The 57,671-nt window shown below is 70.4% G+C and carries 48 protein-coding genes and 1 pseudogene (1 of these 49 running past the window's edge); 24 read left to right on the top strand and 25 right to left on the bottom strand.

Annotated elements, in window-relative coordinates; genetic code table 11:
- The 3 genes from ACFY9I_RS31780 to glgB all read left to right on the top strand — a co-directional run.
- On the top strand, positions 1 to 378 hold a 378-nt coding region (locus tag ACFY9I_RS31780), incomplete at its 5' end, for an alpha-glucosidase C-terminal domain-containing protein (RefSeq protein ID WP_391007841.1).
- Between the two features lie 95 nt (positions 379 to 473).
- Positions 474 to 1,955: a maltokinase gene (locus tag ACFY9I_RS31785; protein WP_391007843.1), complete on the top strand. Its 1,482-nt coding sequence runs from the start codon at positions 474 to 476 to the stop codon at positions 1,953 to 1,955.
- A 34-nt stretch (positions 1,956 to 1,989) separates the two neighbouring features.
- The gene (gene glgB / locus ACFY9I_RS31790; protein ID WP_391007845.1) at positions 1,990 to 5,589 is read left to right on the top strand and encodes a 1,4-alpha-glucan branching enzyme; all 3,600 of its coding nucleotides are present in this window, start codon (positions 1,990 to 1,992) and stop codon (positions 5,587 to 5,589) included.
- 226 nt (positions 5,590 to 5,815) lie between these two features.
- Here glgB and ACFY9I_RS31795 read toward each other — a convergent pair whose 3' ends face one another.
- From ACFY9I_RS31795 to ACFY9I_RS31815, 5 genes are all read right to left on the bottom strand, one after another.
- A complete protein-coding gene (locus ACFY9I_RS31795; RefSeq protein WP_391007847.1) occupies positions 5,816 to 7,249 on the bottom strand; it encodes a cytochrome in 1,434 nt (477 codons plus the stop codon).
- Between the two features lie 143 nt (positions 7,250 to 7,392).
- Entirely contained in the window at positions 7,393 to 9,648 is a 2,256-nt protein-coding gene (locus tag ACFY9I_RS31800) for a UvrD-helicase domain-containing protein (RefSeq protein WP_391007848.1), read from the bottom strand.
- A 181-nt stretch (positions 9,649 to 9,829) separates the two neighbouring features.
- A complete protein-coding gene (locus ACFY9I_RS31805) occupies positions 9,830 to 10,162 on the bottom strand; it encodes a thioredoxin domain-containing protein (protein WP_391007850.1) in 333 nt (110 codons plus the stop codon).
- Positions 10,159 to 10,593, bottom strand: coding sequence for a MerR family transcriptional regulator (locus tag ACFY9I_RS31810; RefSeq protein ID WP_391007852.1), 435 nt, complete (start codon positions 10,591 to 10,593; stop codon positions 10,159 to 10,161). Before ACFY9I_RS31810 ends, ACFY9I_RS31805 begins: the two co-directional genes overlap by 4 nt.
- 324 nt (positions 10,594 to 10,917) lie before the next feature.
- Positions 10,918 to 12,303 carry a cation:dicarboxylate symporter family transporter gene (locus ACFY9I_RS31815; RefSeq protein WP_391007853.1) on the bottom strand — a complete coding sequence of 462 codons (1,386 nt, stop codon included), beginning with the start codon at positions 12,301 to 12,303 and terminating at the stop codon, positions 10,918 to 10,920.
- A 512-nt stretch (positions 12,304 to 12,815) separates the two neighbouring features.
- On the opposite strand from ACFY9I_RS31815, the gene ACFY9I_RS31820 reads away from it, so the two are divergent.
- Positions 12,816 to 14,531 (top strand): ATP-binding protein, encoded by a 1,716-nt coding sequence (locus tag ACFY9I_RS31820; RefSeq protein ID WP_391007855.1) that lies wholly within the window; start codon positions 12,816 to 12,818, stop codon positions 14,529 to 14,531.
- Entirely contained in the window at positions 14,528 to 15,214 is a 687-nt protein-coding gene (locus ACFY9I_RS31825) for a response regulator (RefSeq protein WP_391007857.1), read from the top strand. Before ACFY9I_RS31820 ends, ACFY9I_RS31825 begins: the two co-directional genes overlap by 4 nt.
- Positions 15,215 to 15,220: 6 nt before the next feature.
- Here ACFY9I_RS31825 and ACFY9I_RS31830 read toward each other — a convergent pair whose 3' ends face one another.
- Complete coding sequence (locus tag ACFY9I_RS31830; protein ID WP_391007858.1) at positions 15,221 to 15,805, bottom strand: hypothetical protein; 585 nt, start codon at positions 15,803 to 15,805, stop codon at positions 15,221 to 15,223.
- Positions 15,806 to 15,967: 162 nt separating this feature from the next.
- Here ACFY9I_RS31830 and ACFY9I_RS31835 point away from each other — a divergent pair, with 162 nt between their 5' ends.
- From ACFY9I_RS31835 to ACFY9I_RS31845, 3 genes are read left to right on the top strand one after another with little or no spacing between them, the layout of a single operon-like run.
- A complete protein-coding gene (locus tag ACFY9I_RS31835) occupies positions 15,968 to 17,380 on the top strand; it encodes an extracellular solute-binding protein (protein ID WP_391007860.1) in 1,413 nt (470 codons plus the stop codon).
- A gap of 10 nt (positions 17,381 to 17,390) precedes the next feature.
- Positions 17,391 to 18,281 carry an ABC transporter permease subunit gene (locus ACFY9I_RS31840; RefSeq protein ID WP_391007862.1) on the top strand — a complete coding sequence of 297 codons (891 nt, stop codon included), beginning with the start codon at positions 17,391 to 17,393 and terminating at the stop codon, positions 18,279 to 18,281.
- Positions 18,282 to 18,286: 5 nt separating this feature from the next.
- Positions 18,287 to 19,111: an ABC transporter permease subunit gene (locus tag ACFY9I_RS31845; protein ID WP_391008069.1), complete on the top strand. Its 825-nt coding sequence runs from the start codon at positions 18,287 to 18,289 to the stop codon at positions 19,109 to 19,111.
- 15 nt (positions 19,112 to 19,126) lie between these two features.
- Here the strand turns inward: ACFY9I_RS31845 and ACFY9I_RS31850 are convergent, their stop codons facing one another.
- The gene (locus tag ACFY9I_RS31850; RefSeq protein WP_391007864.1) at positions 19,127 to 19,540 is read right to left on the bottom strand and encodes a tetratricopeptide repeat protein; all 414 of its coding nucleotides are present in this window, start codon (positions 19,538 to 19,540) and stop codon (positions 19,127 to 19,129) included.
- 276 nt (positions 19,541 to 19,816) lie between these two features.
- Here ACFY9I_RS31850 and ACFY9I_RS31855 point away from each other — a divergent pair, with 276 nt between their 5' ends.
- Both ACFY9I_RS31855 and ACFY9I_RS31860 read left to right on the top strand, forming a co-directional pair.
- Positions 19,817 to 20,689 carry a 5'-methylthioadenosine/S-adenosylhomocysteine nucleosidase gene (locus ACFY9I_RS31855; protein ID WP_391007866.1) on the top strand — a complete coding sequence of 291 codons (873 nt, stop codon included), beginning with the start codon at positions 19,817 to 19,819 and terminating at the stop codon, positions 20,687 to 20,689.
- A gap of 163 nt (positions 20,690 to 20,852) precedes the next feature.
- Positions 20,853 to 22,766: a tetratricopeptide repeat protein gene (locus ACFY9I_RS31860; protein WP_391008071.1), complete on the top strand. Its 1,914-nt coding sequence runs from the start codon at positions 20,853 to 20,855 to the stop codon at positions 22,764 to 22,766.
- Between the two features lie 102 nt (positions 22,767 to 22,868).
- On the opposite strand, the pseudogene ACFY9I_RS31865 reads toward ACFY9I_RS31860, so the two are convergent.
- Positions 22,869 to 23,049, bottom strand: a pseudogene (locus ACFY9I_RS31865) (PPOX class F420-dependent oxidoreductase); the annotation flags it as partial.
- Between the two features lie 151 nt (positions 23,050 to 23,200).
- Here ACFY9I_RS31865 and ACFY9I_RS31870 point away from each other — a divergent pair.
- On the top strand, positions 23,201 to 23,992 hold the full coding sequence (locus tag ACFY9I_RS31870; protein WP_391007868.1) for a helix-turn-helix domain-containing protein: 792 nt from the start codon (positions 23,201 to 23,203) through the stop codon (positions 23,990 to 23,992).
- Between the two features lie 45 nt (positions 23,993 to 24,037).
- Here ACFY9I_RS31870 and ACFY9I_RS31875 read toward each other — a convergent pair whose 3' ends face one another.
- A complete protein-coding gene (locus ACFY9I_RS31875; protein WP_391007870.1) occupies positions 24,038 to 25,063 on the bottom strand; it encodes an ATP-dependent 6-phosphofructokinase in 1,026 nt (341 codons plus the stop codon).
- Between the two features lie 358 nt (positions 25,064 to 25,421).
- Between ACFY9I_RS31875 and pta the strand changes: the two genes are divergently transcribed.
- From pta to pyk, 3 genes are all read left to right on the top strand, one after another.
- Complete coding sequence (pta, locus tag ACFY9I_RS31880; protein ID WP_391007872.1) at positions 25,422 to 27,527, top strand: phosphate acetyltransferase; 2,106 nt, start codon at positions 25,422 to 25,424, stop codon at positions 27,525 to 27,527.
- Between the two features lie 32 nt (positions 27,528 to 27,559).
- Positions 27,560 to 28,777, top strand: coding sequence for an acetate/propionate family kinase (locus tag ACFY9I_RS31885; protein WP_391007874.1), 1,218 nt, complete (start codon positions 27,560 to 27,562; stop codon positions 28,775 to 28,777).
- Positions 28,778 to 28,907: 130 nt separating this feature from the next.
- Positions 28,908 to 30,338, top strand: coding sequence for a pyruvate kinase (gene pyk, locus ACFY9I_RS31890; RefSeq protein WP_391007876.1), 1,431 nt, complete (start codon positions 28,908 to 28,910; stop codon positions 30,336 to 30,338).
- A 109-nt stretch (positions 30,339 to 30,447) separates the two neighbouring features.
- Here the strand turns inward: pyk and ACFY9I_RS31895 are convergent, their stop codons facing one another.
- The 4 genes from ACFY9I_RS31895 to ACFY9I_RS31910 form a co-directional block, all read right to left on the bottom strand.
- Positions 30,448 to 31,851 carry a hypothetical protein gene (locus ACFY9I_RS31895; RefSeq protein WP_391007878.1) on the bottom strand — a complete coding sequence of 468 codons (1,404 nt, stop codon included), beginning with the start codon at positions 31,849 to 31,851 and terminating at the stop codon, positions 30,448 to 30,450.
- Positions 31,841 to 32,464: a DUF6114 domain-containing protein gene (locus ACFY9I_RS31900; protein WP_391007880.1), complete on the bottom strand. Its 624-nt coding sequence runs from the start codon at positions 32,462 to 32,464 to the stop codon at positions 31,841 to 31,843. The genes ACFY9I_RS31895 and ACFY9I_RS31900 overlap by 11 nt, the downstream gene beginning before the upstream one ends.
- 171 nt (positions 32,465 to 32,635) lie before the next feature.
- The gene (locus ACFY9I_RS31905) at positions 32,636 to 33,271 is read right to left on the bottom strand and encodes a DUF6230 family protein (RefSeq protein WP_391007882.1); all 636 of its coding nucleotides are present in this window, start codon (positions 33,269 to 33,271) and stop codon (positions 32,636 to 32,638) included.
- 730 nt (positions 33,272 to 34,001) lie between these two features.
- Positions 34,002 to 34,979: a tetratricopeptide repeat protein gene (locus ACFY9I_RS31910; protein WP_391007884.1), complete on the bottom strand. Its 978-nt coding sequence runs from the start codon at positions 34,977 to 34,979 to the stop codon at positions 34,002 to 34,004.
- 183 nt (positions 34,980 to 35,162) lie between these two features.
- Between ACFY9I_RS31910 and ACFY9I_RS31915 the strand changes: the two genes are divergently transcribed.
- Positions 35,163 to 35,786, top strand: coding sequence for a TetR/AcrR family transcriptional regulator C-terminal ligand-binding domain-containing protein (locus ACFY9I_RS31915; protein ID WP_391007886.1), 624 nt, complete (start codon positions 35,163 to 35,165; stop codon positions 35,784 to 35,786).
- 86 nt (positions 35,787 to 35,872) lie between these two features.
- On the opposite strand, the gene ACFY9I_RS31920 is transcribed toward ACFY9I_RS31915, so the two are convergent.
- From ACFY9I_RS31920 to ACFY9I_RS31955, 8 genes are all read right to left on the bottom strand, one after another.
- Positions 35,873 to 37,573 carry a methylmalonyl-CoA mutase family protein gene (locus ACFY9I_RS31920; protein WP_391007887.1) on the bottom strand — a complete coding sequence of 567 codons (1,701 nt, stop codon included), beginning with the start codon at positions 37,571 to 37,573 and terminating at the stop codon, positions 35,873 to 35,875.
- A gap of 127 nt (positions 37,574 to 37,700) precedes the next feature.
- A complete protein-coding gene (locus tag ACFY9I_RS31925; protein WP_391007889.1) occupies positions 37,701 to 38,039 on the bottom strand; it encodes a DUF3817 domain-containing protein in 339 nt (112 codons plus the stop codon).
- 123 nt (positions 38,040 to 38,162) lie between these two features.
- Complete coding sequence (locus tag ACFY9I_RS31930) at positions 38,163 to 38,672, bottom strand: MarR family transcriptional regulator (protein ID WP_391007891.1); 510 nt, start codon at positions 38,670 to 38,672, stop codon at positions 38,163 to 38,165.
- Positions 38,673 to 38,865: 193 nt separating this feature from the next.
- Positions 38,866 to 39,495, bottom strand: a complete 630-nt coding sequence (locus ACFY9I_RS31935; RefSeq protein ID WP_391007893.1) for a TetR family transcriptional regulator — start codon at positions 39,493 to 39,495, stop codon at positions 38,866 to 38,868.
- Positions 39,492 to 40,199, bottom strand: a complete 708-nt coding sequence (locus tag ACFY9I_RS31940; RefSeq protein WP_391007895.1) for a DUF4166 domain-containing protein — start codon at positions 40,197 to 40,199, stop codon at positions 39,492 to 39,494. Before ACFY9I_RS31940 ends, ACFY9I_RS31935 begins: the two co-directional genes overlap by 4 nt.
- A gap of 6 nt (positions 40,200 to 40,205) precedes the next feature.
- Positions 40,206 to 40,952, bottom strand: coding sequence for a hypothetical protein (locus ACFY9I_RS31945; protein ID WP_391007897.1), 747 nt, complete (start codon positions 40,950 to 40,952; stop codon positions 40,206 to 40,208).
- Between the two features lie 209 nt (positions 40,953 to 41,161).
- Positions 41,162 to 41,455: an MTH1187 family thiamine-binding protein gene (locus tag ACFY9I_RS31950; protein ID WP_351610576.1), complete on the bottom strand. Its 294-nt coding sequence runs from the start codon at positions 41,453 to 41,455 to the stop codon at positions 41,162 to 41,164.
- On the bottom strand, positions 41,452 to 41,796 hold the full coding sequence (locus ACFY9I_RS31955) for a DUF3817 domain-containing protein (RefSeq protein ID WP_391007899.1): 345 nt from the start codon (positions 41,794 to 41,796) through the stop codon (positions 41,452 to 41,454). The genes ACFY9I_RS31950 and ACFY9I_RS31955 overlap by 4 nt, the downstream gene beginning before the upstream one ends.
- Positions 41,797 to 42,077: 281 nt before the next feature.
- Between ACFY9I_RS31955 and ACFY9I_RS31960 the strand changes: the two genes are divergently transcribed.
- From ACFY9I_RS31960 to ACFY9I_RS31975, 4 genes are all read left to right on the top strand, one after another.
- Positions 42,078 to 42,710, top strand: a complete 633-nt coding sequence (locus ACFY9I_RS31960; RefSeq protein WP_391008073.1) for an AIM24 family protein — start codon at positions 42,078 to 42,080, stop codon at positions 42,708 to 42,710.
- A gap of 1 nt (position 42,711) precedes the next feature.
- Positions 42,712 to 43,362: an AIM24 family protein gene (locus tag ACFY9I_RS31965; RefSeq protein WP_391007901.1), complete on the top strand. Its 651-nt coding sequence runs from the start codon at positions 42,712 to 42,714 to the stop codon at positions 43,360 to 43,362.
- Positions 43,363 to 43,364: 2 nt separating this feature from the next.
- Entirely contained in the window at positions 43,365 to 44,162 is a 798-nt protein-coding gene (locus tag ACFY9I_RS31970) for an AIM24 family protein (RefSeq protein ID WP_391008075.1), read from the top strand.
- Positions 44,163 to 44,300: 138 nt separating this feature from the next.
- The gene (locus ACFY9I_RS31975) at positions 44,301 to 44,777 is read left to right on the top strand and encodes a MarR family transcriptional regulator (RefSeq protein ID WP_391007903.1); all 477 of its coding nucleotides are present in this window, start codon (positions 44,301 to 44,303) and stop codon (positions 44,775 to 44,777) included.
- A 245-nt stretch (positions 44,778 to 45,022) separates the two neighbouring features.
- Here the strand turns inward: ACFY9I_RS31975 and ACFY9I_RS31980 are convergent, their stop codons facing one another.
- Both ACFY9I_RS31980 and ACFY9I_RS31985 read right to left on the bottom strand, forming a co-directional pair.
- On the bottom strand, positions 45,023 to 46,456 hold the full coding sequence (locus ACFY9I_RS31980; protein ID WP_391007905.1) for an ATP-binding protein: 1,434 nt from the start codon (positions 46,454 to 46,456) through the stop codon (positions 45,023 to 45,025).
- Positions 46,453 to 47,121 carry a response regulator gene (locus ACFY9I_RS31985; protein ID WP_391007907.1) on the bottom strand — a complete coding sequence of 223 codons (669 nt, stop codon included), beginning with the start codon at positions 47,119 to 47,121 and terminating at the stop codon, positions 46,453 to 46,455. Before ACFY9I_RS31985 ends, ACFY9I_RS31980 begins: the two co-directional genes overlap by 4 nt.
- Positions 47,122 to 47,265: 144 nt before the next feature.
- Here ACFY9I_RS31985 and ACFY9I_RS31990 point away from each other — a divergent pair, with 144 nt between their 5' ends.
- Positions 47,266 to 47,988 (top strand): PepSY domain-containing protein, encoded by a 723-nt coding sequence (locus ACFY9I_RS31990; protein ID WP_391007908.1) that lies wholly within the window; start codon positions 47,266 to 47,268, stop codon positions 47,986 to 47,988.
- A gap of 384 nt (positions 47,989 to 48,372) precedes the next feature.
- Here the strand turns inward: ACFY9I_RS31990 and meaB are convergent, their stop codons facing one another.
- On the bottom strand, positions 48,373 to 49,329 hold the full coding sequence (meaB, locus tag ACFY9I_RS31995) for a methylmalonyl Co-A mutase-associated GTPase MeaB (RefSeq protein ID WP_391007909.1): 957 nt from the start codon (positions 49,327 to 49,329) through the stop codon (positions 48,373 to 48,375).
- Between the two features lie 66 nt (positions 49,330 to 49,395).
- Entirely contained in the window at positions 49,396 to 50,598 is a 1,203-nt protein-coding gene (locus ACFY9I_RS32000) for an acetyl-CoA C-acyltransferase (RefSeq protein WP_391007910.1), read from the bottom strand.
- A gap of 148 nt (positions 50,599 to 50,746) precedes the next feature.
- On the opposite strand from ACFY9I_RS32000, the gene mce reads away from it, so the two are divergent.
- From mce to ACFY9I_RS32020, 4 genes are all read left to right on the top strand, one after another.
- Complete coding sequence (mce, locus tag ACFY9I_RS32005) at positions 50,747 to 51,187, top strand: methylmalonyl-CoA epimerase (protein WP_257567155.1); 441 nt, start codon at positions 50,747 to 50,749, stop codon at positions 51,185 to 51,187.
- 243 nt (positions 51,188 to 51,430) lie between these two features.
- Positions 51,431 to 55,279: a polarized growth protein Scy gene (scy, locus tag ACFY9I_RS32010; protein WP_391007911.1), complete on the top strand. Its 3,849-nt coding sequence runs from the start codon at positions 51,431 to 51,433 to the stop codon at positions 55,277 to 55,279.
- Between the two features lie 236 nt (positions 55,280 to 55,515).
- Positions 55,516 to 56,454: a cellulose-binding protein gene (locus tag ACFY9I_RS32015; RefSeq protein ID WP_391007912.1), complete on the top strand. Its 939-nt coding sequence runs from the start codon at positions 55,516 to 55,518 to the stop codon at positions 56,452 to 56,454.
- A 247-nt stretch (positions 56,455 to 56,701) separates the two neighbouring features.
- Positions 56,702 to 57,671 carry the 5' portion of an ATP-binding cassette domain-containing protein gene (locus ACFY9I_RS32020; protein WP_391007914.1) on the top strand. It continues 2 nt past the right edge of the window, so the window shows 970 of its 972 coding nt (coding positions 1–970); it begins with the start codon at positions 56,702 to 56,704; only part of the stop codon is in view: it crosses the right edge, with 1 base visible at position 57,671.

The raw sequence follows: 57,671 nt of genomic DNA on the forward strand, positions 1-57,671 counted from the left end.
GTCGAGGCGTCGATGTCGTCCCCGGCCTCGCTGCTGCACTGGACCCGACGCATGATCGAGATCCGCAAGCAGAACCCGGCGTTCGGCCTCGGGTCGTACACGGAACTCCCGTCGACCAACCCGGCGGTGCTGGCGTATCTGCGCGAGGCGCCCCCGACCGAGGAGGGAGGGGACGATCTGGTGCTGTGCGTGAACAACTTCTCCCGGTTCGCGCAGCCCACCGAACTCGACCTCCGCGCCTACCAGGGACGCCACCCCGTCGAACTCATCGGCGGAGTGCGCTTCCCGGCCATCGGTGAACTGCCCTATCTCCTGACGCTCGCGGGCCACGGCTTCTACTGGTTCCGCCTGCGGAAGGACACCGTGCAAGCCGCGTGAGCCCGACCGGAGCCCCCGGGCGGGCCGGTTTCTCCCGGCCCGCCCGGGGCACGCAGACAGGAACACCCCGTCCCCCGGGGAAAGGACGCGACGCCATGTCGGAAGCCGCCACGCACTCCACTGCGACAAGTCCTGCTCCACCACCTGTCGCAGAGCCGATGCCCGGTCTGCTCGCCTCACTGGACCCCCTCCTGCGGGAGTGGCTGCCACGGCAGCGCTGGTTCGCGGGGAAGGGGCGGCCGGTCACCGGCTTCGGCCTGGTGGCGGCCACCGAACTGCTGCCCGTGGCCGCCCGCCCGGACGACACCCGCCCCGGCGGCGCGAAGGCCGGGCTGCTGCACCTCCTCGTACGCGCCCATCAGCCGCTGGTGCCCACCCAGGGTGCTCCGGCCCACCCCGGCGACTGCTACCAGCTGCTGCTCGGCGTCCGCGAGACACTGCCGCCACGGCTGGCGCCCGCGCTGATCGGGCACGTGACCGACGGTCCGCTGGCCGGACGGACGGTGTACGAGGGGCTGCACGACCCCCGCCTCGCCGACGTCCTCCTGGAGGCACTGCGGACCGAGGCGCACATCGGTGACCTGCGCTGCGAACGCGACACACGGCTCGCCATACCCGAGGGCCTGGTACCGCGCCTGGTGACTTCGGAGCAGTCCAACTCCTCGATCGTCTATGGCGATACGTTCATCCTCAAGCTGTTCCGCCGGGTCGTGCCAGGGGCCAACCCCGATCTCGAACTGCCGCTGACGCTGTCCCGCGAGGAGTGCCCCCGTGTCCCGGCCCCGGCGGCCTGGATGGTGGCGGACCTGAGCCGGACCGCCGCCCCCGACAGTCACCATGTCCTGGGCGTGCTCCAGCCGTTCCTCCATGGCGCGGCGGACGGGTGGGAGCTGGCGCTGAGCATGCTGGCCAAGGGCGAGGACTTCACCGCCGAGGCGCGGGCGCTGGGGCGGGCGACCGCCGAGGTGCACACCGCGCTGACGCGCGCCCTGCCGACGGTCACACTGGGGCGGCCCCAACTGGAGTCGCTGGTCGCCGGGATGACCGAACGCCTGGAGGCCGCCGCGCAGGCCGTACCCGCGCTGCGGCCGTACGCGCCCGGCCTGCACACGGCCTTCGAAGCGCTCGCCGACCTGGCCGCCGAGGGGCGCACCTGGACGGCCCAGCGCATCCACGGCGATCTGCACCTCGGCCAGTGTCTGCGCGACCCCGGCGGGGAGTGGTCGCTCATAGATTTCGAGGGCGAGCCGTCGAAGCCGCTGGCCGAGCGCCGTATGCCGCAGCCGGTGGCCCGCGACATCGCCGGGATGCTCCGTTCCTTCGACTACGCCGCCCACTCCCTCCAGCCCCCGGCCGCCGACTGGGCGACCGTCTGCCGGGCCGCGTACTGCTCCGGCTACGCGGACGTCGCCGGGGACGATCCGCGTACCGATCCCGTACTGCTGCGCGCGTACGAAACCGACAAGGCGGTGTACGAGGTCCTCTACGAGGCCCGTCACCGCCCCGACTGGCTACCGGTTCCCCTGGCCGCCGTCCACCGCCTGGCCACGGACCCCGGCGCCGACACCACTCCCTGACCCCGATCCCGTCCCTCCCGAGGAGGCCGTCCCTGTGACTCCCCGCCCGCCGTCCGACGACAGCGCACAGCACCCCGACGCCCCCGCCAAGGGCCCCGCCCCGGCGAAGAAGCCCGCCCCGAAGAAGGCCGCGGCCCAGAAGGCGACAACGAAGCAGACGGCGACAGCGAAAAGGACGGCGACGAGGAAAACGGCCGCGAAGTCCCCGGCCGGGACACCCGCCGAAAAGGCGGCTGAGGGGCCGGGGACGGCCGAGAGGACGACCGGGGAGACGTCCACGAGGACGACTGCGGCGAGTACGGGCGCGGGGGCGGCTACGGCCGAGGGGGCCGTGGAGGGTGCACCGGTGACGCGGAAGGCGGCAGCGAGGAAGGCCGCCGGGGGGACGGTGACGGCCAGGAAGGCGGCAACGGGGACAGCGGCAGCCAAGAAGGCGGTCGCGAAGAAGGTGGGCGCGGGAACGGCAGCGGCCAAGAAGACTGTCGCGAAGAAGGTGGCAGCCAGGACGACGGCCGAGGAGACACCGGCGGCCGAGAAGAAGGCCGCGAAGAAGGCGGGCGCCGAGAAAGTGGGCGCGGCGGCGTCGGCGGTCGAGAAGACGACCGAGAGGACGCCTGCGGCCAGGAAGCGGACCGAGAGCGCGACTGCCGACCAGAAGACCGCCGGACGCAAGGTCGCCGCGAAGAAGACCACCGCGGGTGGCGGGGCCGCAGTGAAGAAGACGGCGACGAGAAAGGTGGCCGAGGACAAGGGCCTGGCCCAGGAGCCCGCTACGAAGAAGGCCCCTGCCAGGAAGTCCCCTGCCAAGAAGGCCACTGCCAAGACGACCGTCGCGAAGAAAGCGGTCGCCGAGAAAGCCGTGGCCAAGACCGCGGCGAAGAAGGCGGCGGTCAAGAAGACCGTGACCAAGAAGGCCGTGACCGAGAAGGCCGTGGCGACGAAGGCGACGGCCAAGAGCACCACGGCGAAGAAGGCGGTGGCCGAGAAGGCCCTCACCGCCAAGGCCGGCGCCAAGAAGGCATCAGCGAAGAAGGCCGCAGCGAAGAAGGCCGCAGCGAAGAAGGCCGTGAGTGTGCCACCGGTGACGGAGGGGGCGGCAGCCCAAGTCCTCCCCCAGGCCCCCGGCACGCCCGTGCCGGAGGCAGCCGTGCCCCAGCAGGCCATGCGCACGGCAGCCGTTCCCGAACCGGCCCTGCACGAGGCAGCCCGCCCCCAGGCGGCCGTGCGCGAGGCGGCCGCGCCGGAGTCCGGAACGCGCGGGGCAACCGGCTCCGGGTCGGCCACGGGCGGTGCGTCCGGGTCGGCGCCCGCCACACGTCGCGGGGCGGCCGGACCGGAGCCGGTGGGACCCGAGTCGGTGGGACCCGAGTCGGTCCCTCGTCAGCCGCTGGTCCCCGAGCAAGCCACCACCGAACCGGTGCTCGCCTCCTCCACCCGGCCGGCCTTCACCCCCGCCATGGACGGCGCCGACCGTGAGCGGCTGCTCGACGGTACGCATCACGCGCCGCATGCCGTCCTCGGGGCCCATCCGGCGCCCGGGGGTGTGGTGTTCCGGGCGTTCCGGCCGTACGCGCTCGGGGTGAGTGTGGTGGCGGGGTCGTTGCGGGCGGAGCTGCATGACGACGGGGGCGGGTTCTTCTCCGCGTTGTTGCCGTTGCGGGAGGTGCCGGATGCGTACCGGCTGCTGGTCTCGTACGAGGGGACGGAGCAGGAGACCGAGGACGCGTACCGCTTCCTGCCGGCGATCGGGGAGCTGGACCTGCATCTGATCAACGAGGGTCGCCACGAGGAACTGTGGCGGGCGCTCGGGGCCGAGCCGATGACCCACCAGGGCGTCACCGGCACCCGCTTCACCGTGTGGGCGCCGAACGCGCGCGGCGTACGGCTGGCCGGCACCTTCAACTACTGGGACGGCACCGGGTTCCCGATGCGGGCGCTGGGCTCCTCGGGCGTGTGGGAGCTGTTCGTGCCCGGTATCGGCGAGGGCGAACTGTACAAGTACGAGATCACCCGGCCGGACGGCTCGAAGACGCTCCGGGCCGACCCGCTGGCCCGCCGCACGGAGGTCCCGCCCAACACCTCGTCCGTGGTGCACGCCTCGCACCACGAGTGGGCCGACCAGGAATGGCTGGCGCGGCGGGCGGAGACCCCCGCGCACGAGGCTCCGTTCTCCGTCTACGAGGTCCACCTCCCCTCCTGGCGGCCCGGGCTGACGTACCGACAGCTGGCGGAGCAGCTCCCGGCGTACGTCTCGGACCTCGGCTTCACCCATGTCGAACTGCTGCCCATCGCCGAGCACCCCTTCGGCGGATCCTGGGGTTACCAGGTCACCGGCTTCTACGCGCCCACGTCGCGCCTCGGCACCCCCGACGACTTCAAGTACCTCGTCGACGCCCTGCACCAGGCCGGGATCGGTGTGCTGATGGACTGGGTGCCGGCCCATTTCCCGCGTGACGACTGGGCGTTGGCCGAGTTCGACGGGCGTCCGCTGTACGAGCACGAGGACCCGAGGCGGGCCGCGCACCCCGACTGGGGGACGCTGGAGTTCGACTACGGGCGGCGCGAGGTACGCAACTTCCTGGTGGCGAACGCCCTCTACTGGTGCGAGGAGTACCACATCGACGGGCTACGGGTGGATGCCGTGGCATCGATGCTCTATCTCGACTACTCGCGCGAGGCGGGTCAGTGGACGCCGAACGAGCACGGCGGCCGGGAGAACCTGGACGCGGTCGCGTTCCTCCAGGAGATGAACGCGACGGTGTACCGGCGGGTGCCGGGCGTCGTGACCATCGCCGAGGAGTCCACGGCCTGGGACGGCGTCACCCGCGCCACCCACCACGTCGGCCCCGGAGGCTTCGGCGGCCTCGGCTTCGGGCTGAAGTGGAACATGGGGTGGATGCACGACTCGCTGGGCTACATGGCCCGTGAGCCGGTGCATCGCAAGCACCACCACAACGAGATGACGTTCTCGATGGTGTACGCGTACAGCGAGAACTACGTGCTGCCCATCTCCCACGACGAGGTCGTGCACGGGAAGGGCTCACTGGTCTCGAAGATGCCGGGCGACTGGTGGCAGCGGCGCGCCGACCACCGGGCGTATCTGGGCTTCATGTGGGCGCATCCCGGCAAGCAACTCCTCTTTATGGGCCAGGAGTTCGCCCAGGGAGCGGAGTGGTCGGAGGCCCACGGCCCGGACTGGTGGCTGCTGGACCCGGCGTACGGGGCGGAGGCCGACCACCGGGGTGTGCGCGACCTCGTCCGCGACCTCAACTCGGTCTATCGCCGTACGCCGGCGCTCTGGGAGCGCGACACCCATCCCTCGGGGTTCTCCTGGATCACGGGGGACTCGGCGGACGACAACGTGCTGGCGTTCCTGCGGTTCGACGCGGACGGCGCGCCCTTGCTGGCCGTCTCGCACTTCAGCCCGGTGGTGCGTGAGGACTACCGTCTCGGGGTGCCTGAGGACGTTCCGGCCTGGCGTGAGGTCCTGAACACCGACGCGGCCGTGTACGGGGGCAGCGACGTTGCCACGCCGCACCCCGTGAAACCCGAGCCTTACCCCTGGCACGGCCGCTCAGCCAGCATCCGTCTCACCCTGCCTCCCCTGTCCACCATCTGGCTCCGCCCGGCCTGACGGTTTCCCCGCCCCCGCCCCGCCGCCCCTGCCCGTTCCCGTCCCGTCCCCAGGGGCTGCGCCCCTTCGCCCCCTGGGGTTCTTTCTTCGGGTGCGGGTGGGTGGGGCTTCTCGCGCAGTTCCCCGCGCCCCCGAAAGGGGCGCCGGGAACTGCGCGAGCAACCACCGACAACCCGCGTCCGGCCCACTCATCCCGGCGGGGCGCGAGCGACCTGCCCGGTTGAGGTCAGGCCCCCTTGCGCCCCCCGAACATCAACCGCCGCAACGCCCCCAACAACCCCCCGCTGCCCGACCGCTCACCCACCGACACCACGGCACCCGGCGCCACCGGCGGCGCCACCTCGTCCTCCCGCCGGCCCTGCGGCATCCGAGCCGCACTATGGGCACTCAGCTCATAGCGGACCGGCAGCAGCCGCAGCCCCCGCACCACCGGCCCGGACCGCCACGGCAACTGATCCACCGGCAGCGTCAGCTCCGCACGGGCGAAGTGCTCGAAAACCCGCCCCACCGCCGTGGTGACGATCGTCCCCGCCAGCTCACGCGCGGCACTGGGACACTGGTGCGGCCCGGCCCCCCACGCGAGATGCGCCCGCGTACTGATCGTGGAGTCGACGATGTGGGAGTTCCCGACCGCGAGCAGGTCCCGATGCGCGGCAGCGACCGAGGGCGACACGATGTCACCGGCACGGATCCAGAAGTTCCCCAACTGCACATCACGCCCCGCGAACCGGAAGCACAGGTTGGCCGTGGGCGGATTCACCAGCGCCGCCCGGTTCACGGCCTCCCCGAGCTGTCCGTTGGACAGGCTCCGCCGCACGGTCGCGTTGCCCCGCAGCACCTCCAGCAGGGTGTTGCAGACCATGTTCCCGGTGATGTCGTTGAGGTAGACCGCGTTCATGAACAGCTCACGGCCGAGCTGCTCGTCGCTCAAGGACGGGTCGGCGAGCAGCATGTAGGAGGTCAGGTCCTCCCCGGGGCGGGAACGCCGGTGCGCCGCCAACCGTGTCATCGCCCCCAGCGCCCGCCCGGTCGCCGGCCCCGCGTCCGGCCCTCCGTCGAGCATCCGCCACAGGTCCATGACCATCTCGTCACCGAGTTCGACGGGACACCCGAACAGCTTGGTCGTGACCATGAGGAGCAGCGGCCGGGTGTACTGGGCCGCGAGATCGGCGAACCCGGTGGTCCCGGACTCGGCCGCGAGCATCGCGATCAGCTCGTCGGCGTACCGGGCGACGGCAGCCCGCAGTTCCCAGCCCTCGGGGGTGTGCCCGTCCTGGAAGGGCCGCATCGCCGAGTGGTAGCTCAGCCGGGCGGCCCGGTGTTCGTCGTCGTCGAAGAACATGGTCTGCCGGACCTCGTACCCGGCGAGGAGCGGCCAGTCCTTCGGCAGTCGTCCCTCCGCCCGTGCCCGCCAGTGCCGTACGTCGCGCCGCCACACGCTCTCGTTGCGCAGGACCTCCAGCACCTCGCGGTAGTCGAGAACCAGCCATGCCGGCACCCCCATCAGCCCCACGGGTGCCACGGGGCCGTACGTCCTCCGCAGTCGCTCGTAGACGCTGCCCGGGTCCACGTCGAACTCCGAGGTCAGCAGCGGCTCCACGGGCAGCGTGTCCAGGCTGGGGCTGCCGACCGGCGCGGCCGCGAACGGATGTGTTTCCATGACCGACACGCATACCGCATGGCACATGCACGAGCAGTGACGATGACAGGAACTGTTACGGCTTGGTGATCCCTGGTGCACCTGTGGTGACGGGGGCGGCGGGCCACGGCGCGCCGGGCACCCGCCCGGCGGGGCCCGCCCGCCTACTTCAGGCCAACCGCCGCCAACTCCTCCAGCCCTTCGGGGAGTTCCTCCGCGTGGACGACGCCCAGCGTCTGCGTCGCCCGGGTGAGTGCCACGTACAGGTCGCTGGTGCCGAAGCGCCCCGGCTCGACGACGAGGACGGAGTCGAACTCCAGCCCCTTGGCCTGGCGGGGGTCGAGAAGCACGACGGCCCGGGTCAGGTCCGGCTCGGCGCCGGCCGTCACCCCGTCGAGGCGGGCCGCGAGCGTCCGGTGCAGTTCGCGGGGCGCGATCACCGCGAGCCGCCCCTCGGCGGGGGTGAGTTCGGCGACCGCCTTGGCCACCTCGGCGGGCAGTTCCCGGGGCGCCGCGCGGCGCGCCCAGGGCCGTACGCCCGTGGACCGCACGGAGCTCGGCGGCTCGAAGTCCGGCCGTTCGGCGCGTACGACACCGGCCGCGACCGCCATGATCTCGGCGGGGGTGCGGTAGTTGACGCCGAGCCGGGTGTGCTCCCAGCGGTCCTCGACGAAGGGCGCCAGGATGTCGGCCCAGGACCCGACGCCCGCGGCCTCCGCCGTCTGGGCCGGATCGCCGACGAGGGTCATCGAGCGGGTGGGCGAGCGGCGCATCAGCAACCGCCAGGCCATCGGCGACAGTTCCTGCGCCTCGTCGACGATGATGTGCCCGAACGCCCAGGTCCGGTCGGCCGCCGCCCGCTCGGCCGCGCTGCGGTGGTCGTCCTCCTCGTGCCGCTCGGCGAACCGCTCGGCGTCGATGATGTCGTGCGCGGACAGGACCTCCGAGCCGTCGCCGTCGGGATCGCTGTCCTCCCGGTCCTCGAACTCGTACGTCCGGGACGCGTACGATACCTCCAGCACGCCCTGCGCGTACGCGATCTGCGTCTCGCGCTCCCGCTCGGCACGGGCCCGGGCGAGCCGGTCGTCCTCGCCCAGCAGTTCGGCGGCCTCGTCGAGGAGAGGGACGTCGGCGACGGTCCAGGCGCGCGTGACCAGGCGGCGTACGGCGTCGGCGTCCTCCTTGGGCAGATACGCGTCCGGCTCGGCGAGGAAGTCGGCGATCAGGCGACGCGGGGTGATCCGCGGCCACAACCGGTCGATGGCGGACCAGACCTCGGGGTTCTCGGCCAACTCGTCGCGGATCTGGGTGATGTCACTGGCGTCGAGGAGGTTGGAGCCGTCGTACGGGTCGGTGCCGATGCGTTCGGCGACCATCTCCGTGAGGGTGTTGAGGATGTAGCCCTCGAAGTGCTCGCGGGCCACGTTGTGCGGGAGCTTCGCCTCGCGGGTGCGCTCGCGGGCGACCCGTACGAGGTCGTCGTCGAGCATGAGGATCTCCCGGTCGTGCTCGATGGCGATCACCGGGTCGGGCAGCGCCTGCCGGTCCCGTACGACGGCGGTGAGGACGTCGGCCATGGCGGCGCTCCCCTTCACCCGGGCGGCCGCCGGGGTGTCGGTGGCGGTGGCGTGTACGCCGGGGAACAGTTCGCCGACCGTGGAGAGCAGCACACCCGTCTCGCCGAGGGAGGGCAGCACCTCACCGATGTAGCCGAGGAAGGCCGGGTTGGGCCCGACGATGAGGACGGCGCGTTTGGCGAGCAGTTCGCGCTGCTCGTAGAGGAGGTAGGCGGCGCGGTGCAGGGCGACGGCGGTCTTGCCCGTGCCGGGGCCGCCCTCCACGACCATCACCCCCTGGTGCGGGGCGCGGATGATGCGGTCCTGCTCGGCCTGGATGGTCCGCACGATGTCGCCCATGCGACCGGTGCGGGCAGAGTTGAGGGCGGCCAGCAGGACGGCGTCGCCGGTGGGGTCCTCGTACCCGGTGCGGGTCTCGTCGCCGAGGTCGAGGATCTCGTCGTGCAGGGCGGTGACCCGGCGGCCCTCGGTGGTGAGGTGCCGGCGGCGGCGCAGGCCCATCGGGGTGTGGCCGGTCGCGAGGTAGAAGGGGCGGGCGACGTCGGCGCGCCAGTCGATCAGGATCGGGGTGCGCTCGGTGTCGTCCTCCCGCAGCCCGATGCGGCCGATGTGGTGGACGGCCCCGTCGGCGAGGTCGAGCCGGCCGAAGCACAGCGAGCCGTCGACGGCGTTCAACGCGGCCAGCAGCCCCGAGCGCTCGGCGACGAGGATGTCCCGTTCCAGACGGGCCTGCATGGGCGTGTTGCCCTGAGCGAGCGCGTCCGTGACCGACCCCTCGGTCTCACCGCGCAGCGCGTCCACGCGGGTGTACACCCTGTCGATGAATTCCTGCTCGCGCCGCAATTCATCGTGTTCATCGTGTTCATCGTGCGAAAAGCCGGTGTTTGACAATTCCACTCCCGCCCGGATATACTGTGCTCACTGAACTTCTTTGCGACTCGATCCCCTTGAAGTCGCGAACCATCAAATATACGTGAGAAAAGCCCCCGAGCATAATTGCTCGGGGGCTTTTCTCGTCCAGGCGTCAGAGGACGTCGGCGAGTTCTTCGAGCAGCCGACGCTTCGGCCGGGCGCCGACCATGGCCTTCACCGGCTCACCACCTTGGAACACCATGAACGTCGGCATCGACAGCACCTTGTACGCGAGAGTGGTCTCCGGATTGGTGTCCACGTCCAACTGCACCACCTTCAACCGCTCCCCCTCCTCCATAGCGAGCGCGCTCAGCACCGGCCCCATCTGCCGGCACGGCGGACACCAGTCGGCCGTGAACTCCACCAGCACCGGCAGCTCCGCCGCGATCACCTCCGCCTCGAAGTCCGCGTCGGTCACCTCGGCCACACCCGCCGCCCTGATCACAGCACCCCGCCTCCTACTCCCAGCTCGCACTCCGGCTCCGGACCGCCCGGAACCTCCGCCTCGGCCGCCAGCCGCTCCCGTGCCCGCTCGGCCCGCGCCAACTGCTCGCCGACCCGCGCCCGCACGGTCGCCAGCTCACCGATCAGCGCGTCGAGCTCGTCCAGCTTCCGCCGGTACACCGCCAGCGACGCCGGGCACGAGTCGCCCTCCGGGTGCCCCGCCCGCAGACACTCCACGAAGGGCCGCGTCTCCTCCAGGTCGAACCCGAAGTCCTGCAACGTCCGGATCTGCCGCAAGAGCTTCAGATCCTCCTCGTCGTAGGTCCGGTATCCGTTGCCACTCCGCCGCGCGGGCAACAACCCCCGCGCCTCGTAGTACCGCAACGCCCGTGTCGTCGTCCCCGCCCGTGCCGCCAGCTCCCCGATGCGCATACGACGACGGTATTCCTTGACGCCGACGTCAAGGAAAGACCGCGCGCCCAGAACGACAAAGGCCGAGTGGCCAGGTCTATAGGGGGAGGACCTGGCCACTCGGAGTTCTGATGCTCTTCGGTTGTGACCACACGGCCGGGTCCACGGGGGAGGACCCGGCCGTGCGGCGCTGGGGGAGGCCCGCAGGCCCTCGAGGGGCGCGGGCCCTCCAGGAGCGCGGGCCCTCCAGGGGCGGGGAACTGCGCGATCAGCCACACTCGACCGGCGGCCTGAAGACGGCCCGCAGTTCCCCCGGCGCTTGATCCGGCGCCCCGAGCGGAGCGCTCACGCCTTGGCCAGCTCCTTCTCGCCCTCCGGCTCGGCCTCAGCGGCAGCCGGCGCAGCCGACCCGTGCCCGTCGTCCAGCAGCGTCGCCTCGTCGAACGGCGCCTGCCCGGCGAGGACCTCGTTCACCCGCTCCTTGTCGATCTCCTTGGTCCAGGTACCGATGAGGACCGTGGCGACCGCGTTGCCCGCGAAGTTGGTGAGGGCACGGGCCTCGCTCATGAAGCGGTCGATGCCGACGATGAGGCCGATACCGTCCACCAGGGCCGGCTTGTGGGACTGCAGACCACCGGCGAGGGTCGCGAGGCCGGCGCCGGTGACACCCGCCGCGCCCTTGGAGGCCACCAGCAGGAAGAGCAGCAGCGGGATCTGCTCGCCGACCGACATCGGCGTACCCATGGCGTCGGCGATGAACAGGGACGCCATGGTCATGTAGATCATGGTGCCGTCGAGGTTGAAGGAGTAGCCGGTCGGGACGGTGATACCGACGACGGGCTTGCTGACACCCAGGTGCTCCATCTTCGCGATGAGGCGCGGCAGTGCGGACTCGGAGGAGGAGGTGGAAAGGATCAGCAGGAACTCACGGCCGAGGTACTTGAAGAACGTGAAGATGTTCAGCCCCGCGACGATCTTCAGCAGCGCGCCGAGGACGATGAAGACGAAGAGGAAGCAGGTGATGTAGAAGCCGATCATCAGCACGGCCAGGCTCTTGAGGGCGTCGAGGCCGGCAGAACCGGTCACGGCGGCGATGGCACCGAACGCGCCGATCGGGGCGGCCCACATCACCATCGCGAGGATGCGGAAGACGAGGCGCTGGATGTGCTCGACACCACGCAGGATCGGCTGACCGGAGTCACCCATGGCCTGCAGCGCGAAGCCCGCGAACAGGGCGACGAGCAGCGTCTGGAGGACCTCGCCGCCGGTGAAGGCGGAGACGATCGTCGTCGGGATGATGCCCAGCAGGAACTCGGTGGTGTCCTTGGCCTCCGCCGACACCTGCGCCTGACCGGTCTCCTTGATCGCGTCGGTGACCGCGAGGCCGGTGCCCGGCTCGACGATGTTGCCGACGACGAGGCCGATGCCGAGGGCGACCAGCGACATCACCGTGAAGTAGGCGAGGGCGATACCGCCGACGGCGCCGACCTTCGCGGCCTTCCGTACGGAGCCGATGCCCAGCACGATCGTGCAGAAGATGATCGGCGAGATCATCATCTTGATCAGGTTGACGAAGCCGGTGCCGATGGGCTTCAGCTCCACGGCGAAGTCCGGGGCGATCAGACCCACGGCGATGCCGAGGGCCACAGCCACGATCACGGCGATGTACAGGTAGTGGGTGCGGTCCCGCTTGGCGGGTGCTGTAGGTGCCGTATGGGTGCTGCTGGCCACGGCTGCCCTCCTCGTCGACGACGTCGTCGGCTCGCTGTTCCGGCGTGCGGCTCACGTCCGGGGGGATTTCGGGAGACGGTCTCCCTGTGCGGGAGCCGGCGGGCTCCCGGGGTGGGAGACCGGCTCCCGCGGGCCGGGAGTGGGGGCTCCCGGGCGGGAGCTTGGGGACGCTCCCTGGCGGTGGGAGCAAGGCTCCCGTGGGTGTGGGAGCCGGGGCTCCCGGCGGTGGAAGCCGGCGGGCTTCCGGGCCGGAGGCTGGTGTGCTTCCGGCGGTGGGAGCTGGGGGGCTCCCGGTAGGGGGAGGCGGGCTCCCCGTGCTGAGGAGAGATGCCTCCCGGGGTGGGAGGTCGGCTCCCTGCGGCTCGGGTCGTGGGGTCCCGGGGCGGGAGTCGTACTCCCTTGCGGTGTCCATGTGCTGGACGAGTCGATGCAGTGACTATCTCCCTCTCTGTGAGGGCGGTCACCCTTCCGTTCATTTAGTTCACGCCAACACGTCGATGCAGACTGTTGGCATGCGCGTCCCCTCCTTCCTCCGTCCCCGCAGCCTGGCCGGTCAGCTCTTCGCCGTGCAGGCGGTGCTCATCGCGACCGTCGTGGCCGGATACGCGCTGTTCACCTACGTCAGCGACCGCAACCAGGTCGAGGAGGCCGCGGGCCGCCAGGCCCGGGCCGTCGCCGTCACGGTCGCCGACGCGCCCTCGGTCCGTGCGGCGATCCACACGGCCGACCCGACCCGGCGGCTCCAGCCGTACGCCACCGAGGTGCAGCGGCACGCCGGCGTCGACTTCGTCACGATCATGACCCCCGGCGGCATCCGCTGGACGCACCCCGACCCGGAGCGGATAGGCGAGCACTTCCTCGGTCACATCGAGAGGGCACAGCGGGGCGAGTCCTTCACCGAGACCTACACGGGCACCCTCGGCCCGTCCGTCCGAGCGGTCACCCCGATCATGGAGAACGGCGAGGTCATCGGCCTGGTCAGCGCCGGCATCAGGGTCCAGGCGATCAGTGACCGCGTCCAGGACCAGCTCACCGCCCTCGTCGGAGTGGCCGCCGGCGCCCTCGCCCTCGGCGGCATCGGCACCTACATCGTCAACGCACGCCTCCGCCGCCACACCCACAACATGAACGCGGCCGAGCTCAGCAACATGCACGACTACCACCAGGCCGCCCTGCACGCCGTACGCGAGGGCCTGCTGATGCTCGACGGCCAGTACCGGGTGGCCCTGATCAACGACGGGGCGCGGGAACTGCTGGACGTGACGGACGAGATCGTGGGCCGCTCGGTCGCGGAACTGGGCCTGCCGACACCCCTGACGGGAGCGTTCCTGTCGTCGGAGCCCCGGGTGGACGAGGTCCATCTGGCCGCCGACCGGGTGCTGGTGGTGAACACCTCACCGGTGTCGGGCGGCCAGCGCCGGGGCACGGTCGTCACCCTGCGGGACGTGACCGAACTCCAGTCCCTCATGGGCGAGCTGAACTCCGAACGCGGCTTCACGCAGGCGCTGCGCTCACAGGCCCACGAGGCCGCGAACCGCCTGCACACGGTCGTCTCCCTCATCGAGCTGGGCCGCTCGGACGAGGCGATCGACTTCGCGACGGCCGAGCTGGAGCTGGCCCAGGCACTGACGGACAAGGTCGTGGCGGCGGTGAGCGAGCCGGTGCTGGCGGCCCTGCTGCTGGGCAAGGCCGCCCAGGCGAACGAGCGGGGCGTGGAGCTGGTGGTGTCCGAGGACAGCCACATCGACGACGGTCTCCTCCCCGAGTCCCTCCCCGCGCGTGACCTGGTCACGGTTCTGGGCAACCTGATCGACAACGCGGTGGACGCTGCGCAGGGATCGGTGGGGGCGAGGGTGACGGTGACGGCGTACACGGACGGGCCTGACGGACCTGACGGGCCTGACGGGTGTGAGGAAGATACGGACGACTCCGTGCTGGTGCTGCGGGTCGCCGACACCGGCAGCGGCGTGGACCCCGCCCACACGGAGGCCGTCTTCGAACGCGGCTTCTCCACGAAACCGTCCGGCCCGGGCGGCCGGGGCCTCGGCCTGGCACTCGTACGGCAGACCGCGCGCCGTCACGAGGGCACACTGACGGTGTCGGAGGCGCCCGGCGGTGGCGCGGAGTTCGAGGTACGCCTGCCGCTGCGCACGGCGGGTCCCACCCATGCTGTCCGGGCCCTCCGGGCCGACGTGGCCGAAGCTGTGCCTGGAGGCGACGACGTATGACCGGTGCCGATCCCATCAGAGTCCTGGTCGTCGAGGACGACCCCGTGGCCGCCGACGCGCACATGATGTACGTCGGCCGCGTCCCCGGCTTCGCAGCGGTGGGCAAGGCCCACACGGGCGCGGAGGCGCGCCGGGCCCTCGACCGCATGCCGGTGGACCTGCTCCTGCTGGACCTGCACCTGCCGGACGTGCACGGCCTGCAGCTGGCCCGCTCGCTGCGCGCCGCCGGTTACCACGCCGACGTGATAGCGGTGACGTCGGCGCGGGACCTGACGGTGGTGCGGGAGGGCGTCTCGCTCGGGGTCGTGCAATACGTCCTGAAACCCTTCACTTTCGCAACCCTCCGCGACCGCCTGGTCCGTTACGCCGAGTTCCACGCGTCGGCGGGCGAGGCGAGCGGCCAGGACGAGGTGGACCGGGCGCTGGCGACCCTGCGGGCACCGGGCCCGGCGGCACTGCCGAAGGGTCTGAGCGCGCCCACACTGGAGCGGGTGACGGTGACGCTGCGGGACGCGGGCGAGGGCCTGACGGCGGCCGGGGTGGCGGAGGCGGTCGGCATCTCGCGCATCACGGCCCGGCGTTATCTGGAGCACCTGGTGGACGCCGGACGGGCGGCGCGTAGTCCGCAGTACGGGCAGGTGGGGCGGCCGGAGTTGCAGTACCGGTGGGTGAAGGGGCAGTAGGGCGGGTCAGTCGGAGGCAGCGCCGGAACCGCTGGACCCGCTCGGCCCGCTCGACCCACCGAAGGGCTTGGCGTAGATGACGACCTGGACACCGAGTCCGACGACGGTGAGGGCTTCGACGGCGGACAGGACGACGAGCCCGGGACCGGTCCTGCCGCTCGCCCAGTAGACGAGAAGCCCGGCGAACGGAACGACGCAGAAGGCCAGCAGGTCGATCCCGCACTGTATGGCTTTGCGCGACCGCCTGCGCGCGTCGGACCGATGTGCGACTTCCCAGTCGAAAACCTTCTCCGCACCGGCGAGCCGAGCGAGCCGCGGCCCGAGATCCCCTCGTACGTACGCCCCGATCGCCGAGATCTTCTCGTCGTTGACGAGGTAGGTCCACCCGAGCACCACACACACGGGCGGCAACGCGAGCAGCATGGCGGGCTGCTTCGCCTGCGCGGAGGCGGCGATGACGGCCGCGAGGACGGTGAGCGTGACGTAGAGCAGATTGTCCCGGAACCCGATCCGTGTCTTCTGTTCGTCCTTGACGCTCTGGTACTCGGCGAGCAGCAACTGCCCGACGGTGACGTCGTCCCGATCCGACACCCTTGCCCCCTAGCCGACGCCAACGAATGCTCTGCTCAAGCCACTTGCTCAGTACCTTACGGGGAACCGGTGCACACGCATTGACCTGACTAGACCACTGCTCGTACGGTCACCGGGCACCCACCCAGGCCACAACGACGTAGCCAGCAGGAGGTCGTGCCCGTGCGCCCCACCGCACCCCACCCCCGCCGATCCCCCCTCCGCCTCCTTCTCACCGCGGCCCTGGCGATCACCGCCCCCGGCGCGCTCGCGGCCTGCGGCAGCGGCTCCGGCAGCGACCCGGACACCGTGGAGGTCTCCTACAAGCAGTCCACGGACAACCAGATCCGCGTGCTGGACACCTTCCTCGCCGACATCAAGAAACAGTTCGAGAAGGCGAATCCGGGAAAGAAGGTGAAACTCGTCCCGATCAAGGCCCCGGACTCGGAGTACTACACCAAGGTCCAGCAGATGCTGCGCTCCCCGAAGACGGCGCCGGACCTGGTCTACGAGGACACGTTCCTCATCAACTCGGACATCACGAGCGGTTATCTGAGGCCCCTCGACGACTACTTGGCCGGCTGGAGGGACTGGGACCAGTTCATCGACACGGCCAAGACCGCGGCGAAGGCCGAGGACGGCAAGACGTACGGCGTTCCGGACGGCACGGACACCCGGGGCCTGTGGTTCGACAAGGGAATCTTCGAGAAGGCGGGCCTGCCGGCCGACTGGCAGCCGAAGACGTGGGACGACATCCTCTCGGCCGCCCGCACGATCAAGCAGAAGGTCCCCGACGTCATTCCGCTCAACGTCTACACGGGCAAACCGGCGGGTGAGGCCGCCACCATGCAGGGCTTCGAAATGCTGCTCTACGGCACGGAAGGCGCGACCGCCTCCGGGTCCGACCCCCTATACGACGAGAATTCCAAGAAGTGGAAGGCCGGAACCCAGGGTTTCAAGGACGCCCTCACCTTCGTGGAAACGGTCTACAAGGAGAAGCTCGGCCCGGAAGTCTCCGACGCCCTCGACCCCAACATCTCCACCCGAGTACGTGGTGAACTCCTCCCCGAGGGCAGACTCGGCATCAACCTGGACGGCTCTTGGCTCCCCCAGGACTGGCTCCCCGGCAGCGGCCACGCATGGCCCCAGTGGTCGGAACAGCTGGGCCTCGCCCACATGCCCACCCAGAACGGGCAGTCCCCCGGCAAGGTGAGCATGTCCGGCGGCTGGACCTGGGCCATCCCCGACAAGGCCGCCAATCCCGACCTCGCCTTCGAGTTCATCAAGACGATGCAGACGAAGGCGAACGCCCAGAAGTGGTACATCGCCAACTCGGGGATAGCGGTCCGCGAGGACGTGGCGTCCGACCCGGCCTACGCGGAGGCGCAACCCGGCATCGAGTTCTTCACGGATCTCGTGGCGAGCACGCACTACCGCCCGGCGTACCCGGCGTACCCGAAGGTCTCCACGGCCATCCAGGAAGCGATGGAATCCGTGACGACGGGCGACGCGTCGGTCTCCGAGGCGGCGCGGAACTACGACGAGGAGCTGAAGGCGGCGACGGACGACCAGGTGGTCGAGGTGGTCGAGGAATGAGCTCCCGCGTATGAAAGGGCCGGCACAGGGGCCGCCCCACCCCACGCTCCGAACGCTCACCCGCGCCCTCCCCCTCACCCCCGCGACCGTCCTCCTTCTCCTCTTCCTGGCCGGCCCCATCGCGTACTGCGCCTACATCGCCTTCACCGACCTCCAACTCACCGGCCAGGCCGAGGACTCGTTCACCGGCTTGGAGAACTTCCGTACGGCTTTCCAGGACGAGGCGTTCCTCAACGCGGTCTGGCTGACCCTGGTCTTCACGGTGGTCTCGGCCCTGCTCGGCCAGAACACGCTGGGCCTGGCGCTGGCCGCCCTGATGCAACGCGCCTCGAAACCCGTCCGCACGCTGGTGGGCGGAATCGTCGTCACGGCCTGGGTCCTGCCGGAGGTGGTGGCCGGCTTCCTCCTCTACGCCTTCTTCCGCCGCGAGGGCACCCTGAACGCCGTCCTGGGCTGGCTCCACCTCCCCACCCAGAACTGGCTCTACACCCTTCCGATCCTGGCGGTGTCCTTCGCGAACGTCTGGCGGGGCACGGCATTCTCCATGCTGGTCTATTCGGCGGCTCTGAACGAAGTCCCGAAGGAGATAACCGAGGCGGCGGAGGTGGACGGCGCGGGCGGCTGGCGGCGTATGTGGCACATCACGCTGCCGATGATCCGCCGCTCCATCGGCACGAATCTGATGCTCATCACGCTGCAGACGTTGTCGGTCTTCGGCTTGATATGGGTGATGACGAGGGGCGGGCCGGGCGGCAAGAGCCAAACGCTCCCGTTGTTCATGTACGAGGAGGCGTTCCAGAAGAGCATGATCGGCTATGGCACGGCGGTGGCGCTTCTGCTGCTGGTGGCGGGTTCGCTGTTCTCGGTGATCTATCTGCGCCTGCTGCGAACGGAGGTGTGAGCGTCGTGGCCCTCCTGAATACCCGACGACTGGCAGCCGACGCGGGGCTGCTCGTCATCGCCGCGGCCTTCGTCCTCCCACTGGCCTGGGTGGTCCTCTCGTCGGTGGACCCGCGGGCGAACCTGACGGTGAAAGTCCCGGACGGCGTGACGCTGGACAACTTCGACGCGGTCCTGACGCCGGAAATCACGTTCACGCCGCTGCTGAACAGCCTGCTGCTGTGCGGCGGGGGGACCGCATTGACGGTGGTGTGCGCGGCCTTGGCGGCGTACCCGCTCTCTCGCTTCCGCTCCCGCCTCAACCGCCCTTTCCTCCTGACGATCCTCTTCGCGACGAGCCTCCCGATCACGGCGATCATGGTTCCGGTGTACGCGTTGTTCGTCCAGGTGAACCTGATCGACACCATGCAGGGCACCATCTTCTTCTTCGCCGCGTCCCAATTGCCGTTCGCGATCTGGCTGATGAAGAACTTCATGGACGGGGTGCCGAAGGAATTGGAGGAGGCGGCGTGGACGGACGGGGCGTCGTCGCTTCAGTCGCTGGTGCGGGTGGTGTTGCCGCTGATGGGGCCGGGGGTCGCCGTGGTGACCGTCTTCTCGTTCGTGATGATGTGGGGGAACTTCTTCGTCCCGTTCATGCTGCTCCTCACACCGGAACAGATGCCGGCGGCGGTGAGCATCAATGAGTTCTTCGGGAATCGGGGGACGGTGGTCTATGGGCAGTTGGCGGCGTTCTCGGTCATTTACTCGACTCCGGTGATCCTTTTGTACGTGGGAGTGGCCCGGCGGCTGGGTGGGGGGTTCGCTCTGGGCGGGGCGGTCAAGGGGTGAGGGAGTGGGTGGGGGTTAGCCCAGCATTTCGGCCCAGGCGCGGGCCTGGGCTGCTTCGGTGAGGGCGTTGCCTCGGGTGTAGGCGTCGGCGGCCTGCAGCAGGTGGGCGCGGGCTTCGACGGGACGGTGGGCCTCCTCCTGGACAAGGGCCAGGTTCTGCAGGGCGGTGCCCACGCGGTACCAGTCCTCGAACTCCCGGTAGATCTCGAGGGCCGTGCCGTGCGCCTCGATCGCCTCCTCCACCCGGCCCCCTCCCCGCAGGGCGACGCCGAGACTGTTCCGCGCCATGGCCTCGCGGTGGCGGTCCCCGGCGGCCCGGAACAGCTCGATGGCGTGGTTGCCGTTCCATGGCCGCCGCCACGGCACCCGCGCCCGCCAGATCTCCAGCGAGCAGGCCGGCCAGCCGCTCGCCCCATTCCCGTACGGCATCCCGCCGTGCCGGGTCCCGTGCCGACTCGGCGAGTTCCGCGACCGACGCCCCGGCGTCCAGCCCGACCGCCCGAGCCAGCGACTCCACCGCCCGGCGTCCGTCATCCCCGCACGCGCCCTCGGCCAGGGCGGTCAGCAACGCCGCTTTCATACGCCCGTCCGCTCCCCGTTCCGTACCGTGAGTCAACGGTACGGCTTCGGAGCGAGGGCCGGACCTGCCTTCCTCCACTGGTCAACAACCCGGCCCCATCCTCGACTTGGCAGTACCGTGGGCAGGTGCCCAAATCTGACACACACCCCGTATCAGCCGTCGTCCTCACCGCGCTTCCGGTCGAGTACGACGCCGTACGTGCTCTCCTGACGGACCTGGACCCCGAGGAACTCGTCCACGAGGACGGGGCCCGCGTCGAGGTCGGTCGGATCGAGGGCACGTCCTGGATCGTGGCTGTCTCCGAGCTGGGCGAGGGCGCGGTGCACGCCGCCGCGCGCGCGACGCAGATCGTCGGCTGGCTCCGCCCTGAGGTGCTGCTCTTCGTGGGAGTGGCGGGCGGGCTCAAGGACGACATCGAGATCGGTGACGTGGTGGTCGGTACGAAGGTGTACGGCATCCACGGCGGCAAGCAGACCTCCAAGGGCTTCCAGGCCCGGCCCGAGGTCTGGCACGGGTCGGCCCGACTCGTGCCGGCGGCGCGTTCCGCGCTGCGGGGTCTGCCGGACGTACGGGGCCATCTGAAGCCGATCGCGTGTGGTGACGTCGTCCTGGCCGACGACAGGTCCGCGCTCGCCGAGCACATCCGCCACCACTACAACGACGCCTGCGCGATCGAGATGGAGGGGTCGGGCGCGGCTCACGCGGCCCACCTCAACGGCCAGTTGGACGCGCTCGTCATCCGGGGCATCAGCGACTGCGCCAACCGCCACAAGCACAAGGCGGACGCCTCGGGCACCCAGGATCTGGCCTCCAAGCAGGCCGCTGCCGTGGCCGTGGCCGTCCTCCGCAAACACCGGCCGCGCGGCGGCGGCTCCTCCGACTCCCAGGAGGGTCCCTTGCGCGGAACCGAAGGCGGAGCCACTTACGGCGGCGATCACATCGACTTCCGAGGGGGCACCTTCCACGGGCCCGTCACGGGCAAGTCGGACGGACGCTAGCGCCGAGGACCGGCCTCAGGGCCGGGAACGCGCCCACGGCCCGGTCCCGGTCGCGACCACCACCCTCCCACACCGCCCTCCCGGCTTCACCGGCCGCACGGCGGAACTCGACCGCCTGCTCCCCCGCCTCGCCCCCACCTCGGACGAGGGCACCCCACTCCTCATCTCGGCCGTCACCGGCATGGGCGGCATCGGCAAGACGGCGCTCGCGGTGGAGGCGGCGCATCGGGCGGGGGCGGAGGGCTGGTTCCCCGGCGGCTTCCTCTTCATCGACCTGCGCGGCTACGACGACAACCCGGCGACGGCGGACCAGGGCGTCCTGGCGCTGCTGGACGCCATGGGGGTGCGGGGGACGGACCTGCCGCCTACGACGGCACGTCAGTACGACGAGTATCAGCGTCTCCTCTCCGCGCGGCAGGACCGGATGCTACTGATCCTGGACAACGCCTCGGCCGCGTCCCCGTACCTGTCTCTCGTCCCCGGCACGGCTCACCACTCAGTACTGATCACCTCCCGGGACTACCCGAACGTCAACTCCGTTCGTGTGATCGAGCTCGGCACCCTCGACAGGGAAACGTCCGTCGCCCTCATCACCCACGCCCTTCACACCACCGACGAACGCGACGACCGCCCCAGTCGGGAACCGGAAGCCCTGCGCGAAATCGCCTCGCTGTGCGGCGGCTTGCCCCTCGCCCTCCAGATCGCGGCCGGGATGCTCCACCGACGCCGGTACCGGGACATCGCTTGGTCGGTGGCCCAGATCAGGGAGGCCGAGGACCCGACCGCGGCCCTCGACAGGGGCAGTCCGGTGCGGGACCTGAACGACCGCTCACTCGTCCTGCGCCCCGTACTGGAGACGTCGTATCGCAGACTGCCCCCGGACCAGGCCCGGTTGCTTCGGCTGCTGTCCCTCGCTCCCGGCTCGGAGACCACTACGGAGGCGGTGACCGCGCTGCTCGATCTGGACACACCTGCCGCGCTGGACCTGCTGGAGGGTTTGGTCACCGCCTATCTCGTCGCACCCGTCCGCGACGGCGGGGGGCGGGCCTCCGACCGATGGCGGCTGCATGACTTGGTGCGAGCGTTCGGACTGAGCGTGGTCGCTGAGGACGAGGCACTCCGGGAAGAGGGGGAAGCGGCGCGGGAGCGAATCCTGGAGTTCTACTACCGCTGGGCGAACGCAGCGGACAGCCGGTTGCGGTGGTTGCCGGGGATGGCAGAGCCCGAACGGTTCACCACCCGGGCGCAGGCACTCGCGTGGCTGGATGGGGAACGGGCAGGGTTGGTGGCGACGGTGCTGTGGGCGGGGGAGGAGCGGTTCGCGGACGCGGCGGTGCTGCTGGCGCTGTGCCTTGGGGAGTATCTCGCTTTGCGGCGATTTTTCGACGACCGCATCGGCGTCTACGAGGCCGCGCAGAAAGCCGCGCAGCGCTCCGGAGACCGCCACTGCGAGGCCGTCGCGTGGAACAATCTCGGCCTCGCTCTACGGGAAGCGGGCCATGGGAAGAAGGCGATCGACGCCCACACCAGGGCCCTGGCCCTGTACACCCACGGCAAGGCCAAGGCGTGGAACAACCTCGGCATCGCTCTACGGGAAGAGGGGCGGGGGGAGGAGGCGATCGACGCCCACGCCCGTGCCCGCGAACTGTACGCGGCCGCCGGGGACCTCCACGGCGAGACGGCGGCGTGGAACAACCTCGGCATCGCTCTGCGAGGCGCGGGCCGGACAGGTGAGGCCATCACCGCCCTCGTCCGCGCCCGTGACCTCTGCAGGGCCGGCGAGGACCGCCTCGGCGAGGCTTACGCGTGGACCAACCTCGGCAATGCCCTGCTGGAAGCGGATCGGGGAGAGGAGGCGATCGAGGCGCACGGCAAGGCCCTGGCGATCTTCCGGGAGGCCGTGAGTTGGTACGAGACAGGCCTGACCCTCGAGAACCTGGGCGAGGCCCACAGGAGAACCGGCCGTCCCGCCGAAGCCCGTGCCCACTGGCTCGAGGCCGTCCGTGCCTACACCCGTGCCGATGCCCTCGACCTGGCCGACGAAGCCCGCACGCACGCCGCGAACGTCGTCCTGTGAAAGCCGATCGCCTTGCGCGGTGCCGGTCGTGCCGTCCTGTACGCCGACGGTGCGCCTGACATCGACGCTGCGGTGAGTCGCTCACCCGCCCCGGCCGCCCGGTCACGCCACCGGCAACACCCCTGCCCGGAAACGGCTCCACCCCACAACCCTCCGCACCCGCACCGGCTCGATCAGGATCAATCAGCCGCCGCTCGCCGGGCAGCGGCCACGGATACCGTTCCTCCCCGATGTACTTGCGGGTGAGCCGGTCCATGGCCCGTTCCGCTTCCTCGCCCTGCACGACCCAGGCACGCCCGCCCAGGCACCCCCGCCCAGCCTCCCACCCAGGCCACTCCGACCACACACCTCCCACAAACCGTAGCTTCCTACAATCCGTGATTGTGGCCGAACAGCCCGTAGTCACCGCAGTCCCGCGCCCCTACGTTGTGCGCGTGCACCGACGCTCAGCCCACGAACGGCAGCCCCAGCAGCCGTACACGGCCCCGTACCCGGACTCGCAGACAGCCGCCACCCCCACCCCGCCCTTCAACGCCCCCGCCGCCCGGGAACTCCGCGTCGCCCTCGGCATGGGGCCCGAGCACGTCGCCTACGGCATGCGCTCCTCGTACGGGCTCCCGTACGTCACCCCGGACCTGGTCGCCGCGTGGGAGCGCGGCACGATGACACCGACGAGCCCCGAACTCACCGCGCTGGCAGGGGTGTTGTGGTGCTCGGCCGGTGAACTCATCGGCACGCCCCGGACCTTGCCCGAGCACCGCCGGGCCCGTGGTCTGGCCGCCGAGGACGTCGCGCGCGCCGTCGGCCTGGAACTGTCGGCGTACCTACGCATGGAGGAGAGCGAGGAGTGGCGCGGCACCGACCGGCAGGCCGCCGCCCTCGCCGACGTGCTCGATCTCTCATTGCCCGAACTGATCACCGTCACGGGACGCGAGGCGAAGCTCGTCGCACTGCTCCAGGGCGCGGTCAGCACGCGCTGGCAGGCCTACGTACGGCCGGCCGCCAAGCTGCTGTCCCTCGACCGGCGCCTCGACCGGCGCCTCGACCGACACCTCCTGGAAGACGTTCTGCAGGAGATGCACTCCGACTACCAGGGCCGGATGGCCGCGGGCCTCACCTGGGCCGAGGACACCGCCGCGACCGACGTGGGCGAGGCCGCCCGCACCTACCTGGACCGGATCGTCGACCACTTCTGGTCACTGGTTCGAAGAACGCCGACCTATTGACCCGGACGCCGACCTGGTGACCCGGCCGCCTCCGGCAGCAGGGTTCTAGAACACCGACTCCGCCTCGTCCATCCGATCCTTCGGCACCGTCTTCAGTGCGGTCACCGCCTCCGCCAGCGGCACCATCACCACCTCGGTGCCGCGCAACGCGGTCATCCGGCCGAAGTCGGCCCGGTGCGCGGCCTCGACCGCGTGCCAGCCGAAGCGCGTGGCGAGCACCCTGTCGTACGCGGTCGGGGTGCCGCCGCGCTGGACGTGGCCGAGGATGACCGGCTTGGCCTCCTTGCCGAGGCGGCGCTCCAATTCGTACGCGAGCGCCGTGCCGATGCCCTGGAAGCGCTCGTGGCCGAACTGGTCGATCGCGCCGTGGCCGTAGTCCATGGAACCCTCGGCGGGGTGGGCGCCTTCCGCGACACAGATGACCGCGAACTTCTTGCCGCGCGCGAAGCGCTCCTCGACCATCTTCACCAGGTCGGCAGGGTCGAAGGCCCGTTCCGGCAGGCAGATGCCGTGCGCACCCGCCGCCATCCCCGACTCCAGCGCGATCCAGCCCGCGTGGCGGCCCATGACCTCGACGACCATCACCCGCTGATGGGACTCCGCGGTCGTCTTCAGGCGGTCCATCGCCTCCGTGGCGACACCCACGGCCGTGTCGAAACCGAAGGTCCGATCGGTCGACGAGATGTCGTTGTCGATCGTCTTGGGGACCCCGACCACCGGCAGACCCACGTCGCTCAGCATCCGTGCCGCCGTCAGCGTGCCCTCGCCGCCGATGGGGATCAGTACGTCGATGCCGAACTGGTGCGCCATGTCCTGCGCGTTCTCGCAGGCCTCGCGGAGGCGGTCGCGCTGGAGCCGGGAGGAGCCGAGGATGGTGCCGCCGCGGGCGAGGATGCCGCTGACGGACTCCAGGTCGAGAGTGCGGTAGCGGCCGTCGAGCAGACCGGCGTAGCCGTCCTCGAAGCCGATGACCTCGTCGCCGTACTGGGCGACCGCTCGGTGCACGACCGACCGGATCACTGCGTTCAGGCCCGGACAGTCGCCGCCTGCGGTGAGAACTCCGATACGCATCGTGCTGTGTCTCCTGATCGTCCTGATCGTCCTGGTCGATGCTGTTACTTGTGAGCCAGTCCGATTGTTTCACGCCTGCCGGGGGGTCGCCGCGCCCGTCCGCCCCGCCCGCCCCCGCTCCCCGCGTCGCCCACGGCCCCGCCTGCGGCCTCGCCCGCGGCCCCGCTCACCACGCCGCTCACCACCCCGCTCACCAGCCTCCCAGAGCCCCTGCAGGGCGATGGGCGCCTTATCCATGGCCAGAGGTATTGTCAAGAGGGTTTCCGTCCGCCGCGACGGTGAATTTCGTCCGGGGTCGAGACACCCGCGTCCGCCGGACCGCACGCCCTACACGTCCCACATGAAACGGAGAGCACACGTGACGCGCAGCGTGTACGTGACCGGGATCGACCGCGGCGACGGCCGCCAGGTCGTCGAGCTGGGGATCATGGAGCTCCTGACCCGCCAGATCGACCGGGTGGGGGTGTTCCGCCCGCTTCTGCACCACGGTCCGGACCGGCTCTTCGACCTGCTGCGCGCCCGCTATCGCCTCGCCCAGGACCCGGCGACCGTGTACGGCATGGATTACCACGAGGCGTCCACCCTCCAGGCCGAGCACGGCACGGACGAACTCGTCTCGACACTCGTCGACCGGTTCCACGCCGTCGCGCGTGACTACGACGTCGTCCTCGTACTGGGTACGGACTTCGCCGACACCCAGTTCCCGGACGAGCTGTCCCTCAACGCCCGGCTCGCCAACGAGTTCGGTGCCTCCGTCGTCCCCGTCGTCGGCGGGCGGAAGCAGACCGCCGAGTCCGTCGCCGCCGAGACGCACAACGCGTACCGCGCGTACGAGGGACTGGGCTGTGATGTCCTCGCCATGGTCGTCAACCGGGTCGCGCCCGCCGACCGTGACGAAGTGGCCGAGCGGCTCGGTGACGCCCGGCTGCCGCTCCGGGTCCCCTGTTACGTGCTGCCCGACGAGCCCGCGCTCTCCGCCCCGACCGTCGCCCAGATCACCCACGCCCTCGGCGGCGAGGTCCTCCTCGGCGACGACTCCGGTCTCGCCCGGGACGCGTTGAACTTCGTCTTCGGCGGTGCCATGCTGCCGAACTTCCTCAACGCCCTGACACCGGGCTGTCTGGTCGTCACCCCCGGCGACCGCGCGGACCTCGTCGTCGGCGCCCTCGCCGCCCACAGCGCCGGGACCCCGCCCATCGCCGGTGTCCTGCTCACCCTCGACGAGCGGCCCAGCGACGAGGTGCTCACGCTGGCCGCCCGCCTCGCCCCCGGCACGCCCGTGGTCGCCGTCGAGAGCGGCTCCTTCCTCACCGCCTCCGAACTCTTCTCCATGGAGGGGAAGTTGAGCGCGGTGACGCCGCGCAAGGCGGAGACCGCGCTCGGCCTCTTCGAGCGGTACGTCGACACCGCCGAGCTGCGCACCCGCGTCTCGGCGCCGAGCAGCGACCGTGTCACACCGATGATGTTCGAGCACACCCTGCTGGAGCGGGCCCGCTCCGAGCGGCGCCGGGTGGTCCTGCCCGAGGGCACCGAGGAGCGGGTGCTGCACGCGGCGGAGGTGCTGCTGCGGCGCGGGGTGTGCGACCTCACCCTCCTCGGCCCGGTCGAGCAGATCCGCAAGAAGGCCGCCGACCTCGGCATCGACCTCGGCGACTGCCAGCTCATCGACCCGGGGACCTCCGAGATCCGGAACACGTTCGCGGAGAAGTACGCCCGGTACCGGGCCCACAAGAACGTCAGCATGGAGCTGGCGTACGACGTCGTGTCCGACGTGAACTACTTCGGCACGCTCATGGTGCAGGAAGGACTCGCGGACGGCATGGTGTCGGGGTCGGTGCACTCCACGGCCGCCACCATCCGGCCCGCCTTCGAGATCATCAAGACCAAGCCGGACGCCGACATCGTCTCGTCCGTCTTCTTCATGTGCCTCGCCGACAAGGTGCTGGTGTACGGCGACTGCGCGGTCAACCCGGACCCGAACGCCGAGCAGCTCGCCGACATCGCCATCCAGTCGGCCGCGACGGCCCAGCGGTTCGGTGTGGAGCCGAGGATCGCGATGCTGTCGTACTCCACGGGGACGTCCGGTTCGGGCGCCGACGTCGACAAGGTGCGGGAGGCCACCGGGATCGTGCGGTCCCGGCGGCCCGATCTGTTGATCGAGGGGCCGATCCAGTACGACGCCGCCGTCGAGCCGAGTGTCGCGGCGACCAAGCTGCCGGACTCCGAAGTGGCGGGCCAGGCAACGGTGTTGATTTTCCCGGACCTCAACACCGGCAACAACACCTACAAGGCCGTGCAGCGTTCGGCCGGCGCCCTCGCGGTCGGACCGGTCCTCCAGGGTCTGCGCAAGCCGGTCAACGACCTGTCCCGGGGTGCGCTCGTGCAGGACATCGTCACCACCGTCGCCATCACGGCGATCCAGGCCCAGACACCCGCGCCGGCCGCCGCCCCCGCCGCCGAGTGACCCCCACCGCCGACAGAAAGCACCCGACCACCGTGACCGCCACCAGCGCAGCCTCCCGCGTCCTCGTCCTCAACTCCGGCTCCTCCTCCGTGAAGTACCAGCTGCTCGACATGCGCGACAGCAGCCGTCTGGCCGTGGGCCTGGTGGAGCGGATCGGCGAGGACACCTCCCGGCTGAAGCACACGCCGCTCACCGGCGAGGGCTCATCCCGCGAGCGCAGCGGCCCGATCGCCGACCACGAGGCCGCGCTCAAGGCCGTCGCCGAGGAGCTGGCCACGGACGGGCTGGGCCTGGACTCCCCCGAGCTGGCCGCCATCGGGCACCGTGTCGTGCACGGCGGGCAGGGCTTCACCGAGCCGACGGTCGTCGACGACGCCGTACTCGCCGAGATCGAGCGGTTGATCCCGGTGGCCCCGCTGCACAACCCGGCCAACCTGACCGGTATCCGTACGGCCCGGGCGCTGCGCCCGGACCTGCCTCAGGTGGCGGTGTTCGACACGGCGTTCCACACCACCATGCCGGAGTCCGCCGCCCGTTACGCCATCGACGTGGAGACGGCCGACGCACACCGCATCCGGCGCTACGGCTTCCACGGCACCTCGCACGCGTATGTCTCCCGGGCCACCGCCGAACTGCTGGGCAAGGCGCCGGAGGACGTCAACGTCATCGTGCTGCACCTCGGCAACGGGGCGTCCGCGTCGGCGGTCGAGGGCGGCCGGTGCGTGGACACCTCCATGGGGCTGACGCCTTTGGAGGGGCTCGTGATGGGTACGCGGTCGGGAGACATGGACCCGGCCGTCATCTTTCATTTGATGCGCGTTGGCGGAATGTCCACGGACGAGATCGACACTCTCCTCAACAAGAGGAGCGGTCTGATCGGGCTCTGCGGCGACAACGACATGCGGGAAATACGCCGGCGTATCGACGAGGGCGACGAGCGGGCGAAGCTGGCCTTCGACATCTACATTCACCGGTTGAAGAAGTACATCGGCGCCTACTGCGCGGTGCTCGGCCGGGTGGACGCCGTCGCGTTCACCGCCGGGGTCGGCGAGAACGCGGCGCCCGTGCGGGAGGCCGCGGTGGCGGGCCTGGAGGGCCTCGGCCTCGCGGTCGACGGCGAGTTGAACGCCGTACGGAGCGGCGAGGCACGGCTGATCTCGCCGGTCGGCGCGCGGGTCGCGGTCGCGGTGGTGCCGACGGACGAGGAACTGGAGATCGCGACACAGACGTACGCCTTGGTCGACAAATGAGCAAAGGACAGTCGAGCAGTCGAGCACAGTCGGGAAATACACACCGGTAACACGACTGAGCGCGGAGCCGCCCATTTGCATTCCGCCAGACGGAATATTCCGTAGCGAAACAAACCGATAGGATCGTCCCATGCGCCGTTCGAAAATCGTCTGTACTCTCGGCCCCGCGGTCGACTCCCACGAGCAACTGGTCGCCCTCATCGAGGCCGGCATGAACGTGGCCCGTTTCAATTTCAGCCACGGCAGTCACGCCGAGCACCAGGGCCGTTACGACCGGGTCCGGGCCGCCGCCGCCGAGACCGGCAAGGCCATCGGTGTCCTCGCCGACCTCCAGGGCCCGAAGATCCGTCTGGAGACCTTCGCCGAGGGTCCCGTGGAGCTGGTGCGCGGTGACGAGTTCACCATCACCGCCGAGGACGTGCCGGGCGACAAGCAGATCTGCGGTACGACGTACAAGGGTCTGCCCGGTGACGTCGCCCCCGGCGACCAGGTCCTCATCAACGACGGCAACGTCGAGCTGAAGGTCCTGGAGGTGGACGGTCCCCGTGTGCGGACCGAGGTCATCGAGGGCGGTGTCATCTCCGACCACAAGGGCATCAACCTGCCCGGCGCGGCCGTCAACGTGCCCGCTCTGTCCGAGAAGGACGTCGAGGACCTGCGGTTCGCCCTGCGGATGGGCTGCGACCTGGTGGCGCTGTCCTTCGTGCGGGACGCCGAAGACGTGCGGGACGTCCACAAGGTGATGGACGAGGTGGGCCGCCGGGTCCCCGTCATCGCCAAGGTGGAGAAGCCGCAGGCGGTGGAGAACATGGAGGACGTCGTGATGGCGTTCGACGGCGTGATGGTCGCCCGTGGCGACCTGGCCGTCGAGTACCCGCTCGAGAAGGTCCCCATGGTGCAGAAGCGGCTCATCGAGCTGTGCCGCCGCAACGCCAAGCCGGTGATCGTGGCGACCCAGATGATGGAGTCGATGATCACCAACTCCCGCCCCACGCGCGCCGAGGCCTCCGACGTGGCCAACGCGATCCTGGACGGCGCGGACGCGGTCATGCTGTCGGCGGAGTCCAGCGTGGGCGCGTACCCGCTGGAGACCGTCCGGACGATGTCGAAGATCGTCGCGGCGGCCGAGGAGGAACTGCTCTCCAAGGGTCTGCAGCCGCTGGTGCCGGGCAAGAAGCCGCGCACGCAGGGTGGTTCGATCGCCCGTGCCGCCTGCGAGATCGCCGACTTCCTCGGCGGACGGGCGCTGGTGGCGTTCACGCAGTCCGGTGACACCGCCCGCCGGCTCTCCCGCTATCGCGCGTCGCAGCCGATCATCGCGTACACCACCGATGAGTCCACCCGTAACCAGCTCGCTCTGAGCTGGGGTGTCGAGTCGCACGTCGTGCCGTTCGTGAACAGCACCGACGAGATGGTCGACCTGGTCGACCACGAGATGGTCAAGCTCAACCGCTTCAACGAAGGGGACATCGCGGTCATCACCGCCGGCTCGCCCCCCGGTGTCCCGGGGACCACCAACATGGTCCGGGTGCACCACCTGGGCGGCGGCGCCCGCGACTGACACCGCCGGCCGTGCCCCAGCGCATAGGACAGCACCGAGGGCGCCCCCTGGAAACAGGGGGCGCCCTCGGTCTGTGCGGCTCCCGGACGGGTCCTGGGTGACCGTCTGCTCAGTCGGTCATGAACTGGTGCATGCCCGGGACGGTGAGCGTTCCGCCGAACTGGCCCGCCTGGACGACCTTCACCTTGGTGAAGTAGATCAGCGGGATGTTCAGCGGCGGCGGGTGCTTCGGGTCGAAGGTCACCGGGATCAGACCGAGCAGGTTGCCGGAGATGCTCTCGGTGTACATGACCGTCTTGCCCTCGCGGATCGTGGACGTGGTGCCCTTGCCGGCCTGCACGTGGTAGGTCACGCCGGCCTGCTTGTCCTCGACCGTCTGGTGGAGGTCACCGATGTCGGTGCCGTCGGAGACGACGTACTTCAGGACCTCCTTGACGCTGCCGTCGGCAGTCCTCACCTTGACGATGCCCTGGTAGTCGGCGCCCTTCAGCAGCAGCGAGCTGGCGTTCAGGTACCAGGGGTCGTCGGGCAGCGGCGGGATGCCCTTCTCGACACCGCTCTCGTCCTCCGTGGCGACCGGGCAGCCGTCGACGTCCGCGCTCTCGCTCGGGGACGGGCTGGGCGTCGAGGTGGCGTCGTCGGTGGCGTCCTCGGTGTCCTCGGCGGTGTCGGTGACGTCCTTGGCGGCGTCCTCGACCTTGTCGGTGGTGTCGTCGGCGGTGTCCTGCGCGTCGCCGACGGGGCCCGAGCCCGTGTCCTTGTCCTTGTCCTTCTCCGAGCCGGAGGCGTCGTCGGAGGGCGAGGGCGACGGGGACGGGCTGGTCGACCCGGACGGAGTCGTGGTCTCCGTCTCCTTGTCGTCCGGCGTGAACAGGTCCTCGATCGCGGTGCCGATGTCCTCCAGGACGTTGCCGCCGCTGTCCTTCCCGGAGGTGTCGGACGACGACGTGTCACCGCTGTCGGCCGTGTCCGAGGCGGACTTGTCGGCGCCGTCCGTCGCCGACGACTTGTCCGAGGTGGAGCTGTCCTTGTCGTCGGAACCTGAATCCGACGAAGAGGAACCGCCGTTGGACGTGTCGTCGGTGGCGGAGTCGCCCGAGGAGTTGGCGTCCGAGGAGTCATCGCCCGAGGAAGTGTCCTCGTCCTTCGCCTCGTCCTTCGACTCGTCGTCCGAGGAACCGTCGCTCTCCGGGGCGGAGGCGGACGGTGTCGGGGTCGGCGAGGCGGAGGTGTCGGTGCCCTCCTCGGCGGCCTCCAGGGCCGCCACGCAGTCCTTGTACTCGTCGGCCGTCAGGCTCAGCTTCGTCGGGTCGTCGGCGCGGGCGAGCGTCAGCGTGGGCGTGAAGCCCATGCCCATGAGGACCGCCGTGGGCATCGCCGCCAGGGCTATCGCCTTGCCCGCCGGCATGTTCAGCCGGGTGAGAAGGGGCTTCTTGGGCGCCGCGTGCCGCGGTCCGGATCTCGCACGGGACTCTCCCACCGAAGTCCCGTGGGTCACCTCGTCAGCCGGCACTGTGCCTCCCGTTCGTCCCGTTCGTGGGGGTGGTACCTGACAGGTCGTCGCCCTCGCCGTTCGCCGTCCCGTTCAGCGAGCCGGCCGCGGCGGGCTCCGGGGCGTCGCCCTTGTGCAGGGGGACCACACCTTGTTGTGCCGTGTTCTGCGGGGCCGTGTCCTGCGGAACCGGGGTCCGCCTCGGGGTCTTGTAGGTGGACGGCACCGCCGCCTCCTCGTGACCGGGCGCCCAGGCGATGGCCAGCGCACCACCGATCAGGGAGAGCAGGAAGCCGACACCGAAGCCACCGAGGTTGGAGACCGGGATAGACACGAGCGCCAGGAGGATCGCCGCCGTACCGGCGAAGGTGCGTACATGCCGCTGGAACCACAGGCTGACCCCGAGCACCACCAGCAGCACGCCGATGATGAGGGATCCCGCGCCGCCCGTCGTCGACATGGCGAGCGTCAGGTGACCGATCTGCAGGTTCGCGTACGGCAGATACATGATCGGGAAACCGCCGAGCAGTACCAACAGGCCCGCCCAGAAGGGACGTGAGCCCCTCCAGTCGCCAAAGCGCCGCCGAAAGGCGCGGAGATAGTCTTCGTTCTGCCCCGTTGGCTCGGCGCTCATGGACAACAGCTCCCTGGAACGGTGTTGCTGTGAGAAGTTCACGTACGGCACGCGTTACGAAGCGCGCGCACGACATTCACGTACGGAGTTCGCCCGCGCGGCGTCGGCGCGCACGGCGAGAGGGACGGGCGGGCGAAGAAGCGCAGGCCCCCTCACCCGCCCAGGGAGTGCTCAGTAGCACTCCACGACGCCCTTGTGAAGCGACATCTTGAGGTTGCTCAGCTTGAAGGTTCCGGCGGTGGTCGCCCACGCCGTCTGCTTCACACCGGTCAGCGAGGCCGAGTCGGCCTGCTGGGCGAACCCGTAGGGGTTGGCCTGCTCCGCGCCACCCTTCATGCCCGGACCCTTTTTGGCGTCCTTGGCCGCCACACCGATGTCGATGCCCTTGAAGACGGCGTCCGCCTCAAGGTCCTCGACGTCGATGTAGAGGTTCTCGGCCTCGACCTTCTTGCCACCGGTACCGGCGGTCAGCTTGAGGCTGACGCTACCGAGGATCGGGACACCGGGGGTGACGACCGACTGGCACATGTTGGTGATCGTCGCGGACTTGAACGCCGAAACGGCGACGGGGTGAACCGTCTTCTCGCCCTTGAGGGTGTAGCCCTCGTCGAGCGCTCCGTACTGCGAGAAGCCCGTGCCGTCGAGCTGACCCGCCGTCACCTTGAACGACTGGCCCGACACGCTGAACGACGCGGCGAGAGCACCCTGCGCGAGGGCGACACCTATCGCTGCTGTGGCGGCGACGCTGGGCACCATGACCACAGCGAACCGCTTCCATCTGGTCCCGCCACGCACCTGGGACTCCATATTTCCTCCTTCTCGGACGTACATCTCCTGTCACCGGCTCGTCGCCCTTGGCGGCGGCTCGGCCGGACAGGGATGGGAGAAGTGCTACGTCCTCGGGAAGGAGAGCGCCCGCGCTCGGTGGCGCGAAAAGCGCCCGAATCACCGGCGATCACCCCCGAGCGACAACCACTGGTCGCGCCTGACACGCATCACGCACAACCTGCTGGACAGGCTCCGCCGTTGAGCGGAGACCCCCCTGCCCAAGAGCCGGCGCCACTGTCGCCCGCTCTACTCGGTGGGGACCCAGAAAACCCGTTGACCCGACTGGCTGGCGGGGCACGGGAACGGACCGAGCGTCGCCGATCGTGGTGCATTCTCGCCGCCCCCGCAAGGGGGTCGTTACTGGCTAGTAACGGACGGATAACCGAACAACGACCCATCGGCATCGGCCAGCGACCGTGGGTGGCGCCGAGTGAGGCGACACAACGGTTGACAGTTGGACAGAGTCCGACACATCGACGACTTTCTCTTACTGCCAGTAACAGCGGCCGCGTTTACCAAGATTTGGTAAAGCGCGGCCGCGGTGTCGCTGTGTCGCCAAATCACTCACTCGTGCAACAGGCGTCCCGGCGCGCCGGAACCGCACGGCCCCGGCACCCCCCGGGCCCCCTGCGCCACCCAGCCGGACACTCAGCCGGGGCGGCGCGTCACAGGTGCGTCAAAGGCGCGCCGAAGGCACGTCGCAGGCGCCTCAGAACAGGGCCCGCGCGAGGGACCGCCGCGCCGCGGCCACCCGTGGGTCGTCGCCGCCGACCACTTCGAACAACTCCAGCAGCCGCATCCGTACGGCCTCCCGGTCGTCGCCCGCTGTGCGCCGCACCGTGTCGATGAGCCGCCCGAACGCGTCCTCCACATGTCCGCCGACGAGGTCGAGGTCCGCCGCCGCGATCTGCGCCTGGGCGTCGCCCGGGTTCTCGGCGGCCGCCTTGCGCACGTCCTGCGGGTCCGCACCCTGCACCCGCTGCAGCAACTCGGCCTGCGCGAGGCCCAGTTTGGCCTCGGTGTTGCCCGGGTCGTCACTCAGTACGTTCTTGTACGCCTGCACGGCACCGCCGAAGTCCCCGGCGTCCAGGGCTTGTACGGCGGCTTCGAGCAAGTGGTCGTAGGGGCCGGCCGGGACCTGCGGGGCGGCTTCGACGGGGGCGCCGGACCGGGCGTCCGGGTCCACCACGAGGCCGGTGAGCCCGAAGCGCTGCTCGGCGACCTGGACGAGTTGGTCGAGGGTCGCGCGGATCTGCTGCTCGGGGGCGGCGCCCTGGAAGAGGGGCAGGGCCTGTCCGGCCACCACGGCGAAGACCGCCGGGATCCCCTGGATGCCGAACTGCTGCATCAACATCTGGTTGGCGTCGACATCGATCTTGGCGAGGACGAACTTGCCGTCGTACTCGACGGCGAGCCGCTCCAGCACCGGGCTGAGCTGCTTACAGGGCTGACACCACTCGGCCCAGAAGTCGATGACGACGGGCACTTCGGTGGACCGCTGCAAGACCTCGCTCTCGAACCCGGCCTCATCGACATCGATGACCAGGTCGGCCGGGGAGACCGCCCCTCCCCCGCCCTGCCGGGCCGCTTCGGCGCGCGCCTGCTCCGCCTTCGCCTTGGCCTCCTGGGCCGCCTTCACCGCGGCGAGGTCGACGACTCCGCTCATGGACATGTTCCGTGGCTGCATGCGTACATCCTCCCCCCTCCGAGCCCGCGCGTGAAAAGCGTCCTGAAAGCCCGCCCCACTTTCGCTACGAGTCGTAGCGTAACTGTCCCGGGCGACTCTCCTGTACCCGTCAGTACCCACTCCCCCGTGATCTGCCTCACGACGCCACGGGAAACTTCGGGAACGGCCGGATATGGTCGGCGGATGCAGAGCCGCAACCCCGCCTCCCGCACCACGGGAGGCCGCCCGCGCAGCGCCGCCGTGGACACCGCGATCCTGGTGGCGACCCGGGAGGCGCTGGTCGACCTCGGCTGGTCGAAGCTCACACTGGGTGACGTGGCCGCCCGGGCCGGCGTCGCGAAAACGACCCTCTACCGCCGCTGGGCCGGTAAGAACGAACTCGTCGTCGACGCGGTGGCCGCTCTCTTCGACGAACTGCGCCTCCCCGACCGGGGCAGCCTGGCCGCCGACATCGAGGGGGTCGTCCTGCAGTTCGCGGCGATCCTCGCCCGCCCGGAGGCCAGGAGCGGCCTCATGGCCGTCCTCGCCGAGTCCACCCGCGACGACGCCCTCCGCGAACGGGTCCGCGCCTCCATCGTCGACCGCCAGAAGCGCCTGGTCCTCGAAGGCCGCGCCCGCGCCCAGGCGCGCGGCGAACTCCCCCCGGAGCCCGACCCCACCACCGCCCCCCGCACCGTCGACCTGATCTTCGACGTGGTGGCCGGCGCCGTCGTCCACCGCACCGTGGTGAGTGCCGAACCAGCGGACGAAGCCTGGGCCAAAGCCTTCACCAGCCTGCTGCTGCAGGGCTTGAGAAGCACGCCCTGAAGGGGCACGGCGACCCCCGCGACCAGCCACCCCGCGAGGGGCACGGGGAACGGCGCGACCGGCCCCCCGCCGCCCGAGCCCACCCCCTAGAACCCCGCCGGCTCCGTATACACCCCCCACTCCTCCCGCAACACCCCGCAGATCTCCCCCAACGTCGCCTCGGCCCGCACCGCGTCCAGCATCGGCCCGATCATGTTCCCCCCACCCCGCGCGACCTCGAGCATCACCGACAACGCCCGCCTCACAGCCGCGTCGTCCCGCCCGCTCTTACGCCCCGCGAGCACCCGCACCTGCTCCCGCTCCACCTCATGACTGACCCGCAGGATCTCCAGGTCCCCGGTCACGGAGCCGTGATGGACGTTGACCCCCACCACCCGCTTCTCACCCTTCTCCAGGGCCTGCTGGTACCGGAACGCCGACTCCGCGATCTCCCCGGTGAACCACCCGTCCTCGATCCCGCGCAGAATCCCCGACGTCATCGGCCCGATGGGATGCCGCCCGTCCGGATGCGCCCGCAGCCCCCGCTCCCTGATCTGCTCGAAGATCTTCTCCGCGTCGGCCTCGATCCGGTCCGTCAACTGCTCGACGTACCACGAACCGCCCAGCGGATCGGCCACGTTGGCGACCCCGGTCTCCTCCATCAGGACCTGCTGCGTCCTGAGCGCGATCTCCGCCGCCTGCTCGCTCGGCAGGGCCAGCGTCTCGTCCAGCGCGTTGGTGTGCAGGGAGTTGGTCCCGCCGAGCACCGCCGACAGCGCCTCCACGGCCGTACGCACCACGTTGTTGTACGGCTGCTGCGCGGTCAGCGAGACCCCGGCGGTCTGCGTGTGGAACCGCAGCCACTGCGCCTTGTCCGTCCGCGCCCCGTACACGTCCCGCATCCACCGCGCCCAGATCCTGCGCGCCGCACGGAACTTGGCGATCTCCTCGAAGAAGTCGACGTGCGCGTCGAAGAAGAAGGACAGCCCCGGCGCGAACACGTCGACGTCCAGCCCACGGCTGAGCCCCAGTTCGACGTATCCGAACCCGTCCGCGAGCGTGTACGCCAGCTCCTGCGCGGCCGTCGCTCCCGCCTCACGGATGTGGTACCCGGACACGGACAGCGGCTTGTAAGCCGGGATCTCGGCGGCGCAGTGCTCCATCAGATCCCCGATGAGCCGCAGATGCGGCTCGGGCTGGAAGAGCCACTCCTTCTGCGCGATGTACTCCTTGAAGATGTCGGTCTGGAGCGTGCCGTTGAGCACGGCCGGATCGACGCCCTGCCGCTCGGCGGCGACGAGGTACATGCAGAAGACCGGGACGGCGGGCCCGCTGATCGTCATGGACGTGGTCACGTCCCCCAGCGGGATGTCCTTGAACAGCACTTCCATGTCGGCGGCGGAGTCGATGGCGACCCCGCAGTGTCCGACCTCCCCCAAGGACCGGGGGTCATCGGAATCCCGCCCCATGAGCGTCGGCATGTCGAACGCCACGGACAGGCCCCCGCCCCCGTCGGCGAGGATCTTCTTGTACCGCTCGTTGGTCTGCTCCGCGTTCCCGAACCCCGCGAACTGCCGGATCGTCCACGCCCGCCCCCGGTAGCCCGTCGGATACAGCCCGCGCGTGAACGGATACTCACCCGGCCACCCGATCCGCTCGAACCCCTCGTACGCGTCCCCCGGCCGCGGCCCGTACACGGGCTCCACGGCATCACCGGAAAGCGTCGTGAAGTCGGCCTCCCGCTTCCGCGCGGCGTCATAACGAGCCTGCCAGCGTCGGCGTCCCTCTTCGATGGCGTCAGCGTCCATGGGACCAATTTACTTGGACGTCCTAGTAAATGTCGATGGCAGACCGCCGTACACACACTCGTACGGCGGTGACAGACGGGCGCCAGCGGCGCGGCGGAGGCCGTGGTTCAGCAGGCGGGGCAGAGCCTCATCCCTTGGCAGCCACGGGCGAACCGTCCGTGACCTTGCCCTCCAACTCCTGGGTGATGCGGCGCTCCACGAAGAACGCGGCCGTCGGGATCGTGCCCGCCAGCAACACCCACAACTGCTTCTTGACCGGCCACTTCGCCTTGGAACCGAGATCGAAGGCGAAGACCAGGTACAGGACGTACAGCCAGCCATGGGCAAGGCTGACGACATACGTGAAGTCCGCGGCTCCGTCCAGTTCCAGCCCGTACTTGCCGATCATGCCCAGGGTCAGCAGGATCAGCAGCACACCGGTGACATAGGCAAGGACGCGATAGCGGGTCAGCACGCTCTTTTTCATGCGTACGAGCGTAACCACCGGCTTCGAACGATCTTCGAGCGACCCTCGGCCGCCTCTCAGCTGCCCCTTCGGCCGCATCTCGGCCGCATCTCAGCCGGCTCCCGGCCGTCTCTCGGCCGCCCTTCAGCTCTCCTCGAAGTCCCCCGCGGCCACCCGGAGAGGGCGGAGCATGGCGAAGATCTCGGCGCACTCCTCGGCGTCGTAGGTGCCGAGACCGAAGTCCATGGCCATGAGGTCGCGGGTGGCTGCGTCGCAGACCTCGCGGCCCTTGTCGGTGATGGAGGCGAGGGTGCCGCGGCCGTCGTTGGGGTTGGGCCGTTTGTCGACGAGACCCGACTTCACCAGGCGGTCGACCGTGTTCGTCACGGAGGTGGGGTGCACCATCAGCCGCTCGCCGATCTTGGACATCGGCAGCTCACCCTTCTGGGAGAAGGTGAGGAGCACGAGGGCCTCGTAGCGCGCGAAGGTCAGCCCGTACGGCTTGACCACCGCGTCGACCTCCGCCAGCAGGATCTGCTGGGCGCGCATGATCGAGGTGATGGCGGCCATGGACGGGACGTTTCCCCAGCGCTGCTTCCAGTGCTCGTCGGCGCGCGAGATGGGGTCGAAGGAGAGGCTGAGCGGCTTCGGCACGGCAACGACCTTACCGGCCGGTCACATGCTGGTCAGCCCCGTCTCGCCCTTCGGTCTTCGACCGATGACGGGTGGGGCTGGTCGCGCCGCCGAGAGCAGGGGCGCAGCCCCGCCTCTCCAGGTGCGCGGGGTACTGCGCGACAAGCCCCCAAAGCCCCCAAGACCCCACCCACCCGGAGCCGAAGAACCGGGCTCAGCGCGCCGTACGCCGAAGATGATGCCGAACCGCCCGCTGGGCCACCGGCCCCAGACCGTCGAGCGCGGCAGCCAGCGCCGCGAGCTGTTCGAGCGCGCCGAGGGCCGCCTCCGCACCGTCCGGATCGACACCCTCGTACAACTCCAACCCCACGAACGACGCCGCCACAGCCCGAGCCAACCCAGCCGCGTCCGCGTACTCCCCTAGCGGCGAGGCCGCCAGCACACGCCGCAACACCCCCTCGATCTCCGTGATCCACAGATCGAGCCCCGCCGCGGTGGCCGGCACCAGCCGGGCATGTGTCTGCGCCCCGGCGAGCAGCTGCCCCAGCACAGCCACATGCCCCTCCGCCCGCTCCTCCGCGTGCATCTCTCGCCCGAACGCCAGCAGCTCCGCGAGCGACCCGATCGTCGCCAGCCGCTCCCGATGCCGGGCGACCCGCTGCTCCGCCCCGTGCCGGCACGCCGCCGCCAACAGCTCGTCCACGGACCCGAAGTGGTAGAAGACGAGCGCCTGGTTCACCCCGGCGGTCGCGGCGATCGTACGGGCGGAGGTCTTGGCGATCCCCTGCTCGACGAGCGTCCGCAGGGCGCCCTCCAGCAGTTTCGCCCGGGTCGCCTCACTCACGCCCGCGCCTCCTCGCGCACCGGCCGCAGACCGGGCCGCACCCCGCACACCCGGACGTCCTGGTACGAGGCGGCGAAGGAGCCCTCGTACCCGAAGAGCGGCCCGAAGCGCCGGTTCACCACCCGCACCCGGATACGGAAACGCCCCGTCCGCTCGTCGAACCGCTCCCGCACCTCCGCCTCGCCCCCGACGAGTTCGGGAACACGCATGTCCACCGGCCCCTCCCGGAACCGGTGCTCACCCGAACGGATCAGCAGCGACCCGTCGGGTTCCGCGCCGAAGTGCAGGTCGCTGGCGAGGTGCTGGTGGGTGCCGAGGTAGTCGAGGACACGGTCGCCCTTCGGGCTCAGCACCATCTGGGCGTCGAACCGGCGGGCCCGGCCGGGCAGGTCGAAGGTACGCACGAACGTCACCGTCTCACGGCCGTGACTGTCGAGGTACGGCACGTTCTCGATGACGAAGGGGACGTCGCGCCCCTCGCGCGGGACGAGGATGTTGCGGGTGCCGCCGAGCGCCAGAAACGGCTTCACCAGGCCCCGCCCGTGCCAGATGCGGTCCATCACGCCCCGTCCGACACACGCCTCGCCGCTCGCCAGGCCGACCGAGAACCTCCGGCGCAACTCGGGGTGCAGCCGGTCGAAGTCCGCGCCCATGACCGTACGGAAGATCGAGGGCGCGGAGACCGCCCGGATCGTGGTGTTCATGATCGGCTATCCCTTCAGGGTCGCGAGCAGACGAGGGGCACGCGTGCGTGCGGGCGGTTTCCGCAGACACCGGCGGGCGGACGGAGTGCCGGGCAGGGAAGGCACCAGCAGGGCGGCCAGGGCCGCCGACACGGCCAGGACCGGCGTCACGAAGAGCGCCGGAGAGGCCGGCGGGCCCCACGGGCCCACCAGCGCCCCGTACACCGGCACGGCGCAGGCCGCTACGACGGTCACCGCGCGTACGGCGGCCTCGGCCAGCCAGCGCCGCAGGGCCCGCTCGGGGGTGATGTCCCGCTCCACCCACAGACGCAGACGGTCGAAGGACCAGGCCGTGGCCCAGCCCATGAGGGGCCGGAACAGCAGCCGGTCGGCGATCGTGCCGAGGCGGCCCCAGCGGGGGCGGTAGTCGTAGCCCGTGAGGAAGCGGACCCCCTCGCCGTCCGGGACGTAACGCCAGTAGCCGCCGCCCTCCGCGATCAGCGAGAGCGGGTGCGGCGAGGCGAACCGCAGGGCCGAGGTCCGGGTGCCGTCCGGCCGCTCCTTCTCGCCGGCCGAGATCCCGGTGCCGGAGACGGTCAGGCCGGGAAGCACACGGGTGGCGTACCGGAAGCGCTGCGGCTCGCCCTCCGCGCCCGGCAGGTAGTCGATCTCGGTGAAGCGCAGGTCCCAGCGCTGGTGCAGGGCCGGGTCCTGGGTGCGCGCCCACACCGCGTCGAGATCGGCCCGCATGCGCGCCTCTACGTAGAGCCCCATCCGCGTTCCCCCAGGTACACGAGGTTTTTGAGCGACTGCTCAAGTGACGACTGCCACGACCGTACACCGCTTTGAGCGATCGCTCAAACAGTGGGACACAGAAAAACCCCGGCCCTGAGGAACCGGGGTCTTCCGTAAGACGTACGCCGTGCGCCATGCGACGTGCGACGTACCACGTACGACGTACGGCCGCGCGTGATGGCGGCGGTTCACGCGGACAGGTGTCGCTCCACCGTCTCCACCTTCGACGTGAGACCGTCCGTCACACCGGGCCGGATGTCCGCCTTGAGGACCAGCGAGACCCGGGGCGCCCGTTCCTCGACAGCGGCGACGGCACGCCGTACGACGTCCATCACCTCGTCCCACTCCCCCTCGATCGAGGTGAACATCGCGTCGGTGCGGTGGGGCAGCCCCGACGCACGGACGACCCGTACGGCGTCGGCGACGTACTCCCCCACCTCCTCGCCGACACCCAGCGGGGTCACGGAGAAGGCGACGATCACGCGTTCACGATCCCTTCCTTGCGGGCACGGGTCGCGATCACCGCGTCCTCGGCCTCGCGGCGGAGCTTACGGTCGGCGAAGAAGCCGCCGGCGGGCAGGACGGAGAGGGCGAAGTAGAGCGCGGCGGTCTTCAGGGGCCACTTGGTGCGGTTCCAGGCGTCGGCCCAGAAGATCAGGTACAGGATGAAGAGGATGGCGTGGACCCAGCCCATGACGGGCACCGCGTTGAACTCCGTGGTGCGCTTGAGCACCGAGCAGACGAGCAGCAGCAGGAAGGAGACGGCCTCGGGGGCTGAGACGAGGCGCAGGCGGCGGAGGGCGGAGACGGTCTGTAGGTCCACGGGTCACCTTCGGTGAGGTCGGCCGGATCGGCTGATCGGCTGGATCGGCTGGCGAGTCGTCGGGGCGTCGCTTCACTTGTCGCTTCCCGGGAAGTCCGCTCGCCGGCCCTCTGTCGTTCCGTCGTCGGGTCCGCTCGCGCTACTTGTGAACGGAAGCACAAGCGCGGGTCCATTCTGGCATCCGTCAACTCCGGGTCGCCCTAGGGGTCCCTTCGGGGTCGAGATCCACCTCTGGGACCTGTCCTGTCCGGCCATCGGACGGTTACCGTCACCCCGTGGCAATGTTCCGACTTCAAGGCAGCAAGGTGCTGGCCGTCGACATGACCGGGGACGCCGTGAAGGCGAAGAACGGCTCGATGGTCGCTTACGACGGTCAGATGTCGTTCAAGAAGTTGAGCGGCGGTGGTGAGGGCCTGCGGGGGATGGTGACGCGGCGTCTCACGGGTGAGCAGATGACGTTGATGGAGGTGACGGGGCAGGGGACGTGCTGGTTCGCGGACCGGGCCTCGGAGATCAACCTCGTGAATCTTCAGGGGGACAAGCTGTACGTGGAGTCGAGCAATCTGCTCGCGACGGACTCCGGGCTGCGGACGGGCACGAGTTTCACGGGGCTGCGCGGCGCCTCGCAGGGCAACGGGCTCTTCACGACGACCGTCGAGGGCCACGGCCAGGCGGCGATCATGTCCGACGGCCCGGCGGTGGTGCTTCGGGTGAGCCGCCAGTACCCGCTGACGGTGGACCCTGGGGCGTACATCGCCCACCAGGGCGACCTCCAGCAGTCCTTCCAGTCCGGTGTGACGTTCCGCACGTTCATGGGCGAGGGCGGCGGCGAGGCCTTCCAGATCCGCTTCGAGGGCGACGGACTCGTCTACGTCCAGCCCAGCGAGCGCAACACGGTCGCGGGAGACGTGTGACATGGCCTTCCGAGAGATCAACTCGAAGATGATCGAGGCGACCGTGATGCCGGGCCAGCGGCTGTTCAGCCAGCGCGGCGCGATGCTCGCCTACAAGGGCGAGGTGTCGTTCACGCCCAACATGCAGGGAGGCCAGGGCGGTATCGCCTCGATGATCGGCCGCCGGGTGGCCGGCGAGGCGACGCCGCTGATGACGGTCGAGGGCAGCGGCACGGTGCTGTTCGGGCACGGCGGTCACCACATCCAGGTGATCAACCTGACCGGCGAGACCCTCTACGTCGAGGCCGACCGTCTGCTCGCCTTCGACGGCACCCTGCAGCAGGGCACGATGTTCATGGGCTCGCAGGGCGGGGTCATGGGCATGGTGCGGGGTCAGGTGACCGGCCAGGGCCTGTTCACCACCACCCTGCAGGGGCACGGGGCCGTCGCGGTCATGGCGCACGGCGGTGTGATCGAGGTCCCGATCACCCCCCAGCGGCCGGTACATGTGGACCCGCAGGCGTACGTGGCGCACCACGGCGACGTACGCAACAAGCTCTCCACCGCGCTCGGCTGGCGCGACATGGTGGGCCGGGGCTCCGGCGAGGCGTTCCAGCTGGAGCTGAGCGGCAGTGGTGCGGTGTACGTCCAGGCCTCGGAGGAGAAGCTGTGAGCATGTACGGGGCTCCGGGCGCCGGCCCGACCGTCTTCGACCCGATGACGTTGCCGAGCGACGACAACGTCAACAACTACACCTTCTGCGTGGAGCTCAAGGGGAGCCAGTGGTTCCTGCAGAAGGGCAAGATGATCGCCTACTACGGCCAGATGGAGTTCAACGGCATCGGGCACGGCGGGCTCGACCGTCTCGTCCGCTCCTCGTTCCATTCGCCTCTGCACGCGAGCGACTGGGTCGTGGCCCAGGGTTCCGGGAAGATGCTCCTCGCCGACCGCGCCTTCGACGTCAATTCATATGACTTGGAGGACGGGAACCTGACCATTCGCTCGGGCAACCTCCTCGCGTTTCAGCCAAGTCTCGCGCTCAAACAGTCGATCGTTCCGGGCTTCCTGACCCTCATCGGCACGGGCAAGTTCGTGGCCGCCTCCAACGGCCCGGTGGTGTTCATGGAACCCCCCATCCGGGTGGACCCGCAGGCCCTCGTCGGGTGGGCCGACTGCCCCTCTCCCTGCCACCACTACGACCACGGCTACATGACGGGTCTGATGGGCGGCCTACGAGCGATGACGGGGCTCGGCGGCGCCTCCGGCGAAGAGCACCAGTTCGAGTTCGTCGGGGCGGGCACGGTGCTGCTCCAGTCCTCCGAGACCCTCATGGCCGAGCAGGCCACGGGGATGGTCCCGCACGAGCCGGGGGTGCCCGGTGGGGGTGGGGTACCGGGTCACCACGGATCACAGGCCGGCGCACCGCGTCTTCCCGGACAGCTCGGTGATCTCCAGCGTCGCTTCGGGCTGTGAGCGGTAGTCTGCGGAGTGTGACATCGAACGTGTGCACGTCGCCGTGCTCCAACTCGTAAGACCTGCCCTGTCCGTACGACCAGCACCACCAGAAACCCTCACTAGTTCGCCTTTCAACATTTTAGGTAGACTTCATTCATGGAGACCGAGACGGCCACGCGCTGGCTGACCGATGCGGAGCAATGCGCCTGGCGCACCCATCTGGACGTCAACAGGCTGCTGATGCACCAGCTCGAAAGGGATCTGCAGCCGTTCGGCCTGACAATGAACGACTACGAGATCCTGGTGAACCTCTCCGAGTCGGAGGGCCGGCGGATGCGGATGAGCGACCTCGCCTCCGCCACCCTCCAGTCCAAGAGCCGCCTCTCGCACCAGGTCACGCGCATGGAGAACGCGGATCTGGTGCGCCGGGAGAGCTGCGAGTCCGACCGGCGAGGGCTGTTCGCCGTGCTGACCGAGCACGGCATGCAGACGATGCAGCGGGTGGCGCCGCACCATGTGGCGTCGGTGCGGCGGCATTTCATCGATCTGCTGCAGGAGGAGGCGCTGGCGGACCTGCACAAGTCGCTGGCGCCTGTCGCCGAGCATCTGCGGGCGCATCGCGGCAAGCCGTAGCGCTCCGCTGGGGTGGGTGTGTGGGCGTCGGGGGCTGCGGGCGTCGTTTTGGCTGCGGGATCGTCGTGGCCGGTCGCGCAGTTCCCCGCGCCCCTGGGATGGCCCAGGTAGCCCAAGTTCGAAGAAGGAACCGCCTCCCCAGCGTGCGCGACCGCCAAAGGGCCCCGGAAGGGCGGCCACCCATACTGGCGGATGCGGATTTGACCGCAGGATCGTCGGGGCCGGTCGCGCAGTTCCCCGCGCCCCTAGAGGTGTCGGGGTAGCCGGAGTTCGAAGAGTGCGCCGGTTTCGGGGGCGTCCGTGACTGTCAGGGTGCCTCCGTGGCGTACGGCGATGTCGCGGGCTATCGCCAGGCCCAGGCCGGCGCCGCCGTCGTCCCTCGCGCGGGACTCGTCGAGGCGGACGAAGCGTTCGAAGATGCGGTCGCGGTCGGCCGGGGGGACACCGGAGCCGTCGTCGGTCACCTGGAGGATCGCCCAGTCGGCGTCGGTGCGCAGGGTGACGGCGACGCGGTCGCGGGCGTGCCGGCCGGCGTTGTCCAGCAGGTTGCCGAGGACGCGGCAGATCTGGACGCGCGAGCCGCGCAGTTCCACGGACCCGACGGCGTCCAGGGTCACACCCTGCCGGGAGGAGACCTCTTCTCGTACGACCTCCGCCAGATCGAAGCGCGCGTCCGCCGGCGGCCGCTCCCCCGCGTCCAGACGGGCGAGCAGCAGCAGGTCGGCGGCGAGGCTCTGCAGTCGTACGGTGTCCTCGACCGCCCCGTCCAGGTCCAGCAACTCCGGGTGCGCCGCGCCCACTTCCAGCTGGGTGCGCAGCGAGGCGATCGGGCTGCGCAGCTCGTGCGAGGCGTCCGCGACGAACGCGCGCTGCCGCTCCACCGAGGCCTCCAACGCGGCCAGCGTCTCGTTCGTCGTCCGGGCGAGCCGGGCGACCTCGTCGTGCGTGTCCGGCTCTGGCACGCGCCGGGAGAGGTCCTCGGAGGCGGTGATGGCCGCCATCTCGGAACGGATGCCCTCGACCGGGCGCAGGGCCCGCCTGGTGACGACGTACGTCACCCCGCCGACCGTCAGCAGCAGGAGCGGCAGCCCGATGAGCATCGCCGTCAACGCGGTGCCGACGGCGTCCTTCTCGGTGGAGAGAGGGGCGCCCGCGTAGACGGTGAGCGGCGCTCCCCCCTTCGTGACCACGTCGACCGCGGCGAACCGATAGGTCTTCGTGTCGCCCTCGACGGTCGCGGTGCCCTCGCCGTACCGGGTCTCGTCGGCGGTCCGGCCGGCGGAGAGGTCGTCCTCGTTCTGCTCGTCCGCGCGTTCGTCCGCGTCGTCGGCGTCACCGGCGTCGTCGTTGTCGGTGGAGTTCAGCCGGTCGGACTCTATCTCGGTCACGTCCATGGCCTCGACGTCCTCGCCGAGGGCGACCGCCTTCCCCTTCCGGTCCAGGACCGCGACGGGGTTCTCGTCGCCGTCCGGCAGGGTGAGATCGCGGTAGGCGAACCCGTATGCCAGCTCGGAGGTGGCGTTGCGGGCCACGGAGTCGGCCTCGGCGTCCGCCTGGTCGATGAGGCTGGAGCGCAGCGAGAGCAGTACGGCCGCGCCGGCGGCGACCAGGGCGACGGCGACGACGAGGGTCGCGGCGAGAGTGGCGCGGGCCCGCACCGAGCCCAGACGGCGCCTCATGCGCGGACCTCCAGTCTGTATCCGGCGCCGCGTACGGTCTTGATGAGCTCGGCGCCGAGCTTGCGCCGCAGGGCGCTGATGTAGACCTCGACGATGTTCGGGTCACCGTCGTAGGCGAAGTCCCAGACGTGCTCCAGGATGTCGGCCTTCGACACGACCTCCCCGGCCCGCACGACGAGTTGCTCCAGGACGGAGAACTCCTTGGCGGTCAGGGTGATCTCGTTCTCCGCGAGGAACACCCGCCGGGCGGCGGTGTCCAGTTTGAGGTCGCCGACCACCTGCACGGGAGAGGCGCCGCCGGCCGGACCCCGCCTGCGGAGCAGGGCCTTCACGCGTGCGACGAGGACGACGTAGGAGAACGGCTTGGTCAGGTAGTCGTCGGCGCCCGTGTCGAGCCCCTCGGCCTCGTCGTACTCACCGTCCTTGGCGGTGAGCATCAGGATCGGCACGTCGTGTCCGGCGGCGCGCAGGGCGGCGCACACGCGGTAGCCGTTCATACCGGGCAGCATGATGTCGAGGATCACGAGGTCGTACGACCCCTCGCTCGCCCGGTGCAGTCCGTCGATCCCGTCGTGGACGACGTCCACGGCGTATCCCTCAGCCGTCAGCCCCTTGGCCAGCGACACCGCGAGCCGCTTCTCATCTTCCACGATCAACAGGCGCATGCGCACAGCTTGGCAAACCCAACCTGAAGACGGCTTCAGGGGCCTTCAGCTCGGCTTCAGAGTCGCTCGGGCAGATTGGTTCACGTCGAAAGCACACGGCAGCCAACAAGCCGGTCGCAATCACTCGTAACCGGGAGGAACCCCATGAAGCGCAACATCGTCATCGCCACCATCGCGGCCGCGGCCCTGATCGGCGGCGGCACCGCGACCGCCATCGCGGTCACCGGCGACGACGAGGCGCCGGTGAAGCGGTCCAGCGTGCAGGTGACGGACGACGACAACGGCCGCGACGACGTCGACGGGACCGACACGGACGACAAGAACGACACGTCCGACGACACCACGAACGACGGCACGGACGACAACACCGGTGCCGGCGCCCGGGACGACGCGGACGACAGGGCCGAGGACGCCGCCGAGGCCAAGGCCGCGGACGTCACCGCCGCCGACGCCATCACCGCCGCGCTGAAGCACAAGGCCGGTACGGCCGTCTCCGCCGACCTCGACGACGAGGGCACCAACCTGGTGTGGGACGTGGACATCCTGACCAACGGCGGTGCCTGGCACAGCGTCCAGGTCGACCCCGGCACCGGCAAGGTCCTCGGCTCGCACGCCGACCGGGACGACGACGGGGACGACGCCGCCGAGACCAAGCGGGTCCAGGCCGTCCTGAAGGGCAGCTCCGTCTCCGCCGCGGAGGCCGCCGAGGCCGCCGCCACCAAGGGCACGGTGACCTCCGTCGACCTCGACGAGGAGAGCAGGGACAAGGCCTGGGAGGTCGACACCACCGCCGCTGACGGCACCGGCAGCGACTGGAGGGTGAACCTCGACTCCGCCAAGGTCACCGCCGACCGCTCGGAGGACTGACCACCCGAACCACCGGAAGGGCCGGCCGCCGCCAGGCCGCCGCCCCCTCCAGGAGGACCGCGTCCCCCTCCCCCACACCCGGGGACCGGCCCTCCTCCCCAGCGGGAAGACCGACACCTCGACTCCCCCGAGAGGCACCGGCCTTCCTCACCCCCACCGACAGGGGCACCCGACACCGGGTGCCCCTGTCGCCGTACCACGGGGGTCACGAGGTCGTCAGGGCCGGTGCGACGGCCGTGGGCGCAGTCCTGCTCTCCAGGGGCGCGGGGAACTGCGCGACCGGCCCCCACCCACCCTCACCCGAAAATCAAACGGAGGGGGTCGAAGGGGCGCAGCCCCTGGGGATGGGAAGGGGTAGGGGCGGCGGGGCGAGAAAAAGGCCGCTCAGCCCTGGGTCAGCCCCGCCACCAACTCATCGGCCGCCCGATAGGGGTCCAGCTCTCCCACCACGATCCGCTCCGCGAGCGCCGACAACCGCCGATCCCCATGGAGGTCCCCGATCCGCTCGCGAAGCGCCGTGACCGCGATCGACTCCACCTCGTGCGCCGCCCGGGCCCGCCGCCGCTCCGCCAGAACGCCCCGCTCCTCCATCCAGGCCCGGTGCTTCTCCAGCGCCTCGACGACCTCGTCGACCCCTTCCCCGCGCGCCGCGACCGTCTTCACGATCGGCGGCCGCCAGTCCCCGGGCCCCCGGGACTCCCCCAGCCCGAGCATGTGGTTCAGCTCGCGCGCGGTCGCGTCGGCCCCGTCCCGGTCCGCCTTGTTGACGACGTAGACGTCACCGATCTCCAGGATCCCGGCCTTGGCGGCCTGGATGCCGTCCCCCATGCCCGGCGCCAGCAGCACCACGGACGTGTCCGCCTGGGAGGCGATCTCCACCTCCGACTGCCCGACGCCGACCGTCTCGACCAGGATCACCTCGCAGCCGGCCGCGTCCAGGACCCGGATCGCCTGCGGCGCCGCCCACGCGAGGCCGCCCAGATGCCCACGCGTCGCCATCGAACGGATGTACACGCCGGGGTCGGAGGCGTGCTCCGACATCCGGACCCGGTCACCGAGCAGCGCGCCCCCGCTGAACGGGGACGACGGGTCCACGGCCAGCACACCGACCCGCTTCCCGGCCCGCCGGTACGCCGTCACCAACGCGGACGTGGACGTGGACTTGCCGACGCCCGGGGAACCCGTCAGACCCACCACGTACGCCCCGCCCGTGAGCGGGGCCAGTGCCGCCATGACCTCGCGGAGCTGCGGGGACGCCCCCTCCACCAGGGAGATCAGCCGGGCGACGGCCCGGGGCCGCCCTTCCCTGGCCTGTGCCACCAGCGTGGGGACGTCCTGCATCACAGCTCCGTTCCGAGTGGCCACCCATGGCCACACATAGCCACGTACACCTGAGAAGCGAAGGCCTCAGGCCTTGGGTACCCGCACGATCAGCGCGTCACCCTGCCCGCCGCCACCGCACAGCGCGGCCGCGCCGACACCGCCGCCCCGTCGCTTCAGTTCCAGGGCGAGATGGAGGACGAGCCGGGCGCCGGACATGCCGATGGGGTGCCCCAGAGCGATCGCACCTCCATTGACGTTCACCTTTTCGGTGGAAACTCCGAGGTCGTTCATTGACTGCACGGCGACCGCCGCGAAGGCCTCGTTGATCTCGATCAGGTCGAGGTCCGCCACCTCCAGGCCGTCCTTCTTCAGGGCGTGCCGGATGGCGTTCGACGGCTGCGACTGCAAAGAGTTGTCCGGCCCGGCCACGTTCCCGTGGGCGCCGATCTCGGCCAGCCAGGTGAGGCCGAGCTCCTCCGCCTTCTCCTTGCTCATCACGACCACGGCCGCCGCACCGTCCGAGATCTGCGAGGCGGAGCCGGCCGTGATCGTGCCGTCCTTGGCGAAGGCCGGCCGCAGCTTGCCCAGCGACTCGGCCGTGGTCTCACCCCGGATGCCCTCGTCCTGGCTGAAAACGACCGGCTCGCCCTTGCGCTGCGGGATCTCGACCGGCGTGATCTCGGCGTCGAAGAGGCCGTTCTTCTGCGCGGCGGCGGCCCGCTGGTGCGACAGGGCGGCGATCTCGTCCTGCTCGGGGCGCAGGATGCCGAGGCGGGTGTTGTGCTTCTCGGTGGACTCGCCCATGGCGATGCCCTCGAAGGAGTCGGTCAGACCGTCGTGCGCCATGGCGTCGAGCATCTGGATCGCGCCGTACTTGTATCCCTCGCGGGACTTCGGGAGCAGGTGGGGGGCGTTGGTCATGGACTCCTGGCCGCCGGCCACGACCACGTCGAACTCACCCGCGCGGATCAGTTGGTCGGCGAGCGCGATGGCGTCCAGACCCGACAGACACACCTTGTTGATCGTGAGCGCGGGCACGTTCATCGGGATGCCCGCCTTGACCGCGGCCTGGCGGGCCGGGATCTGCCCCGCCCCGGCCTGGAGCACCTGGCCCATGATCACGTACTGCACCTGGTCGCCACCGATCCCCGCACGGTCCAGGGCGGCCTTGATCGCGAAGCCACCGAGCTCGGCTCCGGAGAAGGACTTCAGCGAACCGAGCAACCGTCCCATGGGCGTACGGGCGCCCGCGACGATCACCGAGGTCCTGCCGTTCGTTCCAGTCATGAGGTGCGATCCCCTTCCAGCTTGTACAGCCGAGGAGTGAACGAGGGTTTACTTCGAATGTACTGAGTGGCACTCCGTGCCGTCACCGGGCTGTCAGTGTGATCGCTGGCACGTTGCGTAACCGCCGCGGGAGCGCTGCACTGACTCCATGCTGACGCGAATCGACCACATCGGGATCGCCTGCTTCGACCTCGACAAGACCGTCGAGTTCTACCGGGCCACCTACGGCTTCGAGGTGTACCACTCCGAGGTCAACGAGGAGCAGGGCGTGCGCGAGGCCATGCTCAAAATCAACAGCACGGACGACGGAGGAGCCTCCTACCTGCAGCTTCTCGAGCCCACCCGCGAGGACTCGACCGTCGCGAAGTGGCTGGCCAAGAACGGCGAGGGTGTCCACCACATCGCCTTCGGCACGGCGGACGTCGACGGCGAGGCCGCCGCGATCAAGGACAAGGGCGTACGCGTCCTGTACGAGGAGCCGCGAGTCGGTTCCATGGGGTCACGGATCACGTTCCTGCACCCCAAGGATTGCCATGGCGTACTGACAGAACTGGTCACTTCGGCGCCAGTTGAGTCACCTGAGCACTGACCCCCGTACATATGGGCCGGTAGGGTTGGGGTCGGCCGTCCCCTTTCAAGGTGACGGCCCGGGTCCTGCCGCCTTCCGACGACAGGGCCCTAGGGCCGGGGTTCCAGGTTTCGGGGGACGAGGGTTAGGGCGGCAGCCCGTGCTCCGCCGTTGATCTGACACCATGCCCCGGGGGCACCGTTCGGCGGTTGGACGGAGCTCGTTTGCCAGAGGTTGCGACCAGGGGACGGATGGGACCGCGCAGTGCGGGGCTACGAACGCCAGGAGCGAGAGCCGGCGGCTGACGTCGACCACCTCTCTCGGTTCGAGGCCGAGATGGAGCGGCTGAAGACCGAGCGGGAAAAGGCGATCCAGCACGCCGAGGACCTCGGCTACCAGGTCGAGGTGCTGCGCGCCAAGCTGCACGAGGCGCGTCGCACCCTCATGTCCCGGCCCGCCTACGACGGGGGCGACCTCGGATACCAGGCCGAGCAGATGCTCCGCCAGGCCCAGATGCAGGCCGACCAGCTCCGCGCGGACGCCGAGCGTGAGCTGAGCCAGGCCCGGGCACAGACCCAGCGGATCCTCCAGGAGCACGCCGAGCAGGCCGCGCGGCTCCAGGCGGAGCTGCACCAGGAGGCGGTCACCCGCCGCCAGCAGCTCGACCAGGAGCTGTCCGAGCGCCGCCAGACCGTCGAGTCGCACGTCAACGAGAACGTGGCGTGGGCCGAACAGCTGCGCGCCCGCTCCGAGCAGCAGGCCCGCCGGCTGGTCGACGAGTCGCGGGCCGAGGCCGAGCAGGCGCTGGCCGCCGCCCGCGCCGAGGCCGAGCGGCTGACGAACGAGGCACGGCAGCGGCTGCAGAGCGACTCCGAGGCGGCCCGCTCCGAGGCCGACCAGATTCTGCGCCGGGCCCGCGCCGAGGCCGAGCGGCTGCTGAACGCGGCGTCCACCCAGGCCCAGGAGGCCACCGAGCACGCCGAGCAGCTGCGCTCCTCCACCGCGACGGAGTCGGACACCGCCCGCCGCCAGGCCTCCGAGCTGAGCCGGGCCGCCGAGCAGCGCATGACGGAGGCCGAGACGGCGCTCCGCGAGGCGCGCGCCGAGGCCGAGAAGCTGGTCACCGAGGCGAAGGAGAACGCGGCCAAGGCCCTCGCCGGCGCCGAGTCGACCAACGAGCAGCGCACGCGTACGGCCAAGGAGCAGGTCGCCCGGCTGGTCCAGGAGGCCACCAAGGAGGCCGAGGCCACCAAGTCGGCCGCCGAGGAAGTCGTCGCGGACGCCAAGGCCGAGGCGGAGAAGCTACTGGCCGAGGCGGCCGAGAAGGCCCGCTCGATCACCGCCGAGGAGTCCGCCTCCCAGCTCGCCAAGACGGCCAAGACCGCCGAGGACGTGCTGAACAAGGCGTCGGAGGACGCCAAGAACACCATCAAGTCCGCCGCCGAGGAGGCCGAGCGGATCCGGTCCGAGGCCGAGGCCGAGGCGGACCGGCTGCGCGCCGAGGCGCACGACCTCGCCGAGGAGCTCAAGGGCGCGGCGAAGGACGACACCAAGGAGTACCGCGCCAAGACGGTCGAGCTGCAGGAGGAGGCGCGCCGACTGCGCGGCGAGGCCGAGCAGCTGCGCTCCGACGCGGTCGCCGAGGGCGAGCGGATCCGCGCCGAGGCCCGCCGCGAGGCCGTCCAGCAGATCGAGGAGGGCGCGAAGACCGCCGAGGAGCTCCTCGCCAAGGCGCGCACGGACGCCGACGAGCTGCGGCAGTCGGCCACCGCGGACAGCGAGAAGGTCCGCACCGAGGCCATCGAACGCGCTTCGACGCTGCGCCGCCAGGCCGAGGAGACCCTGGAGCGCACCCGCAAGGAGGCCGAGCGTCACCGCGCCGAGGCCGAGGAGCAGTCCGAGGAGCTGAAGGCGGAGGCCGAGCGCGCCGCCCGCGAGCTGCGCGAGGAGACCGAGCGCGCCATCGAGGCCCGCAAGGCCGAGGCCGCCGACGAACTGGGCCGGCTGCACACCGAGGCGGAGGCCCGGCTGGCCTCGGCCGAGGAGGCGCTGGCGGACGCCCGCACCGAGGCCGAGCGGATCCGCCGGGAGACCGCCGAGGAGACCGACCGGCTGCGGTCCGAGGCCGCCGAGCGCATCCGTACGCTCCAGGCGCAGGCCGAGGCCGAGGCCGAGCGGCTGCGCGACGAGGCCGCGTCCGACGCGTCCGCGTCCCGCGCCGAGGGCGAGGCCGTCGCCGTACGCCTGCGGTCGGAGGCCGCGGCCGAGGCGGAGCGGCTGAAGTCGGAGGCCCAGGACACCGCCGACCGGGTACGGGCGGAGGCGCAGGCCGCGGCCGAGCGGCTGGCCTCGGAGGCGTCGGAGACACTGGCCGCCGCGCAGGAGGAGGCCGCCCGGCGCCGCCGCGAGGCCGAGGAACTCCTCGGTTCCGCGCGTCAGGAGGCCGACCAGGAGCGCCAGCGGGCCCGCGAGCAGAGCGAGGAGCTACTGGCCTCCGCGCGCAAGCGCGTGGAAGAGGCCCAGGCCGAGGCCGTACGTCTGGTCGAGGAGGCCGAGCGGCGCGCCGGCGAGATGGTGTCGGCGGCCGAGCAGCACGCGCAACACGTCCGGGACTCCGTGGCCGGGCTGCACGAACAGGCCCAGGAAGAGATCGCCGGGCTGCGCAACACTGCGGAGCACGTGGCGGAACGTACGCGCCGGGAGGCCGAGGAGGAGGCGGACCGGGTCCGCTCCGACGCCTACGCGGAGCGGGAGCGGGCCGCGGAGGACGCCGGCCGGGTCCGCCGGGAGGCACGGGACGAGACGGACGCCGCGAAGGCGCTCGCCGAGCGTACGGTCGCGGAGGCCATCGCCGAGGCGGAGCGGATCCGTGCCGACGTGTCCGACCACGCGCAGCGGGTCCGTACGGAGGCCTCGGACGCCATCGCGCGGGCCGACCAGGACGCCTCGCGCACCCGGGCGGAGGCCCGCGACGACGCCAACCGCATGCGCTCGGACGCGGCCACCCAGGCCGACACCCTCATCACCGAGGTCACGGCCGAGGCGGAGCGGCTCACCCGGGAGACCAACGAGGAGGCCGAGCGCGTACGGGCCGAGTCCGTCGCCAAGGCCGACCAGCTGATCGGCGAGGCCACCGACGAGGCGGAACGGCTGCGGGCCGAGGCCGCCGAGACGGTGGGCTCGGCGCAGCAGCACGCCGAGCGGGTCCGGGCCGACGCCGAGCGCGCGCGGGCCGAGGCGGAGGCGGAGGCCGACCGGCTCATGGCGCACGCCCGTGAGGAGGCCGACCGCACCCTGGACGAGGCCCGCAACGACGCGAACAAGCGGCGCTCCGAGGCCGCCGAGCAGGTCGACAAGCTCATCACGGAGACGGCGGCCGAGGCCGACAAGCTGCTCACCGAGGCTCAGACCCAGGCCCAGAAGACCACCGCGGACGCCGAGGGCCAGGCCGACTCGATGGTCGGGGCGGCCCGCAAGGAGGCCGACCGGCTGGTCGCCGAGGCGACCGTCGAGGGCAACTCCACGGTGGAGAAGGCCCGTCAGGACGCCGACGAGCTGCTGGTCGGCGCGCGCCGGGACGCGACGGCCATAAGGGAGCGGGCCGAGGAGCTGCGGGACCGCATCACGGCCGAGATCGAGGCGCTTCACACGCGGGCCCGCCGTGAGGCCGCCGAAACGATGAAATCCACCGGCGACCGTTGTGACGCACTCATCAAGGCCGCCGAGGAACAGTTGGAGAAGGCGACGGCGAAGGCCAAGGAGATCGTTTCCGAGGCGAACTCCGAGGCGGGCAAGGTCCGTATCGCCGCGGTGAAGAAGGCCGAGGGTCTCCTGAAGGAGGCCGAGCAGAAGAAGTCCACGCTCGTCCGTGAGGCCGAGGAACTGAAGGCCGAGGCGATCCGTGAGGCCCGCCGTACGGTCGAGGAGGGCAAGCGCGAGCTGGACGTGCTGGTTCGCCGCCGCGAGGACATCAATGCCGAGATCTCCCGTGTCCAGGACGTCCTGGTGGCGTTGGAGTCTTTTGAGGCCCCGTCGAGCGGCAAGGACGGTGGAGTCAAGACGGGTGCCGCGGCGGGTGCGACCCGTTCGGGTGGTAAGTCGTCAGACGGCTAGCAGAGCCGGGGTGTTACGGGTATCTTCCCGCGCCACCCTTGGCTCTACGGACACCCATTTGTGCTCGTTCTGTGCTTGCCAGGGCCTTGATGCAAAGTTTCTGGCAAGTATTCCGATGGTCGCCACTCAAAAGGGGTGTCATTCTCCAGATCAAACGTGCATCTGCTCGATGACACGCCGCTTCGCCCCCTAGGATTCCACCTATCACCTCACCGGTCTCATTCGACAGGAACCCCATGAGCGACACTTCCCCCTACGGCTTCGAGCTTGTGCGGCGTGGATACGACCGCGCTCAGGTGGACGAACGTATCTCCAAGCTCGTCTCCGACCGTGACTCCGCGCTCGCCCGCATCACCGCTCTGGAGAAGCGCATCGAGGAGCTCCACCTCGAGACGCAGAACGCCCAGGCCGCGGTGACCGATGCCGAGCCGTCCTACGCCGGTCTCGGCGCGCGCGTCGAGAAGATCCTCCGCCTCGCCGAGGAGGAGGCGAAGGACCTGCGCGAGGAGGCCCGCCGCGCCGCCGAGCAGCACCGCGAGCTCGCCGAGTCGGCGGCCCAGCAGGTGCGCAACGACGCGGAGTCCTTCTCCGCGGAGCGCAAGGCCAAGGCCGAGGACGAGGGCGTCCGGATCGTCGAGAAGGCCAAGAGCGACGCTTCGCAGCTGCGTGCCGAGGCGCAGAAGGACGCGCAGTCCAAGCGCGAGGAGGCGGACGCCCTCTTCGAGGAGACCCGTGCGAAGGCCGCGCAGGCCGCCGCCGACTTCGAGACGAACCTCGCCAAGCGCCGCGAGCAGTCCGAGCGCGACCTCGCCTCGCGTCAGCAGAAGGCCGAGAAGCGTCTCGCGGAGATCGAGCACCGCGCGGAGCAGCTCCGCCTGGAGGCCGAGAAGCTGCGCACCGACGCGGAGCGCCGTGCCCGCCAGACGGTGGAGACCGCGCAGCGTCAGGCCGAGGACATCGTCGCGGACGCGAACGCCAAGGCGGACCGGATCCGTTCGGAATCCGAGCGCGAGCTGGCGGCGCTCACCAACCGTCGCGACTCCATCAACGCCCAGCTGACGAACGTGCGCGAGATGCTGGCGACGCTGACGGGCGCGGCCGTGGCCGCCGCCGGCACGCCCGCCACGGACGACGAGCCGATCTCGCGTGGGGTTCCGGCGCAGCAGTCCCGGTAACCCTTCGCCCGACGCCAACGCCTGAACAGGCAGCAGAGGCCCGCATCTCCTCCCGGGGGTGCGGGTTTCTCCTGTCTGTCCGCATCACTGCGGGCAGTCGTGCCGCTGGGGCGATGGGGGCACCGCCCGCCCGGCTTCGGCGCCGGGCGGCTGCCACCCGTACGTGGCTGGTCGCGCGGTTCCCCGCGCCCCTGGAGGGCTTCGCCCTCCGGTGGCAGGTGCGGGACCCCCGTTCTAGCGTGGCCGCATGATCGAGTTGGAGGGGCTGACCAAGCGGTACGGGGAGAAGGTGGCGGTCAACAATCTGACTTTCGCCGTCCGGCCCGGGATCGTGACCGGGTTCCTCGGGCCGAACGGTGCCGGGAAGTCGACGACGATGCGCATGATCCTGGGGCTGGACCGGCCCACGGCCGGGGACGTACGGATCGACGGCAGGCACTACGACGGCCTCAGGGACCCGCTCAGGTACATCGGCGCCCTGCTCGACGCGAAGGCCGTGCACGGCGGCCGTAGCGCCTTCAACCACCTGCTGTGCCTCGCGCAGAGCAACGGCATCCCGAGGGCTCGGGTGCACGAGGTGCTGGACACGGTCGGGCTCACCTCGGTCGCCCGGAAGAAGGCGAAGGGGTTCTCCCTGGGCATGGGCCAGCGGCTCGGGATCGCGGGCGCGCTCCTCGGGGATCCCCGGATCCTGATGTTCGACGAGCCGGTCAACGGCCTCGACCCCGAGGGCATCCACTGGATCCGGAACGTGATGAAGTCCCTCGCGGCGCAGGGGCGGACCGTGTTCGTGTCGTCGCACCTGATGAGCGAGATGGCCCTGACCGCCGACCATCTCGTGGTGATCGGGCAGGGCCGGCTGCTGGCGGACACCTCCATGGCTGACTTCATCCAGCGGAACTCGCGCTCGTACGTACGGATCCGTACGCCGCAGCGCGAGCGGATGCTCGACATGCTGCACTCCGCCGGTGTCACGGTGGCGCAGGCGGGCGACGGGGCGCTGGAGGTGGACGGCGGGAAGGCCGAACGGATCGGTGAGCTGGCCGCGCGGCACCAGCTCGTCCTGCACGAGCTGAGCCCTCGACAGGCATCGCTGGAGGAGGCGTTCATGCGGCTGACGGCCGAGTCGGTGGAGTACCACGCTCACGACGGGGCCCCGGCGGCCCCGGTCCGGACCCCCGTCCGCGCGTGGGGCGGCGACTGGAAGCAGGAGGGCT

This window comes from Streptomyces sp. NPDC012510 (genome assembly GCF_042955065.1).
GTDB lineage: Bacteria > Actinomycetota > Actinomycetes > Streptomycetales > Streptomycetaceae > Streptomyces.

Excerpts from the sequence above, each read along its gene's own strand:
- ACFY9I_RS31945 (WP_391007897.1), bottom strand. The coding sequence starts at position 40,952 with ATGGGGCTCTACGTAGAGGCGCGCATGCGGGCCGATCTCGACGCGGTG.
- ACFY9I_RS31940 (WP_391007895.1), bottom strand. The coding sequence starts at position 40,199 with ATGAACACCACGATCCGGGCGGTCTCCGCGCCCTCGATCTTCCGTACG.
- ACFY9I_RS31975 (WP_391007903.1), top strand. The coding sequence starts at position 44,301 with ATGGAGACCGAGACGGCCACGCGCTGGCTGACCGATGCGGAGCAATGC.
- pyk (WP_391007876.1), top strand. The coding sequence starts at position 28,908 with ATGCGCCGTTCGAAAATCGTCTGTACTCTCGGCCCCGCGGTCGACTCC.
- ACFY9I_RS31820 (WP_391007855.1), top strand. The coding sequence starts at position 12,816 with ATGCGCGTCCCCTCCTTCCTCCGTCCCCGCAGCCTGGCCGGTCAGCTC.
- ACFY9I_RS31990 (WP_391007908.1), top strand. The coding sequence starts at position 47,266 with ATGAAGCGCAACATCGTCATCGCCACCATCGCGGCCGCGGCCCTGATC.
- ACFY9I_RS31980 (WP_391007905.1), bottom strand. The coding sequence starts at position 46,456 with ATGAGGCGCCGTCTGGGCTCGGTGCGGGCCCGCGCCACTCTCGCCGCG.
- ACFY9I_RS31850 (WP_391007864.1), bottom strand. The coding sequence starts at position 19,540 with ATGCCGTACGGGAATGGGGCGAGCGGCTGGCCGGCCTGCTCGCTGGAG.
- ACFY9I_RS31875 (WP_391007870.1), bottom strand. The coding sequence starts at position 25,063 with ATGCGTATCGGAGTTCTCACCGCAGGCGGCGACTGTCCGGGCCTGAAC.
- ACFY9I_RS31915 (WP_391007886.1), top strand. The coding sequence starts at position 35,163 with ATGCAGAGCCGCAACCCCGCCTCCCGCACCACGGGAGGCCGCCCGCGC.
- ACFY9I_RS31785 (WP_391007843.1), top strand. The coding sequence starts at position 474 with ATGTCGGAAGCCGCCACGCACTCCACTGCGACAAGTCCTGCTCCACCA.
- ACFY9I_RS31920 (WP_391007887.1), bottom strand. The coding sequence starts at position 37,573 with ATGGACGCTGACGCCATCGAAGAGGGACGCCGACGCTGGCAGGCTCGT.
- ACFY9I_RS32015 (WP_391007912.1), top strand. The coding sequence starts at position 55,516 with ATGAGCGACACTTCCCCCTACGGCTTCGAGCTTGTGCGGCGTGGATAC.
- ACFY9I_RS31910 (WP_391007884.1), bottom strand. The coding sequence starts at position 34,979 with ATGCAGCCACGGAACATGTCCATGAGCGGAGTCGTCGACCTCGCCGCG.
- ACFY9I_RS31925 (WP_391007889.1), bottom strand. The coding sequence starts at position 38,039 with ATGAAAAAGAGCGTGCTGACCCGCTATCGCGTCCTTGCCTATGTCACC.
- mce (WP_257567155.1), top strand. The coding sequence starts at position 50,747 with ATGCTGACGCGAATCGACCACATCGGGATCGCCTGCTTCGACCTCGAC.
- ACFY9I_RS31840 (WP_391007862.1), top strand. The coding sequence starts at position 17,391 with ATGAAAGGGCCGGCACAGGGGCCGCCCCACCCCACGCTCCGAACGCTC.
- ACFY9I_RS31810 (WP_391007852.1), bottom strand. The coding sequence starts at position 10,593 with ATGCGCATCGGGGAGCTGGCGGCACGGGCGGGGACGACGACACGGGCG.
- ACFY9I_RS31960 (WP_391008073.1), top strand. The coding sequence starts at position 42,078 with ATGTTCCGACTTCAAGGCAGCAAGGTGCTGGCCGTCGACATGACCGGG.
- meaB (WP_391007909.1), bottom strand. The coding sequence starts at position 49,329 with ATGCAGGACGTCCCCACGCTGGTGGCACAGGCCAGGGAAGGGCGGCCC.
- ACFY9I_RS31795 (WP_391007847.1), bottom strand. The coding sequence starts at position 7,249 with ATGGAAACACATCCGTTCGCGGCCGCGCCGGTCGGCAGCCCCAGCCTG.
- ACFY9I_RS32000 (WP_391007910.1), bottom strand. The coding sequence starts at position 50,598 with ATGACTGGAACGAACGGCAGGACCTCGGTGATCGTCGCGGGCGCCCGT.
- ACFY9I_RS31905 (WP_391007882.1), bottom strand. The coding sequence starts at position 33,271 with ATGGAGTCCCAGGTGCGTGGCGGGACCAGATGGAAGCGGTTCGCTGTG.
- ACFY9I_RS31900 (WP_391007880.1), bottom strand. The coding sequence starts at position 32,464 with ATGAGCGCCGAGCCAACGGGGCAGAACGAAGACTATCTCCGCGCCTTT.
- ACFY9I_RS31825 (WP_391007857.1), top strand. The coding sequence starts at position 14,528 with ATGACCGGTGCCGATCCCATCAGAGTCCTGGTCGTCGAGGACGACCCC.
- ACFY9I_RS31965 (WP_391007901.1), top strand. The coding sequence starts at position 42,712 with ATGGCCTTCCGAGAGATCAACTCGAAGATGATCGAGGCGACCGTGATG.
- ACFY9I_RS31970 (WP_391008075.1), top strand. The coding sequence starts at position 43,365 with ATGTACGGGGCTCCGGGCGCCGGCCCGACCGTCTTCGACCCGATGACG.
- ACFY9I_RS31985 (WP_391007907.1), bottom strand. The coding sequence starts at position 47,121 with ATGCGCCTGTTGATCGTGGAAGATGAGAAGCGGCTCGCGGTGTCGCTG.